The 49,533-nt window shown below is 67.5% G+C and carries 39 protein-coding genes, 1 rRNA gene and 1 riboswitch; of the genes, 27 read left to right on the top strand and 13 right to left on the bottom strand.

Annotated elements, in window-relative coordinates:
* Positions 1 to 98: ribosomal RNA gene (rrf, locus tag ACVOKU_RS07175) — 5S ribosomal RNA — on the top strand; the annotation flags it as partial.
* A 67-nt stretch (positions 99 to 165) separates the two neighbouring features.
* Here rrf and ACVOKU_RS07170 read toward each other — a convergent pair.
* A complete protein-coding gene (locus ACVOKU_RS07170; protein ID WP_481559502.1) occupies positions 166 to 1,020 on the bottom strand; it encodes an alpha/beta fold hydrolase in 855 nt (284 codons plus the stop codon).
* Positions 1,017 to 1,979 carry a ferrochelatase gene (gene hemH / locus ACVOKU_RS07165; protein WP_481559501.1) on the bottom strand — a complete coding sequence of 321 codons (963 nt, stop codon included), beginning with the start codon at positions 1,977 to 1,979 and terminating at the stop codon, positions 1,017 to 1,019. Before hemH ends, ACVOKU_RS07170 begins: the two co-directional genes overlap by 4 nt.
* A gap of 166 nt (positions 1,980 to 2,145) precedes the next feature.
* On the opposite strand from hemH, the gene ACVOKU_RS07160 reads away from it, so the two are divergent.
* The 4 genes from ACVOKU_RS07160 (at position 2,146) to tatC (ending at position 4,589) form a co-directional block, all read left to right on the top strand.
* Complete coding sequence (locus tag ACVOKU_RS07160) at positions 2,146 to 3,039, top strand: lipid-binding SYLF domain-containing protein (protein WP_053517681.1); 894 nt, start codon at positions 2,146 to 2,148, stop codon at positions 3,037 to 3,039.
* A 75-nt stretch (positions 3,040 to 3,114) separates the two neighbouring features.
* Positions 3,115 to 3,342, top strand: coding sequence for a Sec-independent protein translocase subunit TatA (gene tatA / locus ACVOKU_RS07155; RefSeq protein ID WP_053517682.1), 228 nt, complete (start codon positions 3,115 to 3,117; stop codon positions 3,340 to 3,342).
* Positions 3,343 to 3,357: 15 nt separating this feature from the next.
* Entirely contained in the window at positions 3,358 to 3,843 is a 486-nt protein-coding gene (tatB, locus tag ACVOKU_RS07150) for a Sec-independent protein translocase protein TatB (protein ID WP_481559500.1), read from the top strand.
* A complete protein-coding gene (gene tatC, locus ACVOKU_RS07145; RefSeq protein WP_010482410.1) occupies positions 3,840 to 4,589 on the top strand; it encodes a twin-arginine translocase subunit TatC in 750 nt (249 codons plus the stop codon). The genes tatB and tatC overlap by 4 nt, the downstream gene beginning before the upstream one ends.
* Before the next feature lie 73 nt (positions 4,590 to 4,662).
* Here tatC and ACVOKU_RS07140 read toward each other — a convergent pair whose 3' ends face one another.
* The 3 genes from ACVOKU_RS07140 to ACVOKU_RS07130 are packed head-to-tail and all read right to left on the bottom strand — an operon-like array spanning position 4,663 to position 8,177.
* Positions 4,663 to 5,574, bottom strand: coding sequence for a BPSS1780 family membrane protein (locus ACVOKU_RS07140; protein WP_053517685.1), 912 nt, complete (start codon positions 5,572 to 5,574; stop codon positions 4,663 to 4,665).
* Positions 5,575 to 5,623: 49 nt separating this feature from the next.
* The gene (locus tag ACVOKU_RS07135; RefSeq protein WP_481559499.1) at positions 5,624 to 6,370 is read right to left on the bottom strand and encodes a glutamine amidotransferase; all 747 of its coding nucleotides are present in this window, start codon (positions 6,368 to 6,370) and stop codon (positions 5,624 to 5,626) included.
* Complete coding sequence (locus ACVOKU_RS07130) at positions 6,342 to 8,177, bottom strand: GspE/PulE family protein (protein ID WP_481559498.1); 1,836 nt, start codon at positions 8,175 to 8,177, stop codon at positions 6,342 to 6,344. Before ACVOKU_RS07130 ends, ACVOKU_RS07135 begins: the two co-directional genes overlap by 29 nt.
* Positions 8,178 to 8,260: 83 nt before the next feature.
* Between ACVOKU_RS07130 and glyQ the strand changes: the two genes are divergently transcribed.
* The 8 genes from glyQ to ACVOKU_RS07090 all read left to right on the top strand — a co-directional run bounded on the left by glyQ (position 8,261) and on the right by ACVOKU_RS07090 (position 24,497).
* Positions 8,261 to 9,172: a glycine--tRNA ligase subunit alpha gene (gene glyQ / locus ACVOKU_RS07125; RefSeq protein ID WP_053517689.1), complete on the top strand. Its 912-nt coding sequence runs from the start codon at positions 8,261 to 8,263 to the stop codon at positions 9,170 to 9,172.
* Between the two features lie 84 nt (positions 9,173 to 9,256).
* Entirely contained in the window at positions 9,257 to 11,332 is a 2,076-nt protein-coding gene (gene glyS, locus ACVOKU_RS07120) for a glycine--tRNA ligase subunit beta (protein WP_065181403.1), read from the top strand.
* Between the two features lie 176 nt (positions 11,333 to 11,508).
* Entirely contained in the window at positions 11,509 to 13,305 is a 1,797-nt protein-coding gene (locus tag ACVOKU_RS07115; RefSeq protein WP_481559497.1) for an autotransporter assembly complex protein TamA, read from the top strand.
* A complete protein-coding gene (locus ACVOKU_RS07110) occupies positions 13,302 to 17,159 on the top strand; it encodes a translocation/assembly module TamB domain-containing protein (RefSeq protein WP_481559496.1) in 3,858 nt (1,285 codons plus the stop codon). Before ACVOKU_RS07115 ends, ACVOKU_RS07110 begins: the two co-directional genes overlap by 4 nt.
* A gap of 131 nt (positions 17,160 to 17,290) precedes the next feature.
* Positions 17,291 to 19,438 carry a S46 family peptidase gene (locus ACVOKU_RS07105; RefSeq protein WP_481559495.1) on the top strand — a complete coding sequence of 716 codons (2,148 nt, stop codon included), beginning with the start codon at positions 17,291 to 17,293 and terminating at the stop codon, positions 19,436 to 19,438.
* A gap of 135 nt (positions 19,439 to 19,573) precedes the next feature.
* Positions 19,574 to 23,032 (top strand): hybrid sensor histidine kinase/response regulator, encoded by a 3,459-nt coding sequence (locus tag ACVOKU_RS07100; RefSeq protein WP_481559494.1) that lies wholly within the window; start codon positions 19,574 to 19,576, stop codon positions 23,030 to 23,032.
* A gap of 139 nt (positions 23,033 to 23,171) precedes the next feature.
* Positions 23,172 to 23,261: riboswitch (yybP-ykoY riboswitch) on the top strand.
* 88 nt (positions 23,262 to 23,349) lie between these two features.
* Positions 23,350 to 23,925 (top strand): manganese efflux pump MntP, encoded by a 576-nt coding sequence (locus ACVOKU_RS07095; protein ID WP_481559493.1) that lies wholly within the window; start codon positions 23,350 to 23,352, stop codon positions 23,923 to 23,925.
* A 116-nt stretch (positions 23,926 to 24,041) separates the two neighbouring features.
* Complete coding sequence (locus ACVOKU_RS07090; protein WP_481559492.1) at positions 24,042 to 24,497, top strand: REP-associated tyrosine transposase; 456 nt, start codon at positions 24,042 to 24,044, stop codon at positions 24,495 to 24,497.
* Positions 24,498 to 24,586: 89 nt separating this feature from the next.
* Here the strand turns inward: ACVOKU_RS07090 and ACVOKU_RS07085 are convergent, their stop codons facing one another.
* Together ACVOKU_RS07085 and acs are read right to left on the bottom strand one after the other, a co-directional pair.
* A complete protein-coding gene (locus tag ACVOKU_RS07085; RefSeq protein WP_005411662.1) occupies positions 24,587 to 25,252 on the bottom strand; it encodes a response regulator transcription factor in 666 nt (221 codons plus the stop codon).
* A gap of 94 nt (positions 25,253 to 25,346) precedes the next feature.
* On the bottom strand, positions 25,347 to 27,290 hold the full coding sequence (gene acs / locus ACVOKU_RS07080; RefSeq protein ID WP_053517697.1) for an acetate--CoA ligase: 1,944 nt from the start codon (positions 27,288 to 27,290) through the stop codon (positions 25,347 to 25,349).
* Between the two features lie 245 nt (positions 27,291 to 27,535).
* On the opposite strand from acs, the gene ACVOKU_RS07075 reads away from it, so the two are divergent.
* From ACVOKU_RS07075 to xth, 4 genes are all read left to right on the top strand, one after another.
* Positions 27,536 to 28,957 carry a DcaP family trimeric outer membrane transporter gene (locus tag ACVOKU_RS07075; RefSeq protein WP_197571679.1) on the top strand — a complete coding sequence of 474 codons (1,422 nt, stop codon included), beginning with the start codon at positions 27,536 to 27,538 and terminating at the stop codon, positions 28,955 to 28,957.
* 94 nt (positions 28,958 to 29,051) lie between these two features.
* Complete coding sequence (locus ACVOKU_RS07070; RefSeq protein ID WP_053517700.1) at positions 29,052 to 30,716, top strand: MFS transporter; 1,665 nt, start codon at positions 29,052 to 29,054, stop codon at positions 30,714 to 30,716.
* 260 nt (positions 30,717 to 30,976) lie between these two features.
* Positions 30,977 to 32,386 (top strand): coniferyl aldehyde dehydrogenase, encoded by a 1,410-nt coding sequence (locus ACVOKU_RS07065; protein ID WP_481559491.1) that lies wholly within the window; start codon positions 30,977 to 30,979, stop codon positions 32,384 to 32,386.
* 81 nt (positions 32,387 to 32,467) lie between these two features.
* Positions 32,468 to 33,235 carry an exodeoxyribonuclease III gene (gene xth / locus ACVOKU_RS07060; RefSeq protein ID WP_065174252.1) on the top strand — a complete coding sequence of 256 codons (768 nt, stop codon included), beginning with the start codon at positions 32,468 to 32,470 and terminating at the stop codon, positions 33,233 to 33,235.
* A gap of 36 nt (positions 33,236 to 33,271) precedes the next feature.
* Here xth and ACVOKU_RS07055 read toward each other — a convergent pair whose 3' ends face one another.
* Positions 33,272 to 33,523, bottom strand: a complete 252-nt coding sequence (locus ACVOKU_RS07055; RefSeq protein WP_014648887.1) for a GlsB/YeaQ/YmgE family stress response membrane protein — start codon at positions 33,521 to 33,523, stop codon at positions 33,272 to 33,274.
* 84 nt (positions 33,524 to 33,607) lie between these two features.
* On the opposite strand from ACVOKU_RS07055, the gene ACVOKU_RS07050 reads away from it, so the two are divergent.
* The 9 genes from ACVOKU_RS07050 to ACVOKU_RS07010 all read left to right on the top strand — a co-directional run bounded on the left by ACVOKU_RS07050 (position 33,608) and on the right by ACVOKU_RS07010 (position 41,707).
* Complete coding sequence (locus ACVOKU_RS07050; protein ID WP_065174253.1) at positions 33,608 to 34,207, top strand: 4'-phosphopantetheinyl transferase family protein; 600 nt, start codon at positions 33,608 to 33,610, stop codon at positions 34,205 to 34,207.
* Positions 34,208 to 34,246: 39 nt separating this feature from the next.
* The gene (rsmG, locus tag ACVOKU_RS07045) at positions 34,247 to 34,885 is read left to right on the top strand and encodes a 16S rRNA (guanine(527)-N(7))-methyltransferase RsmG (protein ID WP_053517711.1); all 639 of its coding nucleotides are present in this window, start codon (positions 34,247 to 34,249) and stop codon (positions 34,883 to 34,885) included.
* A 111-nt stretch (positions 34,886 to 34,996) separates the two neighbouring features.
* The gene (locus ACVOKU_RS07040) at positions 34,997 to 35,794 is read left to right on the top strand and encodes a ParA family protein (RefSeq protein WP_053517712.1); all 798 of its coding nucleotides are present in this window, start codon (positions 34,997 to 34,999) and stop codon (positions 35,792 to 35,794) included.
* Positions 35,794 to 36,717 (top strand): ParB/RepB/Spo0J family partition protein, encoded by a 924-nt coding sequence (locus tag ACVOKU_RS07035; RefSeq protein WP_481559490.1) that lies wholly within the window; start codon positions 35,794 to 35,796, stop codon positions 36,715 to 36,717. Before ACVOKU_RS07040 ends, ACVOKU_RS07035 begins: the two co-directional genes overlap by 1 nt.
* Positions 36,718 to 36,819: 102 nt before the next feature.
* The gene (locus ACVOKU_RS07030) at positions 36,820 to 37,551 is read left to right on the top strand and encodes a suppressor of fused domain protein (RefSeq protein WP_481559489.1); all 732 of its coding nucleotides are present in this window, start codon (positions 36,820 to 36,822) and stop codon (positions 37,549 to 37,551) included.
* A gap of 51 nt (positions 37,552 to 37,602) precedes the next feature.
* Positions 37,603 to 38,568 (top strand): NAD-dependent epimerase/dehydratase family protein, encoded by a 966-nt coding sequence (locus ACVOKU_RS07025; RefSeq protein WP_481559488.1) that lies wholly within the window; start codon positions 37,603 to 37,605, stop codon positions 38,566 to 38,568.
* 89 nt (positions 38,569 to 38,657) lie between these two features.
* Entirely contained in the window at positions 38,658 to 39,380 is a 723-nt protein-coding gene (locus tag ACVOKU_RS07020; protein WP_481559487.1) for a glycosyltransferase family 2 protein, read from the top strand.
* Positions 39,380 to 39,721 carry a lipid-A-disaccharide synthase N-terminal domain-containing protein gene (locus ACVOKU_RS07015; protein ID WP_053517717.1) on the top strand — a complete coding sequence of 114 codons (342 nt, stop codon included), beginning with the start codon at positions 39,380 to 39,382 and terminating at the stop codon, positions 39,719 to 39,721. Before ACVOKU_RS07020 ends, ACVOKU_RS07015 begins: the two co-directional genes overlap by 1 nt.
* Positions 39,722 to 39,934: 213 nt before the next feature.
* Positions 39,935 to 41,707, top strand: coding sequence for a DUF885 domain-containing protein (locus ACVOKU_RS07010; protein WP_481559486.1), 1,773 nt, complete (start codon positions 39,935 to 39,937; stop codon positions 41,705 to 41,707).
* A gap of 123 nt (positions 41,708 to 41,830) precedes the next feature.
* On the opposite strand, the gene ACVOKU_RS07005 is transcribed toward ACVOKU_RS07010, so the two are convergent.
* From ACVOKU_RS07005 to ACVOKU_RS06985, 5 genes are all read right to left on the bottom strand, one after another.
* Positions 41,831 to 45,040 carry an efflux RND transporter permease subunit gene (locus tag ACVOKU_RS07005; RefSeq protein ID WP_481559485.1) on the bottom strand — a complete coding sequence of 1,070 codons (3,210 nt, stop codon included), beginning with the start codon at positions 45,038 to 45,040 and terminating at the stop codon, positions 41,831 to 41,833.
* 10 nt (positions 45,041 to 45,050) lie between these two features.
* Entirely contained in the window at positions 45,051 to 46,256 is a 1,206-nt protein-coding gene (locus tag ACVOKU_RS07000; protein WP_481559484.1) for an efflux RND transporter periplasmic adaptor subunit, read from the bottom strand.
* Positions 46,253 to 47,506 (bottom strand): TolC family protein, encoded by a 1,254-nt coding sequence (locus tag ACVOKU_RS06995; RefSeq protein ID WP_481559483.1) that lies wholly within the window; start codon positions 47,504 to 47,506, stop codon positions 46,253 to 46,255. The genes ACVOKU_RS07000 and ACVOKU_RS06995 overlap by 4 nt, the downstream gene beginning before the upstream one ends.
* Positions 47,507 to 47,562: 56 nt before the next feature.
* Complete coding sequence (locus tag ACVOKU_RS06990; protein WP_065174260.1) at positions 47,563 to 47,898, bottom strand: hypothetical protein; 336 nt, start codon at positions 47,896 to 47,898, stop codon at positions 47,563 to 47,565.
* Between the two features lie 195 nt (positions 47,899 to 48,093).
* Positions 48,094 to 48,492 (bottom strand): RidA family protein, encoded by a 399-nt coding sequence (locus ACVOKU_RS06985; protein ID WP_481559482.1) that lies wholly within the window; start codon positions 48,490 to 48,492, stop codon positions 48,094 to 48,096.
* Positions 48,493 to 48,599: 107 nt separating this feature from the next.
* Between ACVOKU_RS06985 and ACVOKU_RS06980 the strand changes: the two genes are divergently transcribed.
* Positions 48,600 to 49,493: a LysR family transcriptional regulator gene (locus ACVOKU_RS06980; RefSeq protein WP_065181416.1), complete on the top strand. Its 894-nt coding sequence runs from the start codon at positions 48,600 to 48,602 to the stop codon at positions 49,491 to 49,493.
* Positions 49,494 to 49,533 lie beyond the last annotated feature (40 nt).

Here is a 49,533-nt window from a genome sequence, read left to right as displayed (position 1 = left end):
TGTGGAACCACCCGATCCCATCCCGAACTCGGAAGTGAAACGCAGCTGCGCCGATGGTAGTGTGGCTCAAGCCATGCGAGAGTAGGTCATCGCCAGGGTTTATACCCAAAAACCCCGCTGCTGACGCAGCGGGGTTTTTCTTTATGCGTGTCAGCAGCCGATGTTTCAGCCGGCGCTGCCGTGTCCCAGGAACGCCTGGATCACTGCCGCGATCTGCGCGGGCGCTTCCATATGCAGGTGATGGTTGCCCGGAAACACGGCCAGGCGCCCGTCGCGCAGGTGCTGCAGTCGCTCGCTGCGCATCGGCTCGGGATAGTACGACTGCGCGGGAGTCGCGTAGATCACCTGCGTAGGGCAGGCGATGGCGTGTAGCAGATTGTCGATCTGGCCCTCGCTGAGCCGGATGGCGGTGGGCAGCATCAGGCGCGGATCGCTGCACCAGCGATAGCCGCCCTCTACGGGTTCGACCCCGCGCTCGACCAGCAGGCGCGCGCAGCCTTCACTGAGCTGGTTGGTCATCATCCGCGCGCGGATCGGCGCGGCAAGATCGGGAAAGACCCGAAGCTGCTTGCGCGATAGCGCGCGCGTGGCAGTCACATGCTCACGCAGCCGATGCGCGGTGTCCTCTTCAGGTCCCCGCAGGCCACCCAGCGCTTCGATGGCGACCAGGCGTTCAATGCGGTCACTGACCGCCGCCGTCAGGCTGGCGATGCCCGCACCCATCGAATGGCCGAGCAGGCTGAAGCGCTCCCAGCCCAGCGCGTCGGCCACGTCAAGGACGTGGCAGATCGCGGCAGCGGTGGTGTAGCTGGCGCCGGCCGGGAGATGGGCGCTGTGGCCATGGCCAGGCAGGTCGATGGCCACCAGATCCAGATGGGGCAGATGCGGTGCGAGTGGCACGAAGCTGGCGGCGTTATCCAACCACCCATGCAGGGCCAGCACACGCTGGCCCTCCCCGTGATTGCGCAGGCCGGCCACGCGCGCGCCGCCGACCTCGAGTTCGAACCCCTGCAGGCTCATGCCAGCGAGGCCACGGCCAGCCGCGCCAACGCGCGCGCGTGCTCGGATCCATCGTTGAGACAGGGGATGTAACGCATCCGTGCGCCGCGTTCGGCGAGGGTTTCAGTGAATCCCATCTCGACTTCTTCCAGCGTTTCCAGGCAGTCGGTGGCAAAGCCGGGGCAGACCACGTCGATCTGCTTCACGCCGGCCTCGGCCAGCGCCCACAGGCTGGGTTCGGCATACGGCTGCAACCAGCGCTCGCGCCCGAAGCGCGACTGGTAGCCGAGCTGCCACTCGCTACGATCCAGGCCCAGCGCATTGGCGATCGCCTGCGCACTGGCTTCGCAGCGCTGCGGATAGGGATCACCGCCATCGGCCAGGCGCTGTGGAATGCCGTGGAAGGAGAACATCAACATCTGGCCACGGCCATGCGCCTGCCAGTAGCGCTGGATGGAGGCTGCCACGGCCGCGACCCAGTCGGGGTCGACCGAGTAGTCCTGTACCAGGCTGACCGTGATGGCCGGATTCCTGCGCTGCCAGGCATCGACGCGATCCTCCACCGATGCGGTGGTGGTGGTCGAATACTGGGGATAGAGCGGCAGCACGACGATGCGCCGCACGCCTTCCGCCGCCAGCCGGTCCAGTTCCGCGGTCAATGCGGGTTCGCCGTAGCGCATGGCATGGCGCACGCGCAGGGTCGGCAGCAATGCCTGCATGGCCTGCGCCAGCCGCCGGGTATGGACCATCAGCGGCGAGCCCTCGGGCAGCCAGACCTGGGCGTACTTGGCGGCCGAGCGGCCGCTGCGCAATGGCAGGATCAGGCCGCGCAGCAGCGGCTGCCACAGCAGCGCCGGAATCGAGACCACGCGAGGGTCGGACAGGAACTCAGCCAGGTAACGGCGTACGGCGGGGGCCGTCGGCGTCTCGGGCGTGCCTAGGTTGACCGCCAGCACGGCGGTATCGGGTGCGTCGAGCATGGGTCTCATTGTCGCCGATCTGCCGCTGTATCGGGATGCAGGATCTGCATCGCAGGCATAGTCATCTCCGATGCGGGACCGATGACGCTCATTGCCGATTCATCACAACACTACTAATTTCAGTCACTTGCTATATCTTCCTATGGACTGACTTCTGGAGCCTGCCATGCGTCGCCCGATCCAAGCCCTGCTGATCGCCGCCAGCCTGCTGTCCAGCCAGGCCATGGCCGGGCCGCAGGAAGACCAGCGCGCCCGCAACGCGGTGCGTGTGCTGGCTGAAATCCAGGAAATCCCTGAACAGGGGATTCCGGACAAACTGCTCGACGAAGGCCGCGCGGTCATCGTCATTCCCGACACGATCAAGGCAGGCCTGGTCATCGGTGGCCGCCGTGGGCATGGCCTGATGTCGGTCCGCATGCCCAACGGCGCGTGGTCCAACCCGGTCTTCGTCAAGCTCACCGGCGGCAGCATTGGCTTCCAGGCCGGCGTGCAGTCGTCGGACGTGGTGCTGGTGTTCCGCAACGACCGCAGCCTGGACAACCTGGTCAACGGCAAGTTCACCCTGGGCGCCGATGCCGGTGTGGCGGCCGGTCCGGTCGGCCGCAATGCGGCCGCGGCCACCGACGGCCAGCTCAAGGCCGAAATCTGGTCGTGGTCGCGTGCGCGTGGCCTGTTCGCCGGCGTCGCCCTGGACGGTGCGGTGCTGCAGATCGATGATGCCGCCAACCTTGACGCCTATGGCAGCAACACCACGCCGCGCATGATCTTCGAGGGCCGGGCAGCAGGCGCGCCGTCGATGGATGTGGTCGCCTTCCGTGATCGCCTGGAGGAGGCGACCTATGCCGCGCGCAACAACCGCGGTGGCAATGGTGGCACGGCCTCGCGTCCGGCTCCGGCGCCGACGGTCGCACCGCCGCCTGTTCAGGCAGCCCCGGCGGTCCCGGCGGAAGCCACCACCGCGCCCCTGCAGAACGTGCCGCAGAACCCGCCGCCACAGCAGCAGGGCTTCCAGCCGGTCAATGAAGGCGAAATCCGCACGGAGACGCTGGGCGGGAACTGACTTTCGTCACGCGCGCCGGCTAACGGCCGGTGCGCTATGCTCGACAGCCTGATCACTAACGTAACGAGCGTCTTTATGGGCAGTTTCAGCATCTGGCATTGGTTGGTCGTGCTGGCCATCGTCCTGCTGGTGTTCGGCACCAAGCGTCTGACCAGCGGCGCCAAGGACCTCGGTTCGGCGGTCAAGGAATTCAAGAAGGGCATGCGCGACGAGGACAAGCCGAACGCGCAGCTGGGCGATGAGACGCGCAGCCAGGACGCCTCGCGCACCGCGCAGGACGAGCACGACCGCAACGCACGCTGATCCGGAGCGGTCGCGGTGTTTGATATCGGCTTCAGCGAACTGCTGGTCATTGCGGTGGTCGCCCTGGTGGTGCTCGGTCCCGAGCGTCTGCCCAAGGCGGCCCGTTTTGCCGGCCTGTGGGTCCGTCGTGCCCGCAATCAGTGGGACTCGGTGAAACAGGAACTGGAGCGCGAACTGCAGGCCGAAGAGATCAAGCGGCAGATGCAGGACGTGCGGCAGGGCATGCAGGACACCGAGAACCAGTTGCGTGCCAGCGGCGAGGCGATCCGGCGCGAAGCCGCGCAGGCACAGCAGCAGGGTGATGCGCTGGCGCAGGAGACGCGGGCACCGGCGCCTGCGGAGCTGCCGCCGCATGTCAGCCAGGCACAGCAGCCTGCACCTCCCGCGTCCATGGGCGACGGCACTGCGGCCGATGCCGGCGGGGCGTCCGCTGCATCCGCAGCGGATGTAGACGACACCCGTCCGGTGCCAGCGTCGCAGAGCGAGGAGCGCGGCCGATGAGCGAACAGGATTTCGGCGAGAGCTCGCTGGTTGAGCATCTGGTGGAGCTTCGCGGCCGCCTGGTGCGTGCGCTGCTGGGCCTGGGCGTGGTGCTCCTGGCACTGCTGCCCTTTACCCAGAAGTTGTACAACGCGCTGGCCGAACCGCTGGTCTCGCAGCTGCCGAACGGCCAGACGATGATCGCCACCAACCCGGCCGGCGCCTTCTTCGCTCCGTTGAAGCTGACCTTCTTCGTCGCGCTGTTCGTGGCGGTGCCGTGGCTGCTGTACCAGCTGTGGGCCTTCGTCGCGCCGGGACTGTATGCCCGCGAAAAACGCCTGGCGGTGCCGCTGCTGGTGTCGTCGGTGCTGCTGTTCTACACCGGTTGCGCCTTCGCGTATTTCCTGGTGTTGCCGGCGGTGTTCCACTTCCTCACCACCTTCAGCCCCGATGTGATCGCGATCACTCCGGATGCCAACGCCTACCTGGATTTCGTGCTGGCGATCTTCTTCGCCTTCGGTGGCAGCTTCGAGCTGCCGGTGGCGATGGTGATCCTGGTGCTGCTGGGATGGGTGACGCCGCAGCAGTTCAAGGAAGGCCGTGGCTACGCGATCGTGGGCATCTTCGTGGTGGCGGCCGTGCTGACGCCGCCGGACGTGGTCTCGCAGCTGATGCTGGCGATCCCGATGTGCCTGCTGTACGAACTGGGCATCCATGCCGCGCGATGGCTGGTGCCGTCCTCGGTGGTGAAGAAGCCCGCCGCGTGATGCGGCAGCGCCGGGCCATACCCGGCATGGGTAGAGCCCGCCGGGCATGGCCCGGCGCTACCGTTGGGCGTGCTCAGGCGTGGAAGACGTCGTTCGCCGGCGGCGTGGCCGGAACCGGCGGAGCGCCACGGCTGCCACGGTGCACGAACATCTGCTTCCAGGCGGCATACACCGCGCCGACGTACAGCGGCATCACCACGGTGGTCAGCAGCAGCTGTGCGATGAACACGGCCACCATCTGCCCCCCCAGCAGCATCGCGATCTGGATCACGATCACGAACAGGATGTAGCCGCAGAAGGCGGCGATCACGCCGAGCACGGCGAACACCGCCATCGCCGCGATGTTCTCGATGCAGCCCTGCAGGCTCAGGCGCAGCGCGTGCATGCCGCTCTGCTTGTCGAACACCACCAGCGCTGGCTGGGTGAACATCGCCAGGGTCAGGGCGATGGCGGTCACGAACACCAGCAGCATCCACAGTGCGATGCGCGTGGCTGGCAGCTGGGCGACCAGTTCGGCGGCGGCTTCGGGGCTGACCTGCTGGTTGCTGCGGGCGATCTCTTCCATCCGTGCCATGACGTCGCTGAAGGCGGCGAAGCCTTCGCGACCGATCATCAGGTACAGCAGCACGCCCAGCAGCAGGACCACCAGCACCTGGATCGCCAGCGGCACCAGCAGGTGGCTGACGCGGTGGTCACGGATCGGCTGCAGCAGGTGGGTGACCAGACCGGGCCGGCCGTCGTCGATCTCGCCCATGGCGTACAGCATGCCGCCGAACATGATCGGCGAGACGGCCAGGGTCATCAGCTGCACGGCCAGACCGAGCGCGCCGGGCACCAGGGTGGACAGCAGGGTGACCACCCAGCTGACCAGCATCCAGGTCAGGCCGATCCGCGCCAGCTGCAGCGGTGCACGCCGGTACAGGGAGAACGTATCCAGCAACCACTGGGCGCCCGCCGAGGCCGGCAGCTTGCGAATCTCTTTCATGGACATCCGGAGAGGACAGAAGGGGAGCGGGCAGTACCCGCGCCGCCGATTATCCCTGTTTTGCCGCCGGCTGGGCTGAAGACTGCCGTGCCTGGCGGACGAAACGGCGCAGCAGCTGCCGGGCCAGGGGGGCGGCGCTGACCGCGCGCTGGATGCTGCGGGCGCAGCCACCATGGCGGCCGATGCAGTCGGCCCGCGCACGCACGTAGCCGCGCATGTGGTGGGTGGCGAACTCGGGATGGAACTGCACGCCCCACGCCTGCCGGCCCCAGCGGAAGGCATGGCAGCCATCCTGCGGCGACCGTGCCAGCACGGCGGCCCCCTCGGGGGCACGCAGTACGGTCTGCAGATGGGTGGCGTGTGCGGCGAAATGCTGCGGCAGCCCCTGGAACAGGGGGTCCTGTGCTGCCTGCGGCTGCAGCTCCAGTTCAATGGTGCCCGACTCGCGTCCTGCCGGGTTGTAGGCCACTTCGCCGCCCAGCGCATGCGCCAGCAGCTGGTGCCCGTAGCAGATGCCGAACACCGGCACGTCATCGTGGGCGGCCTGCCGCAGCCACGCGGCGCTGCGCTCGCTCCAGTCAGCGTGGTCGGTGACGAAAGCGGCCGAGCCGGTCACCAGCACCCCGGCGAACGCGCGCGGGTCGGGCAGGACGCCGCCGTGTTCGACATCGACCACCACCGTCTCGTGTTCTTCCAGGCCGGCGGCGACGCGGATCCAGTGCGGGAAACGCCCATAACGACGCAGCGAGGGCACTGGACGGCCGGTTTCAAGAATCAGGAAGGGCGCTGGGTTCATCCGGGGGCGGCAGGACAGACAGGACTTCCTCGATTGTAGTCAGCCCCTGCGCCACCTTTTCAAGCCCCGCCTGGCGCAGGGTCCGCAGGCCCTCGGCACGGGCGGCACGGCTGAAACCGGCCAGATCCATGTCGGCGCGGATCTGCGCGCGGAGCCGCGAACCCAATGGCAGCAACTCATACAGGCCGATGCGGCCGAGGAAACCGGTGCGCCGGCACTCCAGGCAACCGACCGGACGACAGGGCGTGGCGGCATCTGGATATGCGGCATGGCTATCAGCCAGTACCGCCCAATCGGCGGCACCGAGCGTGTGCGGCTGCTTGCAGTGCGGGCACAGGGTGCGCACCAGGCGCTGGGCGAGGATGCCGTTGACGGTGGAGGCCAGCAGGTAATGCGGCACGCCCAGGTCGAGCAGGCGGGTGATGGCCGAGGGTGCGTCATTGGTGTGCAGGGTGGACAGCACCAGATGGCCGGTCAGCGATGCCTGTACCGCCATCTGCGCGGTTTCCAGGTCGCGGATCTCGCCGATCATGATGATGTCCGGATCCTGCCGCAGCAGGGTGCGGACGCCGCTGGCGAAGTCCAGGTCGATGTTGGTCTGCACCTGCATCTGGTTGAACTCCGGCGCGATCATCTCGATCGGATCCTCCACCGTGCACACGTTCACGTCCGGGGTAGCCAGGCGCTTGAGCGTGGAGTACAGGGTGGTGGTCTTGCCGGAGCCGGTCGGGCCGGTCACCAGCACGATGCCGTGCGGACGCTCGACCAGGGCGTTCCAGCCGGCAGCCTCCTGCGGGCTGAAACCCAGCTGGTCGATGCTCTTGAACGTCGCATCCGGGTCGAAGATGCGCATCACGCACTTCTCGCCGAACGCTGTGGGCATGGTCGACAGGCGCATTTCCACCTCGCGCCCACCCGGTGACCGGGTCTTGATGCGGCCATCCTGCGGCCGGCGACGCTCGGCCAGGTCCATGCGGCCCAGCACCTTGATGCGGCTGACCACGGCGGTCATCACCGCCGGTGGCACCTCGAACACCTTGTGCAGCACGCCATCGATGCGGAAGCGCATGCGGCCCATGTCGCGGCGCGGCTCCAGGTGGATGTCCGACGCACGCTGCTCATAGGCGTACTGCAGCAGCCAGTCGACGATGTGCACGATGTGCTGGTCGTCGGCATTGACGTCGCCGGTGCGGCCGAGCTCGACCAGCTGCTCGAAGCTGGGCAGGGCGGTGTTCACCTCGCCGCGCACGTCGCCGCGCGCGCCACGCACCGAGCGCGTGACGCCGTAGAACTCCATGGTGTAGCGGTGCAGGTCCAGCGGATTGACCACGGCCAGCTCGATGCGGCGGCGGGTCAGGTGCTGCAGGTCGCGGCGCCATTCCTGTACCAGCGGTTCGCTGGTGGCCACCAGCACGCGTTCGGCGTCCACCGCCAGTGGCAGGAAGCGATGGCGGCGCGCATAGGCGTGCGAAACCAGGGCCGTGACCGCCGCCACATCGACGCGGGTCGGGTCGATGCGCAGGTAGCGGGTGCCGGTGCGCCGCGCCAGCCACTCGGTGAGGCGTTCCAGGGTCAGTTCGCCGCCGTCGCTGGCGGCAAGCTTGAGGTTGGACAGCAGTACCAGCGGATGGACTTCACTGGCGTTGCGGGCGCCCTGCGCGGAAAACCGCACGCGCTCGCGGTCCTGCCCGGCCACCAGGCCATCGGCCAGCAGTGCGGCCGAGACCTGTTCAAACAGCAGGCGGCCCCACGGCAGCGGTACCGCGCCGGGCTCGCCGGGCGTGCCCGCCGGCAGCCGATGTTCCATCTGCCTGCTCCTCCCGGGTACGGAATGCCCCGCAGGTCGGCCGTTATACTAGCGCACCCCCTTGCCGGCCAAGAATCGTCCGCATGTCCGCGACCCCGACCGTTCCGATCACCTTCCAGGGCCTGATCCAGACCCTGAACCAGTTCTGGGCCCAGCAGGGCTGCGTGCTCATCCAGCCGCTCGACCTGGAGGTGGGCGCCGGTACGTTCCACCCGGCGACCTTCCTGCGTGCGATCGGTCCGGAAGGCTGGAACGCGGCCTACGTGCAGCCCTCGCGCCGTCCCACCGACGGCCGTTACGGCGAGAACCCGAACCGCCTGCAGCGCTATTACCAGTACCAGGTGGCGATGAAGCCGGCGCCGGACAACATCCAGCAGCTGTACCTGGATTCGCTGCAGGCGCTGGGCATCGACCCGCTGGTGCACGACCTGCGCTTCGTCGAGGACAACTGGGAGTCGCCGACCCTGGGTGCCTGGGGCCTGGGCTGGGAGGTCTGGCTCAACGGCATGGAAGTGACCCAGTTCACCTACTTCCAGCAGGCCGGTGGCCTGGAGTGCCGCCCGGTGCTGGGCGAGATCACCTACGGTCTCGAGCGCCTGTGCATGTACCTGCAGAACTGCGACAACGTCTACGACCTGGTGTGGACCTACGGGCCGGACGGACAGCCGGTGACCTACGGTGACGTCTATCACCAGAACGAGGTGGAGCAGAGCACCTACAACTTCGAGCATGCCGACGTGGAAGAAATGTTCCACCGCTTCGACGCCTGCGAGCGCGAGGCGCAGAAGCTGGTCGAAGTGGGCCTGCCGCTGCCGGCCTACGAGCAGGTGATGAAGGCCAGCCACACGTTCAACCTGCTGGATGCGCGCCGCGCCATCAGCGTGACCGAACGCCAACGCTACATCCTGCGCGTGCGTGCGCTGGCCCAGGCGGTGGCCCGGGCCTACTACGAGCAGCGCGAGAAGCTGGGCTTCCCGGGCGCGAAGAAGGCCTGACGGCCGCTCTCCCACCCTGCTTTTCATCACCCCCGGGGCGCCGGACGCGTTGCGCGCTGCGCCCCCCACCACAGGATCGAACCGATGAGCCAATTGTCCCCCCTGCTGATCGAACTGGGCACCGAGGAGTTGCCGGTCAAGGCGCTGCCGGGCCTGGCCCAGGCGTTTTTCGACGGTGTTGTCGAAGGCCTGCGCAAGCGCGGCATCGCCCTGGACACGGGCGATGCACGCCCGCTGTCCACCCCGCGCCGGTTGGCCGTGCTGCTGCCGGGTGTTGGCCTGGAACAGCCGGAGCAGCACAGCGAAGTGCTGGGCCCGTACCTGAACATCGCGCTGGATGCCGAAGGCCAGCCGACCAAGGCGTTGCAGGGCTTCGCCGCCAAGGCCGGCATCGACTGGACCGCGCTGGAGAAGACCACCGACAACAAGGGTGAGCGTTTCGTGCATCGCGCGGTGACGCCGGGCGCGAGCACCGCCGATCTGCTGCCTGAGATCCTGCGCGAGGCCATCGCCGCCATGCCGATCCCCAAGCCGATGCGCTGGGGCGACCACCCGTGGGGCTTCGCGCGGCCGGTGCATTGGCTGGTGCTGCTGCACGGCAAGGACGTGGTCGCGGCCGAGTTGTTCGGCCTCAAGGCCGACCGCATGAGCCGTGGCCATCGCTTCCACCATGACAAGACCGTGTGGCTGACCCAGCCGCAGGACTACGTTGAATCGCTGCGCGCGGCCCATGTGCTGGTCGACCCGGCCGAGCGCCGCGCACGCATCGTCGCCGAGGTCGAAGCCGCCGCCGGCAAGGCTGGCGGCAGTGCGCGCATCACCGAGGACAACCTTGAGCAGGTGGTGAACCTGGTCGAGTGGCCCTCGGCAGTGCTGTGCAGCTTCGAGCGCGCCTTCCTGGCCGTGCCGCAGGAAGCGCTGATCGAAACGATGGAGATCAACCAGAAGTTCTTCCCGGTGCTGGATGACGCGGGCACGCTGACCGAGAAGTTCATCGGCATCGCCAACATCGAGTCGAAGGATGTGGCCGAAGTGGCCAAGGGCTACGAACGCGTGATCCGCCCGCGCTTCGCCGATGCCAAGTTCTTCTTCGATGAAGACCTGAAGCAGGGGCTGGCCGCGATGGGCGAGGGTCTGAAGACCGTGACCTACCAGGCCAAGCTGGGCAGCGTGGCGGACAAGGTCGCGCGCGTGGCGGCGCTGGCCGAAGCGGTTGCCGTGCAGGTAGGTGCCGATCCGGTGCAGGCCCGCCGCAGCGCGGAACTGGCCAAGAACGACCTGCAGTCGCGCATGGTCAACGAGTTCCCGGAACTGCAGGGCATCGCCGGTCGCCATTACGCGGTGGCGGGCGGAGAATCGCCGGACGTGGCGCTGGCCCTCGACGAGGCCTACCAGCCGCGCTTCGGTGGGGATGACATCGCGCTGTCGCCGCTGGGCAAGGTGCTGGCCATCGCCGAGCGTGTGGACACACTGGCCGGCGGGTTCGCGGCGGGCCTGAAGCCGACCGGCAACAAGGATCCCTTCGCCCTGCGCCGCAACGCACTGGGCCTGGCCCGCACGATCATCGAGAGTGGCTTCGAGCTGGACCTGCGCGCGCTGCTGGCCAGCGCCAACCAGGGCCTGGCGGCGCGTGGCGTGCAGGCCGATGTGGGTGAGCTGTACGACTTCATCCTGGATCGCCTGAAGGGCTATTACGCCGACAAGGGCGTGCCGGCCACCCACTTCAACGCGGTCGCCGAACTGAAGCCGGCGTCGCTGTACGACTTCGATCGCCGCCTCGACGCGATCGGCACGTTTGCAGCGCTGCCCGAGGCCGAGGCCCTGGCCGCCGCGAACAAGCGCATCCGCAACATCCTCCGCAAGGCTGAAGGCGACATTCCGGGCCAGATCGACCCGTCGCTGCTGCAGGAGGAGGCCGAGCGCGCGCTGGCCGAAGCCGTCACCGCCGCCATCGACGACACGGGCGCCAGCCTGCATCAGAAGGACTACGTGGCCGTGCTGGCCCGCCTGGCCCGCCTGCGTCCGCAGGTCGATGCATTCTTCGATGGTGTGATGGTCAATGCCGAAGACCCCGCACTGCGCGGCAATCGCCTGGCGCTGCTGACCCTGCTGGGCGAGCGACTGGGCAAGGTCGCCGCGATCGAGCATCTGTCGAGCTGAGTGGTCGCGCCGGGGCGCGCCCGGCGAGTGCGCGGTGTGGTACCGGAAGGAGCCACCGGGCATGGCCCGGCGTTACCGACATCATGCGGATGATGTCGGTAACGCGTATTTTGACCGCCACTTAACAACCGATGCCTGAAGGCGTGATGCATTTCGCATCGTCACGTTGGGTCGGTATGCTGTGCCGCATGCAGCCAAAGAAATACGCCCTGCCGCTGATGGTCCTGTCGCTGGTCACCACCTCCGTGGCCCACGCGCGCGGCACCATCGACAAGGTGGACATCAAGGGATTGGACAAGGGCGACGACGCCGCGATCATCGAGAACATCCAGGAATCGCTGACGCTGTACGACACGATCGGCAAGGAGCAGGGTGAATCGCGGCTGGAGTACCTGCTGTCACAGGCCGAGCGGCAGACCCGGCAGGCGCTGGAGCCGTTCGGGTACTACAACCCGGTGATCACGGTGGAGGCGCCGCGCCAGGACGAGCATGTGCAGGTGCTGATCCACGTCGACAAGGGCGCGCCGGTGACGGTGCGGCGCGAGCACATCGACATCACCGGCCCGGCCATGTACGACCAGTACCTGCAGGATGACCTGACCGCCTTCAAGCCGCGCAAGGGCCAGCGTTTCGAACATACCCAGTACGAAGCCAGCAAGATCACCATCACCCGCCGCCTGGCCGAGCGTGGCTACTTCGACGCCGATTACACCCAGCGCCAGGTACAGATCACCCGCGCCGACAACGCCGCGGACATCGACCTGACCTGGGACAGCGGCCGCCGCTACAACATGGGCCCGGTCCGGTTCGAGCAGGATTACTTCGTCGACAAGCTGTTCGATCCGCTGGTGTACTGGGAACAGGGCAGCTACTACCACGAAGGCAAGCTGGACCGGCTGCGCGAGTCGCTGACCAAGCTCGACTACTTCAGCGTGATCGACATCCAGCCGCGGCCGGACCAGGCCGACGACAATGGTGAGGTGCCGGTCGACGTCAAGCTGACCCGGGCCAAGCGCACGATCTACACCGCGGGCCTGAGCTACGGCAGCGAGAGTGGTCCCGGTGTGCGCGGCGGTGTCGAGCGGCGGTTCCTCAACAACCGCGGCCACAAGATGAACACCCAGCTGGACTATGCCCAGAAGCGCAAGAGCCTGGTGACCAGCTACCGGATTCCCGCGTTCGCCTGGCTTGATGGCTGGTATACCTTCGCCGCCAGCGCCTACGACGAGCAGACCGACTACATCGACCTGCGCAACTTCAAGCTGATCGCCAGCCGCAGCGGCGAGATCAACGAATACTGGACCGCGATCGCGTCGGTCAACGCGCTGCGCGAGCGCTGGCGCTATGCATCGGGTACCGAGTTCACCGACGCGGTCTACAATACCTCCACGCTGGTCTATCCGCAGCTGGTGGCCGACCACGTCAATGTCGATGACGAGATGTTCCCGCGCAAAGGCATCAGCGGCACGGCCACCGTGCGCGCGGGCGTTGAAGGCGCCGGCTCCGATACCAGCTTCGTGCAGGCCAATGCCGTGCTTCGCTGGTACGTTCCGGTGGGCGAAAGCAACCGGCTGATCCTGCGTGGCGAGGGGGGCACCACCTGGACCAGCGATCTGGTGGCGATGCCACCCAGCCTGCGCTACTTCGCCGGCGGTGACCGCAGCATCCGTGGCTATGCGTACCGCGAGGTGGGCCCGCGCACGCCCGCGCCGGACAAGTACGCGCTGGGTGCCAAGAACCTGGTGATCGGCTCGGCCGAGTACGAGCACTACTTCAACGGTGGCCCCTGGGGTGCGGCGGTATTCGTCGATACCGGCAGTGCCTTCGACAACACCATCGACCTGCATACCGGTGTGGGCTTCGGCGTGCGCTGGAAGTCGCCGGTGGGCCCGGTGCGCATCGACGTGGCCCACGGCCTGAACAACCCGGATTCGCAGTTCCAGCTGTATCTGAACATCGGAGCGGACCTGTGAGCACGCCCGCACAGACCCCGGGAACACCGCCGCCGCGCGTGCGCTTCTATCGCCGCCGCCGCTTCTGGGCATGGTCCGGCGTGGGCGTGCTGGGCCTGGTCCTGCTCGGCCTGCTGCTGCTGTACTGGCTGCTGCAGACCGTGGCCGGCCGTGACGTGCTGCTGGCGCAGGTGGTCGCGCGCCTGCCGGTGGGTGCCAGCTTCACCTGGGACAAGGTGGACGGACCGGTGGCCGGCCCGCTGACGCTCTACAACGTCGACTTCCGCTATGACGACATCCACTTCCATGCCGAGCGCGCGTACCTGGAGCCGGACCTGCGCCCGCTGCTGGGCCGCAAGCTGCTGCTCGACAGGCTGGAACTGACCAATGCCTCGCTGAACCTGGCCAAGAGCGAGGAGCCGTTCAAGCTGCCGTCGTGGCCGGACTCGCTGCCGCAGATCGAGATGCCGCTGGCCATCCAGGCCGACGCCATCGCCATCGACGGTTTCCGGGTGACCCAGGCCGGTGAACCGGTGATCGACATCAGCCGCGTGCGCGGCGGCGTGGAAATCGCCAACGGCGAGTTCCAGGCGCGCGCGCTGGTCGTGGACAGCGATATGGGCAACTTCACCGCCCAGGGCCGCTACATCCCGGCCAAGGACTACGACACCGACGTGACCGTCACCGCGGTGCTGCCGGCGCCGCGTGGGCGCACGGCCGCCACGCTCGGCCTGGTTGCACGGGGCAATCTGGCGCACATGGAAGTGGCCGTGGCCGGGCGCGCGCCCAAACCGCTGCATGCGATGCTGGTGTTTGACGGGCGGACCGATCCGAGCTGGAGCGCGACCGTGCGCAGCGACGAACTGGACCCGGCTCTGCTGTCGCCAGCGCTCGCGGGTTCGGCCATCGCGCCACTCGCGCTGGATTTCAGCGCCACCGGCAAGGGCGGCAACGCCCGGCTGCGCGGCACGGTGAAGCAGGGCGAGCAGGCGCTGGAGCTGGCGCCCTCGGTCATCTCGCTGCAGGACCAGGTGCTGAAGGTCTCGCCGCTGGTGGTGAAGGGACTGGGGGGCGAGGCACGCCTGGAAGGGACCGCTGATTTCAGCCAGGAAGACCAGCAGAAGCTCGATTTCTCGGTCATCGCCCATGATCTGACCTGGGTGCCGGCGGAGGATCCGAACACCGTCGGTGGCCCGCCCGTACCGGTGACATTGAAGGAAGCCCGGTTCGGCCTGGCAGGGACGTTGAAGGCATGGGCTGCGATCGGTCGTGCCGACGTGGAGCGTGAGCAGCAGAAGGCGCAGCTGCGCTTCGACGTACGCGGCAACGACCAGGCGGCCTCGATCCGCGAGCTGCAGGCGCAGACGCCCGGCGGGCAGTTGCAGGTGGAGGGCCAGGTGGCATGGGCACCGCAGCTGGACTGGGATGCCAAGGCCACATTGAAGGACTTCGATCCGGGCTATTTCATGCCTGGATGGAATGGCCGGCTGTCGGGCAACCTGGCGTCCAAGGGCCGTCAGCTGCCGCCGCCGGCAAATGCCCCGCCGGGTACTGCCGGCACGCTGGAAGCCACGGTCGATCTGCCGTCGCTGAAGGGCGTGCTGCGTCAGCGCAATCTCGATGCGCAGGGCAAGTTCGCGCTGCAGGGCGAACAGGGCCAGGGCGAGCTGAAGCTGGCCGTCGGCAGCAGCCGGGTCACCGCCTCGGGCAAGGTGGGCGACCGCCTGGACATCGACGCACGTTTCGAACCGCTGCAGCTGAGCGACCTGCTGCCTGGCGCCGATGGCGGCCTGCGCGGGCAGGTACAGGTGACCGGCCCGCGTGACGCACCGGACATCACCGCGGACCTGGTCGGCAACAACCTCAACTGGGATGGCTATGGCGCCGAGAGCCTGAGCATCAAGGGGCGACTGCCGTGGCGTGGCGACAGCGGCACGCTGGCCGTGCAGGGACAGCAGGTCAACGCCGGCATGCTGCTGGAACGGTTGAACATCGATGCGCAGGGCAGCGTGTCGAACCTGCGCCTGGCGGCACAGACCCGCAACGAACTGGGCGCGATCGACCTGCAGGGCAGCGTGCGCCAGCAGGGCCAGCAATGGCGGGGCGAACTGGCTTCGCTGCGTATCGCACCGGTGAAGGGCGATGCCTGGGCGCTGCGCGCGCCGGCCGCCTTCGTCATCAACAATGGCAGCTACACGCTGGCCGAGGCCTGCCTGGCCGCCGCCAGCAGCGGGGCGCTGTGTGCGCAGGCGAACTGGCCGCGCGAGGGCCTGGTGGTGCGCGGCGATGCGTTGCCGCTGGCACTGGTGCAGCCGTGGCTGCCGCCGCAATCCGGCCGTCGCATCTACCTGCGCGGCGAGCTCGGTCTGGATGCGCAGATCCGGCCGCGCGGCAATGCGTGGGAAGGACACGTCGAAGTGCGTTCGCTGGAGGGCGGGGTGCGCCTGGGCGAGAACCGCAATGTCGGTGGCGACAGCACCCGGGGCGAACTGGTGCGTTATGACCAGTTCTCGCTGAAGCTGGACATGACCCCGGCCAGCATCAAGGGCTATCTGGGCATGGGCTTCCAGGGCAACGGCTTCGTCGATGCCAGGATGCAGACCGGCTGGGAAGCCAGCGCGCCATTGAATGGTGAGCTCTACCTCAACATGTCGCGGCTGTACTGGCTGGAGCTGTTCTCGCCGGACATCGTGCGCCCGACCGGCCTGATCGAGGGCCACGTCAGCCTGCGCGGTACCCGTGGCCAGCCGTCGCTGGGCGGCGACGCGCAGCTGAGCAATTTCAAGGGCGAATTCCCCGCGCTGGGGCTGACGTTCGACCAGGGCAAGGGAAGCTTCGTCGCCCAGCCCGACGGCTCGGCCAAGATCACCGCGCAGGCCAACTCGGGCCAGGGCACGCTGTATGTCGATGGCGGCCTGTCCTGGTTCGGTGATGCGCAGCCGCTGCAGCTGAAGATCCACGGCGAGAACGTGCTGGTGTCCAATACCAGCGAACTTCGCATCGTCGCCAACCCCAATCTGGACTTCACCCTGGCCAAGGCCGCGATGGAGCTGCGTGGCACCGTGCATGTGCCGGAGGCGGACATCGATCTTGAGCGGCTGGATCGCGGCACGTCGGTTTCCGAAGACGTGGTGGTGCTGGACCCGGCCGATCCGGAGGAATCGCGCACCTCGCCGCTGGACATGGACTTGACCGTCAGCCTGGGCGACAAGGTGAAGATGACCGGCTTCGGCCTGAAGGGCGCGCTGACCGGCAAGATGCAGGTCTGGGCCAAGCCCGGTCGCGAGATGACTGCCAATGGCGGGCTGGAGGTCAGTGGCCGCTACAAGGCCTATGGCCAGGACCTGACCATCACCCGCGGCAACCTCAACTGGAACTACAACGCCGTATCCGACCCGCGCATCAACATCCGCGCCGAGCGCCGGATCGGTGATGTCACCGCTGGCATCGACGTGACCGGCCGTGCGCAGCAGCCGCGTGCGGACGTGTGGTCCGACCCGGCGATGTCGCAGTCCGAAGCGCTGGCCTATCTGGTGCTGGGCCGCAGCCTCACCGGTGCCAGCAGCGACCAGGCCCAGCAGGTCAATGCAGCCTCGGCCGCACTGTCGGCCGGCAGCGGCCTGCTGGCGTCGCAGCTGGGGGCCAAGCTGGGCCTGGACGATGCAGGCGTGAGCCAGTCGCGCGCGCTGGGCGGATCGGTGATCGGCGTGGGCAAGTACATCTCGCCCAAGCTGTATGTGGGCTATGGCGTATCGCTGGTCGGCGCCGGTTCGGTGATCACCCTGAAGTATCTGCTGCGCCGCGGTTTCGACGTGGAAGTGGAATCGAGCACGGTGGAAAACCGCGGCTCGATCAACTGGCGGCGGGAGAAGTAACCCGCCGCCAACGACCGGTAGCGCCGGGCCGTGCCCGGCGGGCGCCGCGCACGGCCCCCAACCATCGGCCGTTGCCCCTGCCGGCCCCAGCGGCTATGGTCCCGGGCTGTTCTGTCGTACTGGATCGCCTCATGTCGCCACGCAAAACCCTTCCCGCCGCCCTGGCCCTGGGCCTCACCCTCGCTGCGGGCGCCCACGCCGATGAAGGCATGTGGATGCCGACCCAGCTGCCGGAGCTGGCCAAGCCGCTGCGCGCAGCGGGCTTCAAGGGCGATCCGGCCGACCTGGCCAACGTCACCGCACCGCCGCTGAGCGCCGTGGTGCGGGCCGGCGGCGGCACCGGTTCGTTCGTTTCCGCCGACGGACTGCTGCTGACCAACCACCATGTGGCGATGGGCGTGATCCAGTACAACAGTTCGCCCGAGCACAACCTGATCGACAACGGCTTCATCGCCCAGGGGCGCGCCGACGAGCGGCCGGCCAATCCGGACTTCCGCGTGCTGGTCACCGTCGGTTTCGACAAGGTGACCGATCAGGTGCTGGCCAATGCCCGCGGCAAGACCGGCCGTGCGTATTTCGATGCGGTCGATGCGGCCAGCAAGCAGATCGTGGCGGAGTGCGAGAAGGACGGCAGCGTGCGCTGCTCGGTGGCCAACATGTACTACGGCACCGATTTCTACCGCATCGCCCAGCTGGAACTGAGCGATGTGCGCCTGGTCTACGCGCCGCCGCGTGCGATCGGCAACTATGGCGACGAGATCGACAATTTCATGTGGCCGCGCCATACCGGCGATTTCACTCTGCTGCGTGCCTATGTCGGCAAGGATGGCAAGCCGGCCGCGTACAGCAAGGACAACGTGCCCTATCAGCCACCGGCGCACCTGAAGATGTCCGTTGAAGGTCCGAAGGAGGGCGATTACGCGATGCTGGCCGGTTACCCGGGCATCACCTACCGCCACCGAACCGCGGCCGAGTTCGCCAGCCAGGTCGATGCGGTGTTGCCGCGCCGGGTATCGGTGTTCCAGCAGATGATCGACACCATCGAGGTGGCAACTGCCAAGGACGCGCAGGCGCGTACCCGTTACGCTTCGCAGCTGCAGTCGCTGAAGAACAACCGCAAGCGCGCCGCCGGTGAGCTGGAAGGCCTGCTGCGCAGCGATGCCAAGGCGCAGCGCGCTGCCGACGAGTCGGCCATGCTAACGGCCACCGACCGCCGGTACCGGAGTGACATCCAGGCGTTGCTGGCCAATCTCTCGCAGGGTGCGGCGGTGGGTGAGCGCGACCTGCTGCTGGAGCAGATGGCCAACCAGAGCCAGCTGCTGCGCTCGGCGCTGCTGCTGGAACGCCTGCGCATCGAGTCGGCCAAGCCGGATGCACAGCGCGAAAGCGGTTACCAGCAGCGCGACCAGGCGATGATCGAGGGCGTCCTCAAGCAGGTGCAGCGTCGGTATGCAGCGGAGGTCGAGAAGGCCCTGCTGACCACCCTGCTTACGCGATACCAGCAGTTGCCGGACGCGCAGCGCGTGGCCGAGTTCGATGCCGCCTTCGGCCGCACCCCGGCGCAGCTGGCGCAGGCGCTGGACACGCTTTACGCCAGCACCCGGCTGGGCGACGAGGCGCAGCGTCTCTCGCGCTTCGCCGCTGCGCGCGAAGGCAAGGCCCTGGCACCCGATCCGCTGATCGCAGTGGCCGCGCCGCTGGTGGCGGCGCAGCTGCGCATCGAGAACGAGAGCAAGACCCGCGAAGGCGAGCAGCTGCGCCTGCGCCCGGCCTACATGCAGGCGCTGTTCGCCTGGCGTGCCAAGCAGGGCCGCGCGGTGTATCCGGATGCCAACCGTACCCTGCGCATCAGCTACGGCAAGGTCGAGGCACTGCACCCGCGTGACGGCGTGACCTACTCGCCGGTGACCACGGTGGCCGGTATCGTCGAGAAGAACACCAACGCCTATCCCTTCGATGCGCCGGCTCCGCTGCTGGCCGCCATCGCCAAGGGCGATTTCGGCAGCACGGCCGATCCGGCCCTGAAGACACAGACCGTCAACTTCCTGACCAACCTCGATACCACCGGCGGCAACTCGGGATCGCCCGTGCTCAATGCCAAGGGTGAACTGATTGGCCTGAACTTCGACAGCAACTGGGAATCGGTCAGTGCCAGCTGGTGGTTCGATCCACGCTACAAGCGCGCCGTGCACGTGGACATGCGCTATCTGCGCTGGCTGCTGGCCAAGGTCTACCCGGCGCCGGAACTGTTGAAGGAAATGGGCGTTCCGGCCCAGTAAGACGCCGGCCACGACCCCGGTCGTGGCCCGCACCGCGTAGGCCCCCCACGCCGGTGGGGGGTGTTGCCCCCAACGAGCCCGTACGTCTGGCCACCTCTGGCCTACACTGCGGGTTCCTCTGACGGAAACGCGCGCGTGGTCTCCAGCTGGATCCTGCTGCTGGTCTCGGTTGCCTATGCCGCACTGCTGTTCGGCGTGGCATGGTGGGGCGACCGTCGGCCGATGTACCCGGACCGGCCCTGGCTGCGGCCGGTGGTCTACAGCCTGGCGCTGGCCGTGTACTGCTCGTCCTGGACCTTCTATGGCGCGGTGGGCACCGCCGTGCGCAACGGTATCGGCTACCTGCCGATCTACATCGGGCCGCTGCTGCTGCTGCTGTTCGGCTGGCGCATCATCGAGCGCCTGGCTCTGATCGCCCGCAGCCAGAACGTGGTCTCCATCGCCGATTTCATCTCCTCGCGCTTCGGCCGCTCGCGGCGCCTGGCCGCGCTGGTGGCGATCATCGCCCTGATCGGCATCGTTCCCTACCTGGCCCTGCAGTACAAAGCGGTGGCGATGAGCCTGCAGGTGCTGACCGGCAACACCGGCCCGACCGGCTTCTTCAGCGATCCCGCACTGTATGTCGCCCTGCTGATGGCCCTGTTCGCCACGCTGTTCGGCACGCGCCAGGTGGATGCCACCGAGCATCACCACGGCATGATGCTGGCGATCGCGCTGGAATCGGTGATCAAGCTGCTGGCGATGCTCGCCGTTGGCGTATTCGCCTATGTGTGGCTGACCGACCGCACCGATGCGGTGGTCGAGTCGGTGCATACGCTGTTCACCGGATTGCCGCCGGTGGGATTCATTTCGCAGACCCTGCTCAGTTTCCTTGCCATCGTCTGCCTGCCGCGCCAGTTCCATGTCGCGGTGGTGGAATGCGGCGATGTACGCGACGTGCGCCGTGCACGCTGGATGTTCGGTGGTTACCTGGTGCTGATCTCGGCGATGGTGCTGCCCATCGCCACCGCGGGCGTCACGTTGTTCGGCACCGGCGGCAGCGTCGCCGACGATGCGATGGTGCTGGCGCTGCCGCTGGCCGAGGGCCGCAACGCTCTGGCGCTGGTCGCCTATGTGGGTGGCTTCTCTGCCGCCACCGGCATGGTCATCGTCTCGTCCATCGCGCTGGCCACCATGGTCAGCAATGATCTGGTGATGCCGGTGCTGCTGCGCCGCAGTGGCGATCACCAGGAAGCAGCCGACGTGGCCTCGCGCGTGCTGTGGATCCGCCGCCTGGCGATCCTGCTGCTCGCGTTGATGGCGTACAGCTACTACCGCAGCAGCAGCAACGACAGCACCCTGGCGTCCTACGGCCTGATGGCGTTCGCCGCGGTAGCGCAGTTCGCACCGGGCCTGATCGGCGGCCTGTACTGGCGTGGCGCCAGCCGCCGCGGCGTGGAAACCGGCATGCTGCTCGGCTTCGCCACCTGGCTCTATACCCTGTTGCTGCCGGCGATGACCATGGCGGGATGGGTCGACGCCGGCTGGGTCCAGCAGGGCCCGTTCGGCATCGAATGGCTGCGCCCGCAGCAGCTGTTCGGCATGACCGGCTGGGATCCGCTGACCCACGGTACCTTCTGGTCGTTGCTGGTCAATGCAGCAACGATGATGCTGGTGTCCGCACGCTGGCGGCCGGGGGTGGACGAGCGACTGCGTGCTGCGCCCTTCCTCGATCCGTACGCCGAGCGCCCCTCGGTCGCCGGCGGTTGGCCCGGCCACGTGCATGTGGGCGACCTGCTGGCGCTGGCCTCGCGCGTGGTGGGCGAGCGTCATGCGCGGCGTTCGTTCTTCGAGCAGGCGCAGTCGCTGGGCCGCGAACTGCAGTCTTCCGCGCCGGCCGACCGGCCCTGGGTGCAGTTCACCGAGCGCCTGCTGGCCGCGTCGATCGGTGCCGCCTCCGCGCGCCTGCTCCTGACCAGCCTGCTGCGCGGCTCCGGCATGGACCTGGGTGAGGTGGTGGCGGTGTTGGACGAAGCCGGGCAGGAACTGCGCTTCAACCGCGAGATCCTGTCCACCACGCTGGAAAACATCAGTGCAGGTGTCAGCGTGGTCGATCCGGACATGCGCCTGACGGCGTGGAACCGCCGCTACCAGGACATGTTCGGCTACCCCGACGGCATGCTGTACGTGGGCCGCCCGGTGGCCGACCTGATCCGCTACAACGCCGAACGGGGCGAGCTGGGCGAGGGCGACATCGAGGTGCAGATCAACCGCCGCATCGGCTACATGCGCGCCGGTTCACCGCACGTGTTCGAGCGCACGCGCAGCGATGGCAAGGTGATCGAGATGCGTGGCCAGGCCTTGCCTGGCGGCGGCTATGTGACCAGCTACAACGACATCACCGATTACAAGCACGCCGAGAAGGCGCTGCTGGAAGCCAACGAAACGCTGGAACAGCGCGTCGCCGAGCGCTCCCACGAAGCTGAAGCCGCCCAGCAGTCGAAGACCCGCTTCCTGGCCGCGATCAGCCATGACGTGCTGCAGCCGCTCAATGCCGCGCGCCTGTTCGCTTCGGCGCTGCGTGACAGCGTCCATGTGAGCGACGAGCAGAAGCATCTGGCCGAGCGCGTGGATGCCTCGCTGCGCGCGGCGGAGGAGCTGCTGGATGGCCTGCTGGACGTATCGCGGCTGGATGCAGGTGGGTTGCATCCGGTCATCGGCGAGTTCGACGTCAGCGCGCTGATGCGCGAGCTGGCCGCACAGTACACGCCGGTTGCCGCCGGCCGTGGCCTGCGCCTGGATCTGTTCGCGCGGCCGGCATGGGTGCGCAGCGACCGGCGCCTGCTGCGGCGTGTGCTGCAGAACTTCCTGGCCAACGCGCTGCGCTACACACGGCAGGGCCGCATCGTGCTGGCCGTACGCCACCGGGGCGAGGAAGTGGAACTGCAGGTGTGGGATACCGGCCCCGGCATCCCGGAGCATCACATGCGGCAGATCTTCGATGAGTTCCATCGCTACCAGCAGCCCTTCGACTGGGGCGAGCAGGGTCTGGGCCTGGGCCTGTCGATCTGCCAGCGCATCTCGCGCCTGCTGGACCATCGGCTCAACGCACGCAGCCGCGTCGGCAGCGGGTCGATGTTCTCGATCATCCTGCCGCGCGTGGCGCCTCTGCCGGGCTACACCGAGCCTGCCGCGGCGGTCCAGGCGGCCGCCGCGCCGGTGCGCAGCGATTCGCTGGCCGGCCTGCGCGTGCTGTGCGTGGACAATGACGAGGAAATCCTCGACGGCATGCGTGCGCTGCTGGGTCGCTGGCAGGTGCAGGTGATCACCGCCGCCACCGTCGATCAGGCGCTGGAAAAGATTGCCGAGCGCCCGCAGGTGATGCTGGTGGATTACCACCTGCATGACCGCATGGATGGCCTGGACGCACTGGTGGCACTGCGCGAGGCAGCGGGCTATCCGCTGCCCGGCGCCCTGCTCACTGCCGATGGTCGCGATGAGCTGAAGCGGATGGCGCGCGAGCGGGGTTATCGGGTGCTGACCAAGCCGATCAAGCCGGCCTCGCTGCGCGCCTTCCTGGGCGCGCTGCGCGATGCCGGCAGCAACGAAGCCTGATGGGCAACGGTAGAGCCGAGCCCATGCTCGGCGCCATGCGCAGTGCGGCGCTGATATAGCCATCGCTATACAAACCAGCCCTGCCTGCGCGTTTCACCAGAAATGTGCCACACGCGAATCGCGATGCTAAGCTTCGCGTCCCCTTGGGGAGTAGCCGGATTCCTACGCAGGAATCGTCCACGTCAACATACTCGGCCAGTGCGCCGTGGCGTGGACAACCATGATGGTTGGCGAGACCAGCGGCCCGCGCGCGCAACGTCAGGTTGGGCGCGAGCGCAGGCCGTGCGTCCGTCCAAGCCCGACCTCAGCAAGCACACATGTCCCCCATTTCGATCCTCCTGATCGGCTTTGCCATGTCCACCGATGCCTTCGCCGCGGCGATCGGCAAAGGTGCGGCGATGCGCAAGCCGGTGTTCCGCGATGCATTGCGTGCCGGCATCATCTTCGGCGTCATCGAGGCGATCACGCCCATCATCGGCTGGTTGCTCGGCCGCGCCGCCCTGCAGTACGTCGAAGCCTTCGATCATTGGATCGCCTTCGGCCTGCTCGGCGCGCTGGGCATCCACATGATCTACAACGGCCTGCGTCCGGATGAGGGTGAAGAAGATGAAGACCCCTCGCAGCACCACGGCTTCTGGAAGCTGGCGCTGACGGGTTTCGCCACCAGCATCGATGCGATGGCGGTGGGTATCGGCCTGGCGTTCATGGATGTCCATATCGGCGTGATGGCGGCGGTCATCGGCCTGTGCACGCTCACAATGGTCACCGTCGGCATCATGCTCGGCCGCGTGCTGGGCAGCATGGTTGGCAAGCGTGCCGAGATCATTGGCGGCGCGATCCTGCTGATCATCGGCGCGACGATCCTGTACGAACACCTGCGCGGCGTGGGCTGAGCAGGGGCTACCTCTAGAGCCGAGCCCGTGCTCGGCTCTACGTCAGGGTGTTGGCTGACAGGCATTGCGGTGTTGCACTGATGGAGAGGCTGTCATGCGTGCCATAGCCTCTTCGCATGGCCAGTCCCGCACTTCGTTATGGTCGTTGGTCGCATACCGGCAATGTCTATGCGCTTACCACGGTAACGCACGCGCGTCGTCCCTGGTTCATAGACAAGGCCAACGTTGAGCTGCTGATCGATGCCCTGCGCACGGTAGAGCGGACCGGTCGTACCTTCTCCCTGGGCTGGGTGATCATGCCCGACCACCTGCATTGGTTGATGGAGTTGCGTACCGGCACGCTGGCCGGCTGCATGCAGATCCTGAAGTCCAGGAGTGGAAGATCCATCGCCACGCGCGTTGATGCGAACGTGCCGATCTGGCAGCCGGGGTACTACGACCATGCGTTGCGCAGTGATGAATGCCTGCACACGCAGGCGAGATACATTGCGGCCAATCCCGTGCGTGCAGGGTTGGCGACGCGTATCGCGGAGTACCCCTATGCCTGGAGTCGATGGCCGCTTGATGCATGATTGGCATTGAGGCGAAGAGCAGCCGAGCATGGGCTCGGCTCTACGAGGGCATCACGAGACCCCGTGCTCGGCTCCGCAGCCCGGCACGGTCAGTCTTCTTCCGGCGGCAGCACGATCGCGTCGTCGTCGATGGCCAGCTTGCCGGCCATCAGCACCGCCTGGGTGCGGTTGGTCACGCCCAGCTTGCGCAGGATCGCGGTCACATGTGCCTTGATCGTTGCTTCAGAGACGTTGAGGTCGTAGGCGATCTGCTTGTTCAGGCGGCCGGCGCCCAGCATCTGCAGCACGCGGAACTGCTGCGGCGTCAGCTCGCGCAGGCGCTGGCCGACCTCGCGTTCCTCGCGCTCGGTGGGTGGCACGTTGTGTGCTTCCGGCGGGGCCCACGTCTCGCCGTCGAGGATGGTGCCCAGCGCATGACCGATGGTGTCCGAGTCGGCGGACTTGGGGATGAAGCCCAACGCACCGTGATCGAGTGCACGGCGCATCACCGTGGCCTCCTCCCGCGCGGAGACGACCACCACCGGCAGGTGAGGATGCAGCGAACGCATGTGCACCAGTGCGTTGAAGCCCTGTGCACCCGGCATGTTGAGGTCCATCAGGACCAGGTCGGCATCGTTGTGCTGGTCGGCCAGCGCGTACAGCGCTTCCACGCTGTCGGCCTCGAACAGCTGCACGCCGGGGATGACCCGCTGTACGGCCCCGCGCAGGGCTTCGCGGAACAGCGGGTGGTCATCTGCAATCAGGAGGGTGGTCATGGTCGGGGGGAACCGTGGGGAAACTGTTCGGGGGCCAGGCCCCTGGGGTCAGAGCCCTTTCCCTGCGGAAAGGGGTCCGACCCCGGGTCGTACGTCAGCGTACCTTGCGTTCGTCCACCAGCGACGCCACCACCGACGGATCGGCCAGGGTCGAGGTGTCGCCGAGCTGGTCCGGCGCGTTCTCGGCAATCTTGCGCAGGATGCGGCGCATGATCTTGCCCGAGCGGGTCTTCGGCAGGCCCGGTGCCCACTGCAGGTGGTCCGGGGTGGCGATCGGCCCGATTTCCTTGCGCACCCATGCGATCAGCTCCTTGTGCAGCTCTTCGCTCGGCGCTTCCTCGGCCACCAGGGTGACGTAGGCATAGATGCCCTGGCCCTTCACGTCGTGCGGGAAGCCGACGACGGCGGCTTCTGCCACCTTCGGGTGCGAGACCAGCGCGCTTTCGACCTCGGCGGTGCCGATGCGGTGGCCGGACACGTTGATCACATCGTCCACGCGGCCGGTGATCCAGTAGTAGCCATCCTCATCGCGGCGACAACCGTCGCCGGTGAAGTAGCTGCCCGGATACGTGCGGAAATAGGTGTCGATGAAGCGCTGGTGGTCGCCGTACACCGTGCGCATCTGGCCCGGCCAGGAATCACGGATGATCAGATTGCCTTCGGTCGGGCCGTCCTGGATCTCGCCATCGGCGTTCACCAGCGCCGGCTGTACGCCGAAGAAGGGCAGGGTGGCCGACCCCGGCTTGAGGTCCATCGCGCCGGCCAGCGGCGAAATCAGGATGCCGCCGGTCTCGGTCTGCCACCAGGTATCGACGATCGGGCAGCGGCTGTCGCCGACCACCTCGTAGTACCAGCGCCAGGCCTCGGGATTGATCGGCTCGCCGACGCTGCCGAGCAGGCGCAGCGAGGCGCGCGAGGTCTTCTTCACCGGCTCCTCGCCTTCGCGCATCAGTGCACGGATGGCGGTCGGCGCGGTATAGAAGATCGACACCTTGTGCTTGTCGATGACGTTCCAGAAACGCGAGGTGTCCGGGTAGTTCGGCACGCCCTCGAACATCAGCGAGGTTGCGCCGTTGGCCAGCGGGCCGTACACGATGTAGCTGTGGCCGGTGACCCAGCCGACGTCGGCGGTGCACCAGTAGATGTCGTCCTCGCGCAGGTCGAACACCGCTTCGTGGGTGTATGCCGCGTACAGCAGATAACCGCCGGTGGTGTGAAGCACGCCCTTCGGCTTGCCGGTGGAACCGGACGTGTAGAGGATGAACAGCGGATCCTCGGCGTTCATGCGCTCCGGCTCGCAGGTGGAGGGCTGGCTGTCCACGACGTCATGGAACCAGCGGTCGCGCGGGGCCTGCATGTCCACCGCGCCGCCGGTGTGGCGCACCACCAGCACGGTCTCCACGGTGTTGGTGCCCGGCAGTTTCAGGGCTGCATCGACGTTGGCCTTCAGCGGAACCTTGCGGCCACCGCGCAGGCCCTCGTCGGCGGTGATGATGAGCTTGCTCTGGCAGTCGCTGACACGATCGGCGATCGAGTTCGGCGCGAAGCCACCGAACACCACCGAGTGGATCGCACCGATGCGCGCGCAGGCCAGCATGGCTACGGCAGCATCGACGATCATCGGCAGGTAGATGGTGACCCGGTCACCCTTGCCGACGCCCAGGTTGCGCAGCGCATTGCCGAGCCGGCAGGTGCGCTCGTACAGCTCGCGATAGGTCACGTGCTGAGCCGGTGCGTCCGGGCTGTCCGGCTCGAACAGCAGGGCGGTCTTGTCGCCACGGCTGTCCAGCTGGCGGTCAAGGCAGTTGACGCTGGCGTTGAGCTCGCCGTCCTCGAACCACTTGATGTGGAAGTCCGCCAGGTCGTAGCTGACATTTTTGATCTTCGTCGGCGTGCGCATCCATTGCAGGCGCTCGGCAGCCTTGCCCCAGAAAGCCTCCGGGTCGGTCACAGAAGCCTGGTACTGCTGTTGGTAGGACGTCTTGTCGATGCGTGCCTTGGCGGCGAACTGCGGATCGACGGGGTAGATATCAGCCATGGCACCCTCACTTGCACGTTGACTTTGTATGTGCGGTCGCAGCATCGCAACGACCGATCCCCCTCAGTTTGCCCCATCCACCCCCGGCCGCGTCACCACTGTGCTTAGACCATGGTCGAAAGTGGGCGCCCTGCGGGCCCGGCTTCGACCAATGGCGAATAGCCGGTGCGAGCGTGTGCCCCGCAGTCTCGGCTCGACCGTGCCCCACGCGCGGCATCACCTTGCCACTTGGGAGAGAGGGCAACATGAGCCACCGTACGTTGAAAGCCGTGCGCACACCTTTGGCGGCCTGCCTGCTGGTCGCCCTGGTCGCACCGGGCATGGCGTTCGCAGAGACCGCCAAAGAGAAAGCACTCGAATCACGCATCGCCGAACTGGAGCGCCAGGTCCAGCTGCTGCTGTCTTCGCAGCAACAGCAGCAGACCCAGATCGCCCAGACCCAGCAGGCGGTGACCGAAGTCCGCACCGTGCAGTCCGAGCAGAAGCCGGCGGTGCCGGCCGGCAAGCAGCCGATCCAGGTCACCACCATCACGCCGGGTGCCGCACCGGGTACCACGGTCAAGATCGGTGGCTTCATCAAGGCTGACTTCCTGGCGACCCAGACCAGCGACGGCCAGCTGGCCGACGATGCCACCGGCCGTTCGCTGTACCTGCCGGGCCAGACCCCGGTGGAAGGCGCCGGCGGAAACGGCAGGCGTTCGGGCACCGACTACAACGCCCACGCAAAGTTCTCGCGCTTCAACCTGGGCATCGACAACGTGAGCGAGTCCGGCAACAAGGCCGGCGCGTTCTTCGAGATGGACTTCTTCGGCAACTCGCTCGGCAACCAGACCGCCACCAACACCTACGGTGTCACCCTGCGCCATGCCTACATGTACTGGAACAACTGGCTCGCCGGCCAGACCTGGTCCAACTTCATGGACGCGGCCGCATTGCCGGAAGCGGTCGACTTCGTCGGCCCGACCGACGGTGTGATCTTCGTACGCCAGGCACAGGTGCGTTACACCAGCGGCGGCTTCAGCGTTGCCCTGGAAAACCCGGAAACCACCACGCTTACCGGTACCCGCAATCCGGTCACCGGCGCCTGGACCAACGCCAGCGCCAACTCCGATCGCGGCAGCCTGCCGGATCTGACGATGCGTTACGGCTGGAAGGGCGACTGGGGCACCTTCGGCGTCGGCGGCATCGTCCGCCAGCTGAAGGTCGACAACCAGACCACCGGCGCCAAGGCCGACAAGGTTGCCGGCGGCCTGACCCTGGGCGGCAAGTGGGTGATGGGCGACAGCGATTCGCTGCATTACCAGTTCACCGGAGGCGAGGGCATCGCGCGTTACATCGGCCTGGGCATCACCGCCGACTCGGCCTATGACATCGCCCGCGACGAGCTCAATCCGACCGGCGTTCTGGCCGGCTACGTGGGCTGGCGCCATGCGTTCTCGCCGAAGCTGCGCACCAACCTGATCTATGCGCGCAGCGACTACGACAACGACAGCGTGCTGGGCCCGCTGGTCACCAAGAGCGTGCAGAGCATCCGCGGCAACATCTTCTACTCACCGCTGCCCAAGGTCGATGTCGGCGCCGAGCTGATGTATGGCCGCCGCGAGATCGAGAACGGCAACAAGGGTGACATCACCCGGTTGCAGTTCACCACGAAGTACAGCTTCTGACGGCGCGCCGACCCAGGTCGGCCGCTACCGATACTGAGTGCCGACCCACCGTCGGCACCTACCAACAACGATTGCTTCGGAGGGGAAGCGTCTCATGTCCAGCACACCCAGCACCGCGCACAATCCCGCGGGCACCCTTACCAAGGGCCACAAGAAAGTCATCTTCGCTTCGAGCCTGGGTACGGTCTTCGAGTGGTATGACTTCTTCCTGTACGGCTCGCTCGCCGCCATCATCGCCAAGCAGTTCTTCAGCGGTGTCAATGAAACCACGGGCATGATCTTCGCCCTGCTGGCGTTCGCCGCCGGCTTCTTCGTGCGTCCGTTCGGCGCGGCCTTCTTCGGCAGCCTCGGCGACCGCATCGGCCGCAAGTACACCTTCCTGGTCACCATCCTGATCATGGGCATCTCGACCTTCCTGGTCGGTGTGCTGCCCAACTACGCGTCGATCGGCTTTGCCGCGCCGGTGATCCTGATCATCCTGCGCCTGGCCCAGGGCCTGGCGATGGGCGGCGAGTACGGCGGCGCGGCGACCTACGTGGCCGAGCACGCCCCGGATGACAAGCGTGGCCTGTACACCAGCTTCATCCAGTGCACCGCCACGCTGGGCCTGTTCATGTCGCTGCTGATCATCCTGGCCTGCCGCTACTTCCTGGGCAACGAAGCATTCGAAGCCTGGGGCTGGCGTATTCCGTTCCTGGTGTCCATCGTGCTGCTGGGCATCTCGGTGTGGATCCGCCTGCAGCTGAGTGAGTCGCCGCTGTTCCAGCAGATGAAGTCGGAAGGCAAGGGCTCCAAGACGCCGTTCCGTGACAGCCTGAAGGGCGGCAACCTGAAGCTGATGCTGCTGGTCCTGCTGGGCGCAGCGGCCGGCCAGGCCGTGGTCTGGTACGGCGGCCAGTTCTATGCGCTGTTCTTCCTCAGCAGCATGCTGAAGGTCGATGCCACCACCTCCTACCTGCTGATCGCGGCCGCACTGGCGTTGGGTGTGCCGTTCTTCATCTTCTTCGGCTGGCTGTCCGACCGTATCGGCCGCAAGAAGATCATCCTCGCCGGCTGTCTGCTGGCCGCCGTGACCTACATCCCGATCTTCAAGGGCCTGACCCACTTCGCCAACCCGGCCATCGAAGAGGCCCGCAGCAGCTCGCCGGCCCTGGTCGTGGCCGATCCGTCCACCTGCTCGTTCCAGTTCGATCCGGTCGGCCTGCGCAAGTTCACCAGCTCCTGTGACGTGGCCACCGCCGCGTTGACCAAGGCGGGCGTGCCGTACGACGTGCAGCCGGCAGCCGCGGGTTCGCTGGCGATCGTCAACGTCGGCAGCGCCAGCGTCACCTCGTATGAAGCGGCAGGACTGAGCAAGGACGAAGGCAAGGCCAAGGCCGACGCATTCGGTGCCGAACTGAAGACCGCCCTGACCACCGCCGGCTATCCGGCCAAGGCGGACAGCGCGCGCATCAACATTGCGGGCACGATCTTCATGCTGTGGCTGCTGGTGCTGTACGTGACCATGGTCTACGGCCCGATCGCCGCCTACCTGGTCGAGCTGTTCCCGACCCGCATCCGCTACACCTCGATGTCGCTGCCGTATCACATCGGCAACGGCTGGTTCGGTGGCTTCCTGCCGGCGATCTCCTTCGCGCTGGTGGCTGGTACCGGCAACCTGTACTACGGCCTGTGGTATCCGATCGCGATCGCGCTGATGTCGGTGGTGATCGGTGGCCTGTTCCTGCGTGAAACCAAGGACGTCGATATCACCAAGTAGGAATGATGTTCATCGGATGAAGGAGAGGCCGTGGTGCAGACCACGGCCTTTTCGTTGCCCTGTAGCGCCGAGCCATGCTCGGCGACCGCGCTGCGCGCGGCACAAAACTCCGCAGACGCGAAAAGACAGCGTTCAATGTCGCAATCGTGGTTGAAAAGCATCCGAAGCCACCCGCCATCTCGCGCCCAGCGTCAGATCCCTTTCGCGCGCGAAAGGGATCTGACCCCGTCGGACAGTGCCGCACCCCGTATAGTCGGCCCATGACCACCACCACTCCGGCCGACCTTCCCGTCCTTCTGCATACCCTGCGCAGCGCCTGGCAGTCGCAGCGCCCGTCGCTGGACCAGCGCGAGAATGACCTGCATCGCCTCCGCGAAGCGCTGAAGTCACGTCTGGACGAAATGGCCACGGCCATCGCCGAGGACTTCGGCCACCGCGCCCACGTCGAATCGAAACTGGCCGATGGTATGAGCGTGCTGTCGGCCATCGATCATCTGCGCCGCCACCTGCGGCGCTGGTCGAAACCGCAGCGGGTGGGTGCGGGCTGGCGACTGTGGCCGGCGCACGCGCAGCTGCGGCCGACACCGCTGGGCGTGGTCGGGGTGATCTCGCCGTGGAACTACCCGGTTACGCTGGCCCTGGTGCCGCTGGCCACCGCCATCGCTGCCGGCAACCACGTGCTGCTGAAGCCTTCGGAACACACGCCGCGCACCAGCGCGTTCCTGGCCGATCTGCTGGCCAGTGTGTTCCCACCCGATCGGGTGGCGGTGGTACTGGGCGGGGCCGACGTAGCCGCAGCGGTCTCCTCGTTGCCACTGGACCATCTGCTGTTCACCGGCTCGACGGCCGTTGGCCGCAAGGTGATGGCCGCCGCCGCCGAACATCTGGTACCGGTCACGCTGGAACTGGGCGGCAAGTCGCCGGCCATCGTCTGCCGTGATTTCCCGCTGGACAAAGCCGCCGCGCGGCTGGCCACCGGCAAGTGGTTCAACGCCGGCCAGACCTGCATTGCGCCGGACTATGTGCTGATCGACACCGCGCGCCAGCGCGAGTTCGTGCAGGCGCTGCAGCAGCAGGTGCGCGAACGCTACGGCGATTTCAGCGATGCCGGCGACTACACGCGCATCATCAACGAAGGCCAGTACCAGCGCCTGCAGGGCTATCTGGCACAGGCGCGGCAACGCGGGGTGCCGGTGATTCCGCTGGCGCACGTGGATGAGGCTCGCGCCGGCCGCGAGCGCCTGCTGGTACCGACCGTGGTACTGGACCCGCCGGACGACCTGGACCTGATGCGCGAGGAGATCTTCGGGCCGATCCTGCCGGTGCGCGCCTACCCGGATCTGGATGCGGCGCTGGTCGACGTTCTCTCCCGCGACCGGCCGCTGGCGCTGTATCCCTTCAGCCACGACCGCGCCACCGTGGAGCGCATTCTCGCCAACGTGGTGGCCGGGGGAGTGACGGTCAACGACACGCTGCTGCACTTCGCCGCCGATGGCCTGCCGTTCGGCGGGGTGGGCGCCAGCGGCATGGGCGCGTACCACGGCCGCGCCGGGTTCGATGCGATGAGCAAGCGGTTGCCGGTGCTGTGGCAGTCGCGCTGGGCGGCCAGCGACAGGCTGCGGCCGCCGTATTCCAAGATTGCGGGGTTGTTGAGGTTGCTGCTGCGGTGAAGCCACGCATGGCGTGGCTCTACTGGTAGGTGCCAACCAAGGTTGGCGCCTACCAAAGCAGGCCCGGGTAGAATGCCCCCCATGAAGATCGCCTCGTGGAACGTCAATTCGCTCAACGTCCGCCTGCCGCACCTGGAGCAGTGGCTCAAGGAGTTCGGCCCGGACATCGTCGGTATCCAGGAAACCAAGCTGGAGGACCACAAGTTCCCGGATGCGGCGCTGATCGGCGCCGGCTACCGCAGCGTATTCGCCGGCCAGAAGACCTACAACGGCGTGGCCCTGCTGTCACGCGAGCCGGCGCAGGACGTGCAGATCGGCATTCCGGGTTTCGAGGACGAGCAGAAGCGCGTCATCGCAGGCACCTTTGGCGACCTGCGGGTGATCAACCTGTATGTGGTCAACGGCCAGGACGTCGGCACCGACAAGTATGCGTACAAGCTGCGCTGGCTGGAGGCCGTGCACGCCTGGATCGGCGAGGAACTGCAGCGGCACCCGAAGCTGGTGGTACTGGGTGACTTCAACATCGCCCCGGACGCCCGCGACGTGCATGATCCGGAGGTGTGGAACGAGAACCACATCCTCACCTCCACCGCCGAGCGCGGCGCGCTGAACAAGCTGCTGCAGCTGGGCCTGCACGACGGTTTCCGGCTGCACAACGAGGAAGCCGGCACGTTCAGCTGGTGGGATTACCGCGCGGCGGGCTTCCGCCGCAATCTGGGCCTGCGCATCGACCTCACCCTGGTCTCCGATGCGCTCAAGGGCGGCGCCGTGGCGTCCGGCATCGACCGCGAGCCACGTACCTGGGAGCGCCCCAGCGACCACGCGCCGGCCTGGGTGCAGTTGGGGTGAGGTAGCGCCGGGCCGTGCCCGGCGCTGCCCGTTGGATCAACGTATGCTCTTGCGGGTGAACAGGTTGACGATCGCCAGCAGGATCACCGCACCGATCAGCGAGAACAGGAAGGTGCGGAGGGTGATCGCTTCGTTGATGCCGCCGCCGAACAGCCAGCCGGAAATCAGCGCGCCGACGATGCCGACCACGATGTTGAGAATGATGCCCTGCTGCGCATCGCGCTTCATGATGATGCTTGCCAGCCAGCCCACGATGCCGCCGACGATCAGCCAGATGATGATGCCCATGATCGAACCTCCGGTGGAAAACCGTGACCAGTTGACGCGCATGGCTGTGAACCCGTCGTGCAATCGCGTGACGGTTGCGTGCGGATGAGCTTGCCAGCCACCCTGGACGGCCCCTGGCGCTTCGGGCCGGTGACGGTCTGGCGGCGGCCACATGTGCCGGGCCAGCGCGGTGAGCCGCAGGCCCGGCAGGTGCTGGCACAGGCGCTGGATCTCGCGCCGGAGGCACTGCCGCTGGTCCGCGACGACAAGGGCCGACCCGAGCTGACCGGTGCGCTGGCCGACCACGGCACGGGCTGGAGTCACAGTGGCGACGTGCTGCTGGTGGCGCTGGGTGAAGGTGTACGGCTCGGCGTGGACCTGGAACTGCTGCGCCCGCGCCCACGCCTGCTGGAGATCGTGCAGCGCTTCTTCCATCCGGAAGAGGTGGCCTGGCTGCAGGGTCTGGACGCCGCGGAACGCGAACACTGGTTCTTCCGTGTCTGGTGCGCCAAGGAGGCGCTGCTGAAGGCACACGGGCAGGGCATTTCGTTCGGCCTGCATCGCCTGCAGCTGGCGCCAGGTGTCGACGGCGCCCTGCACCTGCGCTGGTGCGACCCTGCGCTGGGTGATGCCCGGCAGTGGCATCTGCACGAATGGCAGGCCAGCGGCCAGTTCCGCGCCGCATTGGCCTGGTATCCGCAATGAAGCGGCGAATCAGCCCGGGAAACGGGCGATAATGGCGGCATGAGCGAACACGAACTCCCCGCCGGCGTGACCGCCACGCTGGAGCAGGGCCTGGCCGGCATGGGCCTGGACGCCGCACTGGCGCCGCCGCTGCTGCGCTACCTGGGCCTGCTGCACCGCTGGAACGGCACCTACAACCTCACCGCCATCCGCGACCCGCAGGAGATGGTCACCCGTCACCTGCTCGATTCGCTGGCCATGCAGCCGTTCGTGGCCGATGGCCGCCTGGCTGACCTCGGTACCGGTCCTGGCCTGCCCGGCATCCCGCTGGCGATCGCCTGCCCGGGCCTGCAGGTCACCCTGGTCGAGAGCAACGGCAAGAAGGCCCGCTTCATGCGCGAAGCCGTGCGCCAGCTCGGCCTGGGCAATGCCCGCGTGGCCGAGTCGCGCGCCGAAGCGCTGGACGAGGCCGGCCACTACGACCAGTTGACCGCCCGCGCGATGGACACGCTGGCCGGCATCATCCGCGTCGGTGGCCACCTGCTGCGTCCTGGCGGCGTGCTGCTGGCGATGAAGGGCGTCTACCCGCATGAAGAGATCGCTGCACTGCCGGCAGGCTGGCAGGTGCGCGACGTGGCCCCGTTGAGCGTGCCCGGCCTGGCGGGCGAGCGCCACCTGGTCACCGTTACAGGCCCCTGATCCCGCCGCCAACCCTTTGCGCGACAAGGGGTTGGCGATCCACGATTTCCGCCCGGGCCCGGTTGTACGCATAATGACCGGTCCCAGCATCCGTCGACGAGGCACACCCGCATGGCCCGCATCATCGCCATCGCCAACCAGAAGGGTGGCGTCGGCAAGACCACGACCGCCGTCAACCTGGCCGCTTCCCTGGCCAACGCACCCAAGCGCGTGCTGTTGGTCGACCTGGATTCGCAGGGCAACGCGACCATGGGCAGTGGTGTGGACAAGCGTGAGCTGGCGGCGTCCACCTGCGACCTGCTGCTGGGCGAGAACACCGCCGCCGACGTGCGCGTGCAGACCGCGGAAGGCTACGACCTGCTGCCCGGCAACATCGACCTGACCGCTGCGGAGATCCAGCTGATGGCGCAGGGCGAGCGCGAGCAGCGCCTGAAGCGCGCGCTGGCGCCGATCCGCGACGAGTACGACTACATCCTGATCGACTGCCCGCCGGCGCTGTCGCTGCTGACGCTCAACGCGCTGGCCGCCGCCGATTCGGTGATCGTGCCGATGCAGTGCGAGTATTACGCGCTGGAAGGCCTGAGTGCGCTGGTGGAAACCATCGAGGCGCTGCGCGCCAGCCTGAACCCGGCGCTGGAGATCGAGGGCGTGCTGCGTACCATGTTCGATGTGCGCAACAACCTGGCCAACGCCGTATCGGCCGAACTGACCGAACACTTCGGCGACCGCGTGTTCCGCACCATCGTGCCGCGCAATGTGCGCCTGGCTGAAGCGCCCAGCCACGGCCAGAGCATCGTCGGCTACGACCGCGCCTCGCGCGGCGGCGTGGCTTACCTGGGCCTGGCCGGCGAGATCATCCGTCGCAACAACGAACGCAACAAGGCCACCAAGGCCGTGGAGACCGTCTGATGACCAGCAGCAAGCCGGCAGCCAAGAAGCGAGGCCTCGGCCGTGGCCTGGATGCGCTGCTCGGTCCGAAGGGAGCGGTCAGCCAGGTGCAGGCCACCACCGCGGTGATCGAACCGTTGCCGGGTGAGGTGCTGCGCAAGCTGCCGGTCGGCCAGCTGCAGCCGGGCAAGTACCAGCCGCGTCGCGAAATGGACGAGGGCAAGCTGTCCGAACTGGCGGACTCGATCCGGTCGCAGGGCGTGATCCAGCCGATCCTGGTGCGTCAGCTGCCGGCGGGCAACTTCGAGATCGTCGCCGGCGAACGCCGCTGGCGCGCCTCGCAGCTGGCCGGTCTGGACGAAGTGCCGGTGGTGGTGCGCGAACTGGAAGACCGCACCGTCATCGCGATGGCGCTGATCGAGAACATCCAGCGCGAAGACCTCAACCCGCTGGAAGAAGCCGAGGCGCTGCAGCGCCTGATCAGCGAGTTCACCCTGACCCATGCCGAGGCGGCCGAGGCCGTCGGCCGCTCGCGCGCGGCGGTGTCCAACCTGCTGCGCCTGCTGGAACTGCCGGTGGCCATCCGCCTGCTGCTGGAAACCCGCCGCCTGGAAATGGGCCACGCCCGCGCGCTGCTGACCCTGGCCCCGGAACTGGCCGGCAAGCTGGCGCAGGAAGCGGCCGATGAAGGCTGGTCGGTGCGTGAAGTGGAGCGCCGCGCACAGGCCTTCGCCGCCGGCAAGGTGCCGAGCAACCGCCCGGCGGCCGCGCCGAAGGTGCAGCAGGCCGACATCGCCTCGCTGGAAACCGAACTGTCCGAGTCGCTGGGGACTCGTGTCGCAATCAGCCATGGCCGAGGCGGCAAGGGCAAGCTGATCATCCATTACACGGATCTGGACACTCTTGACGGCGTGCTGGAACGCCTACGCGCACAAAGGGGATGAGTCCTTGCTGCCCTGCATCATTGCGGGTCACGGCCTGAAGCGGAAATTGCATCTGTATGCTGGAGTGCTGAGACTAGCAATTGATTTCCGCAGAAGACAGTCATGAGCATTGAAATGGATGACATTAGCCCGGGCGGTAGTCCGATCCTCGTGCACAGCCGGGAGAAGGACTTCACCCCGGCCCAGGGTGAATCGCACATCGAAGTCATCAGTGCACACATCGAGCGCCATCTGGGGCCGATTTCATGTGTGTTCCACGAGATTATCTCCGACGTGGTGCACATCGACGTGCACGTGGTGCCGGCCAATGAACACTGCCCGTACCTGCGCCTGGTCACTTCCGGCATGAGCGACCTGCCGATGACCGTGCCCGCCGAGGTCGGTGCGGACGTGCCGCGCTACATGGAACTGATGGTGACCCTGCCGGCCGACTGGCCGATCTCCCAGGACGCTTTCGAGGACGAACGCAACTACTGGCCGGTGCGCCTGCTGAAGGGCATGGCGCGGCTGCCGCACGAGTACGACACCTGGCTGGGCTTCGGCCACACCATTCCCAACGGCCATCCCAGCGAGCCCTATGCGCCGGGCGTGGGCTTCGACGGCGCCATCGTGCTGCCGCCGGTGACTGCCCCGGATGACTTCGCCACGCTGGAACTGGACGACGGCAGGACCATCAGCTTCATGACCCTGGTTCCGCTGTATCCGGAAGAGATGGACCTGAAGCTGAAGAAGGGCACCGAGGCGCTGCTCGACCGCTTCGATGCGAAGAAGATCCAGGACGTGATCGAACCCGGCCGCACCAACGTGGCCAGGAAGCGTTTCGGGCTGTTCTGAGCCTGCGGCGTATCCTCTGCACCTGTCCTCATTGAAATCCAGGCAACTGCAATGACCCTCCTGCTCACCGGCGCTGCCGGCTTCATCGGTGCCTACACCGCCCGCGCGCTGCTGGAGGCGGGCCAGCCGGTGGTGGGCCTGGACAACTTCAACGACTACTACGACCCGCAGATCAAGCGGGACCGCGTGGCCGCGCTGTGCCCCGCGCTGGATCTGCGCACGCTTGACCTGACCGACCGTGAAGGCCTGGCCGCGCTGTTCGACGAACTGCAGCCGAGCGCGGTGATCCATCTGGCCGCGCAGGCCGGGGTGCGCTATTCGCTGGAAAACCCGCACGCCTACGTCGACAGCAACCTGGTCGGCTTCGTCAACATGCTCGAGCTGTGCCGCCACGGTGGCGTGCAGCACCTGGTGTACGCCTCCAGCAGCTCGGTCTACGGCGATTCGGCCACGCCGCCGTTCTCCGAGGACCAGCGCGTGGACCAGCCGCGCTCGCTGTACGCGGCGACCAAGGCCGCCAACGAGCTGATGGCCCATACCTATGCGCAGCTGTACGGCCTGCATGCCACCGGCCTGCGCTTCTTCACCGTCTACGGCCCGTGGGGCCGGCCGGACATGGCGCCGCTGCTGTTTTCGCGCGCGGTGCTGGCCGGGCGCCCGATCGAGGTGTTCAACCAGGGGCGCATGCAGCGCGATTTCACACATGTCTCCGACATCGTCTCGGGTATCCTCGGCGCGCTCGCGCACCCGGCCGATGGTCCGGTACCGCATCGGGTATTCAACCTCGGCAACCATACGCCGGTCGAGCTGGAGCGCTTCATCAGCGTCATCGAGCAGGCCGCCGGCCGCCCTGCGCAGAAGGTCTACAAGCCGATGCAGCCGGGCGACATGGTCCGCACGATGGCCGACACCCGCCGCGCACATGACGCATTCGGCTTCGATGCGGTGACCCCGATCGAGCAGGGGCTGCCGCCCGTCGTCCAGTGGTGCCGCGAGTATTTCGGCGATCGCGCCTGAGGAGCAATCCTCACACAGCCGGATTCATCTTCGGATAACCTCGGCTTCGGAGAATGCGCGGTCTTTGTCCCCTCTTGGCCGAGTGACCCATGAGCCAACCCGAGCTTTCCGTTGTCGTCCCTGTATTCAACGAGCGCGACAATGTCGCGCCCCTGATCGCCGAAATCGTCGCGGCACTGCGGGGCCGGTTGCCGTTCGAGATCGTCTATGTCGACGATCACTCCCGCGATGACAGCCTGGCGGTGCTGCAGGGCCTGAAAGCCACGACGCCGGAGCTGCGGGTGCTGCACCACGTCGAGCAGAGCGGGCAGAGCACGGCGGTGCGCACCGGTGTCAAGCACGCCCGTGCGCCGTGGATCGCCACCCTGGATGGTGATGGCCAGAACGATCCGGCCGACATCCCCAAGCTGCTGGCGGCCCGTGATGCTGGCGGCGGGCAGGTGAAGCTGTTTGCCGGCTGGCGCGTCAACCGCCAGGACAGCGGCAGCAAGCGCTGGGCCAGTCGCTGGGCCAACCGCATCCGGGCGCGCATGCTGCGCGACGATACGCCCGACACCGGCTGCGGCATCAAGCTGTTCGAGCGCGAAGCCTTCCTCGACCTGCCGTATTTCGACCACATGCACCGCTATCTGCCGGCGCTGATGCAGCGTGCCGGTTGGAAGACCACCAGCGTGCCGGTCAACCATCGTCACCGTACCGCTGGCGTCTCCAAGTACAACAACCTCGGCCGTGCGCTGGTCGGCATCCGCGACCTGCGGGGCGTTGCCTGGCTGATCACCCGCAGCAGGCGTACCGCGGTGGAAGAACGATGATGGCGCTGCACTGGCTCGACCAGCCGCTGACCTGGTTGTTCTGGACCGGCCTGCATGTGACGGGCTGGAAGCTGATCGGCTATACCGGCGCACTGATGTTCGGCGGCCGCTGGCTGGTCCAGTTCATCGCCTCCCGGCGTGCCGGCAAGCCGGTCATCCCGCGCCTGTTCTGGTACATGAGCGTGATCGGCAGCCTGATGACGCTGAGCTACTTCCTGTTCTCGGCCAAGCAGGATTCGGTGGGCGTGCTGCAGAACCTGTTCCCGGCGTTCACCGCGCTGTACAGCCTGCACCTGGACATCCGCCATCGCGGCTGGAAGCGGGACAAAGCCAGCCATTGAGGCAGCGCCGGAGAGATGTCCGTTCTCCGCGCTACCGATCCAGCCATTGAGGCGGTACCCGGGCGGGATCGAACGCCGGTAGCGCCGGGCCATGCCCGGCGAAGGTGTCCGTTCTCCGCTACCGGTCCTGCAGCGCAGGCAGGACTTTTGAACCATGCCCCGGCTGTCCGGCGGTGCCATGATCGGCGTCTGCCTTCCCGGGAACCCGTGCTCGTGAAAACCCGTCTTGCCGTTGCCCTGCTCATCGCCCTGTCCGCTCCGGCTGCCGTCGTGGCGGCTCCGCCCGCGCTCGCGGCGTCCGCCCCTGCGGCCACCGAATCGGCGGCCGATGCCGCCTTCCGCGCGCTGTACGAAAAGGAATGGAAGTGGCGCCAGGCCGGGGGCGGTGAAGCCAGCGAGGATGGCGACGCGCCGGCCAACGCCACGCGGCTGCCCGATGTGGGCGTGGCCGCGCAGCAGGCGCGCCTGAAGGTCTGGGACCAGACCCTGGCCGAGCTGAAGAAGATCGACCCGAAGACACTCAGCGCCGACAACCAGGTGAACTACGCGATCTACCGCGACCAGGTGTTCAACCTCGCCGAGGAGGTGCGTCTGCGGGCCTACGAGATGCCGTTCAACTCCGATTCCTCGTTCTGGTCCAATCTCTCGTTCATGGCCCGGCGCGAGATGAAGACCGCGCAGGACTTCCGTAACTACATCGCACGCCTGGACGATGTGCCGCGCTATTTCGGCCAGCAGACCGACAACATGCGCGCCGGACTCAAGCGGGGTTTCAGCGTGCCCCGCGCGGTGCTTGACGGGCGCGAGGTCTCCATTGCCACCGTCGCCGAGCTGAAGGACCCCACCGAGTCGCCGCTGTACGCGCCGTTCAAGAAGCTGCCGGCCAGCATTCCGGCGGCCGAGCAGGCGCAGCTGCAGGCGCAGGCCCGTGCGGCGATCAGCGGCAAGGTGGTGCCGGCCTTCCAGCAGCTGCGTACCTTCTTCGTCAATGAGTACGTCCCGCAGGCGCGTACCACCCTGGCGGCCGAAGCGATGCCGGAGGGCAAGGCGTTCTACAGGCAGCAGATCCACGAATACACCACGCTGGACCTGTCGCCGGATGAGATCCATCGCATCGGCCTGGGCGAAGTCGCGCGCATCCAGAAGGAGATGAACGACATCATCCAGCAGGTCGGCTTCAAGGGCAGTTTCGGCGAATTCCTGACCTTCCTGCGCACCGATCCGCAGTTCTACGCCAAGACCCCGAACGAGCTGCTGTATCGGGCGGCGTGGATCTCCAAGCGCATCGATGGTGTCATCGGCAAGTACATGACGCTGCCGCGCGCGCGCTTCACCATCGTGCCGGTGCCGCCGGACATCGCGCCGTTCTGGACCGCAGGCCGCGGTGGCATGGGCACCTATTGGCTCAACACCTACAACCTGCCGGCGCGGCCGCTGTACAACCTGCCAGCGCTGACCCTGCACGAGTCCGATCCCGGTCATGCCCTGCAGGGCGCGCTCGCCGCCGAGCAGGGCGAGCAGCCCGAGTTCCGCCGCAACGCCTACATCTCCGCCTACGGCGAAGGCTGGGGCCTGTACAGCGAGAAGCTGGGCGTGGAGATGGGCATCTATGAAACCCCCTACGAGGATTTCGGTCGCCTCACCTACGAGATGTGGCGCGCGGCACGCCTGGTGATCGATACCGGAGTGCACAGCAAGGGCTGGACCCGGGAACAGGCCATCGCCTACCTGCGTGACCATACCGCGCTGAGTGAGCACGAAGTGACCACCGAAGTGGATCGCTACATCTCCTGGCCGGGCCAGGCGTTGAGCTACAAGCTCGGCGAGATCGCCATCGTGCGCCTGCGCGCGCAGGCCGAGAAGGAGCTGGGCGACAAGTTCGACGTCAAGGGTTTCCATGACGCGGTGCTCAAGCAGGGGTCGGTGCCGCTGCCGGTACTGGAACAGCAGATCCAGGCCTATATCGCGCAGCGCAAGCAGGCCTGATCCGAAATGCCGCCGGGCATGGCCCGGCGCTACCGGAATGCGCGGTGGTAGCGCCGGGCCACGCCCGGCGAGCGCGAAGCGCGGCAGACGGGGCCGGATCGCAGGATCCTGCCCCGTCGTCTTTCAGCGCACCGGCCGCGGTCTGGCCACGCGCGCAGCGAAGGTCGGCAGCACCAGCAGGGTCAGCGCGGTCGCCGTGATCAGGCCACCGATCACCACCGTCGCCAGCGGTTTCTGCACCTCCGCACCGGAGCCGCTGGCGATCGCCATCGGAATGAAGCCGACGATCGCCACCAGTGCCGTGGTCAGCACCGCGCGGATCCGGCTGGCGGCACCGTTGATTGCCGCCTGCAGGGGCAGGTCACCGGCATCGAGCCGCTCGCGGATGGCCTGCATCAACACCAGGCCGTTCAGCGTGGCCACGCCGGACACGGCGATGAAGCCGACCGCAGCCGATACCGAGAAGGGCATGCCACGCAGCAGCAGGGCGAGAATGCCGCCGACCAGCGCCAGCGGCACGCAGCTGAACACCAGCACGGCTTCCTTGCCACTGCGCAGGGCCATGAACAGCAGGCTGCCGATCAGCAGGAACACGACCGGCACCACCGTTGCCAGGCGCTTTTCCGCGCGCTGCAGGTTCTCGAACTGGCCACCCCAGGTGAGATAGGCGCCCGGCGGCAGCGCCACGTCGGCCACCGCTGCCTGCGCTTCGCCGACGAAGCCGCCCAGGTCGCGGCCGCGCACATTGGCCTGCACCACCACCCGGCGGCTGCCATTGTTGCGGCTGATCTGGTTCGGTCCCTCGCTGACCGTGATGCGGGCCACCGAGGACAGCGGGATGACCAGTCCGGCCGGTGTGGCAATCGGCAGCGATGACAGCTGGTCCGGATCGTTGCGCGCGGCATCGTCCAGCCGCACCACCACGTCGAAGCGTCGGTCGCCCTCGAAGATCTTGCCGGCCGCCGTGCCACCGATGCCGGTGGCCAGTGCATCGCTTACGTCCGCAGCGGTCAGCCCGTACTGCGCGGCGGCGACATGGTCGATCTTCACGTTCAGGGTCGGCAGGCCGGAAATCTGCTCCACCCGCACGTCAGCCGCACCGTCCACCGCACGCAGCTTCAACGCGACCTGGTCGGCCACCTTCTGCAGCTGGCTGAAGTCATCGCCGAAGATCATCACCGCCAGGTCGGTGCGCACGCCGGAGATCAGCTCGTTGAAGCGCAGCTCGATCGGCTGGCTGAACTCGAAGCTGTTGCCCAGCTGCTGCCCGGCCAGCGCCTCGAAGCGCGCCACCAGCGCCTCCTTGTCCAGCGTCGGATCGGGCCACTCCTTGCGCGGCTTCAGCACGATCACGCTGTCGGAGATGTTGGTTGGCATCGGGTCGATCGCGGCTTCAGCGGTACCGGTGCGCGAAAACACGGTTTCCACTTCCGGCTGCCCGGTAATCGCCTTTTCCAGCGCCAGCTGCATCGCCAGCGACTGCTCCAGCGAGGTCGACGGTACGCGCAACGCCTGCATCGCCACATTGCCCTCATCCAGCGTCGGCATGAATTCGCGGCCCAGCAGCGAGAACGAACCGATGCCCACCACCACCATCATCACCGCGCCGGCCAGCACCGAGCGCGGGTGGTCCACCGCCTTGCGGATCACCGGTTCGATGCGTGCGCGCAGCACGCGGATCAGGCGTGTTTCGTGTTCGCCGTCATCGGCGTGCGCCCCGCTTTCCTTCAGCTTCGGCTCGCGCACCAGCAGCGCAGCCATGGCCGGCACGAAGGTGAAGGAGAACAGGAAGGCACCCACCAGGGCCAGCATGAACGTGGCGGCCATCGGATGAAACGTTTTTCCTTCCACGCCTTCCAGGGTCAGGATCGGCGCAAACACCAGCAGGATGATCAACTGGCCGAACGCCGCTGGACGCGCCATCTTCCGCGCCGACTCCGCCGCCACGCGCAGACGTTCCATCGCGGTCAGCGCACGGCCCAGTTCGGCGCGGCGCTGGCCCAGCATCAGCAGCGTCGACTCGATCACGATCACCGCACCGTCCACCAGGATGCCGAAATCCAGCGCACCCAGGCTCATCAGATTGCCGCTGATGCCGAAGCGGTTCATGCCGATCACGGCGAACAGGAACGACAGCGGAATCACCAGCGCGGTGATGGTTGCCGCGCGCAGGTTGCCCAGCAGCAGGAACAGCACCACCACCACCAGCAGCGCACCTTCGGTGAGGTTCTTTGCCACGGTTCTGATGGTGGAGTTCACCAGCACGCTGCGGTCCAGCACCGGCACGGCCACGATGTCGGCCGGCAACGACCTGTTGACCTGCTCCAGGCGCGCCGCTGCCGCCTGCGCGACGGTGCGGCTGTTGCCACCGGCGATCATCAGGGCGGTACCGAGCACGGCCTCGTGACCATTGCGGCTGGCCGCGCCCAGGCGCGGTGCACGGCTGAGATCGACATCGGCCACGTCGGCCACGCGCACCACCACGCCGTTGCGGGTCGCAACGGGGGCCTGCGCCAGATCATCGGTGGTCAGTGCCAGGCCGTCCGCACGTACCACCAGGCCTTCGCCGGCACGCTGCACGAAACCGGCACCCGCCTGCACGTTGGCGCGCTGCAGTGCCGTGACCAGGTCGGCCAGGCCCAGGCCATGCGCAGCCAGCCTGGCAGTATCCGGGTGCACGCCGTACTCCTTCACGTACCCGCCGACCGTATCGACGCCGGCCAATCCCGGGCTGGAGCGCATCTGCGGCGCGATGATCCAGTCCTGCACCGTACGCAGGTAGGTGGCGCGTTCTTCCGGCGTGCGCAGCAGGCTGCCCTCCGGCGTCCGGTAGACCTCGCCGGCCTGCCAGCCCGCATCTCCCGGTCTGGCCAGCCGGGTGGGATCGAACGGGGTGAAGTCCACCGTCCACATCAGCACCTCGCCCAGGCCGGTGGTGACCGGCGACAGCAGCGGCGACGCGCCATCGGGCAGATCTTCCGCCGCTTCACGCATGCGCTCGGCCACCTGCTGGCGGGCGAAGTAGATGTCGGTCGCGTCGGTGAAGATCGCGGTGACCTGGGAGAAGCCGTTGCGCGACAGCGAACGGGTGGTGGTCAGGCCGGGAATGCCGGCCAGCGCGGTTTCCAGCGGGTAGGTCACCTGCCGCTCGATCTGTTCCGGCGTCAGCGCAGGTGCCACCGTGTTGATCTGTACCTGGCGGTTGGTGATGTCCGGCACGGCGTCGATCGGCAGCTTGCCCAGCTGGAACAGGCCCCAGGCCGCGATCAGCGCCGCCAGGAACACCACCAGCCAGCGGAAGCGCACCGCTGATTCAATGATGAGCTTGAACATGGTCGCCTCCTCAGTGGCCGTGCTCGGCTTCGCCCTTGGCCAGTTCGGCCTTGAGCAGGAAGGCATTGGTGCCGACGATGCGCTCGTTGCCGCTCAGTCCACCGAGGATCTCGATGCGATCACCGGCACGACGGCCGGCCAGCACCGGCTGTGCCTTGAAACCGCCTTCCACGGCGACGAACACGGCGCTGCTGCCGTCGACGTTCTGCACGGCATCGGCTGGCACGCTCAGTGCACCGTCCCGGCCTTCGGTGACCACCCTGGCCGAGACCGGCGAACCGGCCGGCGGCAAGGCCGCCTCCACCGGCGTCGCGCGGATGACCGCCACGCCGCCCTGCTGGCGCACGTCAGCCGCAGAACCGGTGACCGTGGCGGTGAAGCTGCCGCCCGGCACCGTGACCTCCAGTGTCATGCCCGGGGTGACCTGCGCGGCCAGCGCAGGCGGTGCGGTGAACACCAGTTCGTTCATCGCCGGATCGGCGACATCGGCCACCGCGCTGCCTGCGGCGACCACGCCACCTGGAGTGACCTGGACGCTGCCGACGATGCCGCTCACCGGGCTGGTGATGCGCACGCGGCCACTGGCATCGGGCGCACCGTTGGCCGCGGCCTGCGCCTGTGCGGCAGTCGCCTGCGCCTGTGCGGCCAGCGAACGGGCGCGCGATGCTTCCAGCTCCTGGCGGGCGACCACGCCCTGTTCGACCAGCGCCTTGTCGCGGCCGTAGGCCAGGCGTGCCGCCTCGGCTTCGGCTGATGCGGCCAGAGCGTTGGCGCGGAACACGGCGGCTTCGCCGCTGACCACGATCGCCAGGGCCTGGTTCTGCTTCACCGCTGTGCCTGGTGCCACCAGCACGCGTTCGACGCGACCGCTCACGGTGGACGCCACCGAGGCACGTGCGCCCACCGACGGTTCGACACGGCCCGACAGGCGGGTGGAGCCGCCACCACCGCGTCCGACAGCCACCACTTCGATACCGGACGCCTCGATCTGTTCCGGCGTCAGCTGCACCACGCCTTCGTCGGCGTCGGCCGGTGCCTTGGTCGCCTCGGCCTTGGCGTCCGGGCTGTCGGCTGCGTGGCCGTGGCCGTCATCGCTGCCGGCTTTGGCTGCAGTGGCATCGGCTGTTTCCGGTGTCTGCGCGTTGCCGGCGCAGCCGGCGAGGAGAACGGCCAGCACGACGCCGCCAAGCAGGGGAAAGGAACGGGACAGTGTCATGGGGCCTCCATAAAGGGTGCGCGCCCCTCGAGGCGGGCAAGATCGATTTCCGCGGCGACGCGCGACAGGCGTGCATCCACCGCGGTGCCGCGGGCGGCAATGAGCGCGCTGCGCGTGCTGCGCAGTTCCAGCTGCGAGATGCGTCCGGCATCGAAGCCGACGCGGGCCAGCCGATAGGCTTCCTCGGCCGCCACCACGCTTTCATCGGCGGCGCGGGTGCGGCTGCTGGCGGCCTTCAGCCCGGCAATGGCCGACAGCCGTCCGGCCTCGCTGTCGCGGCGTTGCTGGTCCAGGCGGGCTTCGGCCGCGCGCTGGTCGGCACTGGCGGCACGGATGCCGCCCCGGTTGCGGTCGAACAACGGCACGGTCAGGCTGACGCCGAGCGTGTAAGCGCGTTCGCCGCCTTCGCGGAAGCGGGTCTGTCCGGCGGTCAGGCTCAGGTCAGGCAGCGCCCGCTTGCGCTCGACGTCCACCAGCCGGCCGGCCGCATCGGCTTCGGCTTCGGCGATACGCACCGCGAGTGCGGCATCGGTGGCGCCGCGTGGCAGCGGAGGTGCGCGGTCGAGCAGGCTGCTGTCGATCGACTGCACCGGCGAGTCCAGCAGCGCGGCGCCGGCCAGGCGCGCCAGCGCGGCGTCGCGGAAGGCCTGCGCCTCGTCCAGCGCGGCGCTGGCATTGGCCACCTCGCTCTGCGCCTGCACTGCACGCAGTTGCGGTTCCCGCCCTTGCCTGACCATGGCATTGACGGCGTTGGCATCGTCGCGGGTCAGGGCCAGCGCTTCTTCGGCCAGGGCATAACGGCGCAATGCGCTCTCTGCCTGTGCGTAGGCCGCGGCCAGCTGGCCGGCAACATCACTGCGGCTTTGCGCGCCACGCAGATTGGCGGCCTGGGCCTCGGCACGGGCGGCACGTACGCGCGCGCCGCGCTGGCCCCAGACCTCCAGCGGCTGGGACAGGCTGAGCACACTGTCGGCCTTGCCCATGCCGCTGTAGGAGCCGGTGCCCCACGCGTTCTCGGCCGACCAGGAAAGGGAAGGATTGGGCAGCGCACGGGCCTGGTCGGCACGGGCGTCGGCAGCCTCGGCCAGCGCCGAGCCCACACGGGCGCCGGGCAGCTGGTCCAGTCGTTCAAGCAGGGTGTCGTAGGAAGGAGCAGCTTGCGCCATCACCGATGCCGCCGGGGCCAGGCCCAGCAACACGGCGACGACCAGCCCGGCCGCACGCGGCGACCGTGGTGTCAGGATCGACATAGGGGGATTCCGGTTGTGAGTGAAACGGGAGCCCGCAGCAGCGGGACGCGCTCAGCTCACGCCCGGGGGGGACGCGTCAGTTCATCCTGGGCGACGGCGTAGGCCGTCGCATCGCCGGCCGTCATCCAGCGCGCCGGCAGCGGCGCATCGAAGGCGGCGAAGGTGTTCGCCGGCAGGCTGGAGGTGGAATGGTGGCAGTGGTTATGCGTGCAGGCACCGGTGTGCTTGCTGTCACTGTCGCCTGCGGTGTCATCGGCCGCCGGCTCCACATGCGCCACGCTGGCATGCGGTTCCACCGCGCACGCCAGCGCGTCGGCCACCGGCACGACCACGAATGCCGCCATCAGCAGCATCAGCAGGTACGAGCGTAGGTGGCGGGCGATCCGGCGCATGGAGGGGAGGCTAGCAAGCGGTTTTCGCCGGATACAATATCAATGGCCACTTCGGGAATTCGTCGGAATCTCCCGTTCAGCTGGGCCGCGCACGTGCTCTGATGAGTGCCGACCTCCTGCCCTGGTCGGTGCACCCATCTCCTGCCCAAGTGGGTGCCGACCTCCTGCCTTGGTGGGTGCCGACCTTGGTCGGCACTACCGGTCTGCAGGCAGTTTCGCGATCACCTTGATCTCGAACTGGAAGCCGTACAGCCAGGTCACGCCGATACCGGTCAGGGTGGGGTGGGGCGCCTCTCCCCAGTACTCGGGCACGATCGCCCAGGCCTTCTCGAAGTTCTTCTCCGGATCGACCAGGAACACGGTCACGTCGATCACGTCATCGAACGTACAGCCTGCGGCGGCCAGCACGGCATTGAGATTGTCGAAGGCGCGGCGGACCTGCGCATCGAAGTCCGGTTCGGGCGAGCCATCCTCGCGGCTGCCGACCTGCCCGGAGACGAACAGAAAGCCATTGGACCGGATCGCCGGAGAGTAGCGGTTGCGGTCATACAGGGCCTGGCGGCCAACGGGGAAAACGACATCGCGGTGTGACATGGGAAGGGCCTGATGGAAAGAACCGCCATCCTGCCCGCGATTGTTGTCTGGATATACGGCGATGATCGGACTAGATTGATCGCATAACCCAAACAATCGGATCGCCGATGGACCGCTTCGAGGCCATGCGCGCCTTTGCCCGTGTGGTGGAGACCGGCAGCTTCACCCGTGCCGCGACGACCCTGCAGATCAGTCGCACCACGGTGACCCAGCTGGTGCAGCAGCTGGAAGCGCACCTGCGTCTGCGCCTGCTCAACCGCACCACGCGGCGGGTCAGCGTCACCGCCGATGGTGCGGCCTACTACCCCCGCATTGCCCGCCTGCTGGCCGAGCTGGAAGAGGTCGAGGGTGGCCTGGGCGATGCCGCCGTGCAGCCGCGCGGCCGCCTGCGCATCGACGTGCCCGGGCCCTATGCGCGGCTGCGGCTGGTGCCGGCACTGCCGGACTTCCAGGCGCGCTACCCCGAGATCCAGCTGGACATCGGCGTCAGCGACCGCGAGGTCGACGTCATCGCCGACAACGTCGACTGCGTGATCCGTGGCGGCACCCCGGCCGACCCGGCCCTGGTGGCACGGCCGCTGGGCGAGCTGCCGATCGGCTTCCACGCCAGCCCGGACTACGTGCAGCGCTTTGGTCTGCCGGAGCATCCGCGCGCGCTGGAGGGACCGCAGCACCACATGGTTGGGCTGCTCAGCCCACGCAGCGGGCGGGCGCGGGTCTTCGCCGCGCGGCGCGGCGATGAGACCGTCCAGGTGCAGGGCCGCCATTCGGTCGGCTTCGATGACGGCAATGCCTACCTCGCCGCCGGCCTGGCCGGGCTGGGCGTGGTCGCCCTGCCCAGCTACATGGCCGAGCCGCACGTGGCACGCGGTGAACTGCTGCCGCTGCTGCAGGCCTGGCAGCTGCCGTCGATGCCGATGCACATCATGTTTGCGCCGAACCGGCACATGAGCCAGCGCCTGCGGGTATTCATCGACTGGGTGGTGGAAGCGCTGGGGTGATGGACCCGCAGGGCCGAGCCCACGCCGGCCGCTCCTGTGG

It is taken from the genome of Stenotrophomonas sp. STEN147 (assembly GCF_056757995.1).
Note: the sequence above shows the minus strand (reverse complement) of the source record. Positions and strands in the feature narration are given on the sequence as shown.

Bases quoted from the DNA above. Each gene is read 5' to 3' on its own strand.
- ACVOKU_RS07085 (WP_005411662.1), bottom strand. From the start codon at position 25,252: ATGACCACCCTCCTGATTGCAGATGACCACCCGCTGTTCCGCGAAGCC.
- ACVOKU_RS07050 (WP_065174253.1), top strand. From the start codon at position 33,608: ATGAGCTTGCCAGCCACCCTGGACGGCCCCTGGCGCTTCGGGCCGGTG.
- ACVOKU_RS07105 (WP_481559495.1), top strand. From the start codon at position 17,291: ATGTCGCCACGCAAAACCCTTCCCGCCGCCCTGGCCCTGGGCCTCACC.
- ACVOKU_RS07115 (WP_481559497.1), top strand. From the start codon at position 11,509: ATGCTGTGCCGCATGCAGCCAAAGAAATACGCCCTGCCGCTGATGGTC.
- tatA (WP_053517682.1), top strand. From the start codon at position 3,115: ATGGGCAGTTTCAGCATCTGGCATTGGTTGGTCGTGCTGGCCATCGTC.
- xth (WP_065174252.1), top strand. From the start codon at position 32,468: ATGAAGATCGCCTCGTGGAACGTCAATTCGCTCAACGTCCGCCTGCCG.
- glyS (WP_065181403.1), top strand. From the start codon at position 9,257: ATGAGCCAATTGTCCCCCCTGCTGATCGAACTGGGCACCGAGGAGTTG.
- ACVOKU_RS07090 (WP_481559492.1), top strand. From the start codon at position 24,042: ATGGCCAGTCCCGCACTTCGTTATGGTCGTTGGTCGCATACCGGCAAT.
- ACVOKU_RS06990 (WP_065174260.1), bottom strand. From the start codon at position 47,898: ATGCGCCGGATCGCCCGCCACCTACGCTCGTACCTGCTGATGCTGCTG.
- ACVOKU_RS06980 (WP_065181416.1), top strand. From the start codon at position 48,600: ATGGACCGCTTCGAGGCCATGCGCGCCTTTGCCCGTGTGGTGGAGACC.
- ACVOKU_RS07000 (WP_481559484.1), bottom strand. From the start codon at position 46,256: ATGACACTGTCCCGTTCCTTTCCCCTGCTTGGCGGCGTCGTGCTGGCC.
- tatC (WP_010482410.1), top strand. From the start codon at position 3,840: ATGAGCGAACAGGATTTCGGCGAGAGCTCGCTGGTTGAGCATCTGGTG.
- ACVOKU_RS07025 (WP_481559488.1), top strand. From the start codon at position 37,603: ATGACCCTCCTGCTCACCGGCGCTGCCGGCTTCATCGGTGCCTACACC.
- ACVOKU_RS07075 (WP_197571679.1), top strand. From the start codon at position 27,536: ATGAGCCACCGTACGTTGAAAGCCGTGCGCACACCTTTGGCGGCCTGC.
- ACVOKU_RS07065 (WP_481559491.1), top strand. From the start codon at position 30,977: ATGACCACCACCACTCCGGCCGACCTTCCCGTCCTTCTGCATACCCTG.
- ACVOKU_RS07055 (WP_014648887.1), bottom strand. From the start codon at position 33,523: ATGGGCATCATCATCTGGCTGATCGTCGGCGGCATCGTGGGCTGGCTG.
- ACVOKU_RS07020 (WP_481559487.1), top strand. From the start codon at position 38,658: ATGAGCCAACCCGAGCTTTCCGTTGTCGTCCCTGTATTCAACGAGCGC.
- ACVOKU_RS06995 (WP_481559483.1), bottom strand. From the start codon at position 47,506: ATGTCGATCCTGACACCACGGTCGCCGCGTGCGGCCGGGCTGGTCGTC.
- rsmG (WP_053517711.1), top strand. From the start codon at position 34,247: ATGAGCGAACACGAACTCCCCGCCGGCGTGACCGCCACGCTGGAGCAG.
- ACVOKU_RS07170 (WP_481559502.1), bottom strand. From the start codon at position 1,020: ATGAGCCTGCAGGGGTTCGAACTCGAGGTCGGCGGCGCGCGCGTGGCC.
- ACVOKU_RS07160 (WP_053517681.1), top strand. From the start codon at position 2,146: ATGCGTCGCCCGATCCAAGCCCTGCTGATCGCCGCCAGCCTGCTGTCC.
- ACVOKU_RS06985 (WP_481559482.1), bottom strand. From the start codon at position 48,492: ATGTCACACCGCGATGTCGTTTTCCCCGTTGGCCGCCAGGCCCTGTAT.
- ACVOKU_RS07095 (WP_481559493.1), top strand. From the start codon at position 23,350: ATGTCCCCCATTTCGATCCTCCTGATCGGCTTTGCCATGTCCACCGAT.
- ACVOKU_RS07130 (WP_481559498.1), bottom strand. From the start codon at position 8,177: ATGGAACATCGGCTGCCGGCGGGCACGCCCGGCGAGCCCGGCGCGGTA.
- ACVOKU_RS07035 (WP_481559490.1), top strand. From the start codon at position 35,794: ATGACCAGCAGCAAGCCGGCAGCCAAGAAGCGAGGCCTCGGCCGTGGC.
- ACVOKU_RS07070 (WP_053517700.1), top strand. From the start codon at position 29,052: ATGTCCAGCACACCCAGCACCGCGCACAATCCCGCGGGCACCCTTACC.
- ACVOKU_RS07030 (WP_481559489.1), top strand. From the start codon at position 36,820: ATGAGCATTGAAATGGATGACATTAGCCCGGGCGGTAGTCCGATCCTC.
- ACVOKU_RS07135 (WP_481559499.1), bottom strand. From the start codon at position 6,370: ATGAACCCAGCGCCCTTCCTGATTCTTGAAACCGGCCGTCCAGTGCCC.
- ACVOKU_RS07005 (WP_481559485.1), bottom strand. From the start codon at position 45,040: ATGTTCAAGCTCATCATTGAATCAGCGGTGCGCTTCCGCTGGCTGGTG.
- ACVOKU_RS07015 (WP_053517717.1), top strand. From the start codon at position 39,380: ATGGCGCTGCACTGGCTCGACCAGCCGCTGACCTGGTTGTTCTGGACC.
- hemH (WP_481559501.1), bottom strand. From the start codon at position 1,979: ATGCTCGACGCACCCGATACCGCCGTGCTGGCGGTCAACCTAGGCACG.
- acs (WP_053517697.1), bottom strand. From the start codon at position 27,290: ATGGCTGATATCTACCCCGTCGATCCGCAGTTCGCCGCCAAGGCACGC.
- ACVOKU_RS07040 (WP_053517712.1), top strand. From the start codon at position 34,997: ATGGCCCGCATCATCGCCATCGCCAACCAGAAGGGTGGCGTCGGCAAG.
- glyQ (WP_053517689.1), top strand. From the start codon at position 8,261: ATGTCCGCGACCCCGACCGTTCCGATCACCTTCCAGGGCCTGATCCAG.
- ACVOKU_RS07140 (WP_053517685.1), bottom strand. From the start codon at position 5,574: ATGAAAGAGATTCGCAAGCTGCCGGCCTCGGCGGGCGCCCAGTGGTTG.